Below are 57,671 nucleotides of genomic sequence, written 5' to 3'. Positions count from 1 at the left end.
AGGAGCTTGTTGAGCTTGGATTTGAAATCGTCTCGACTGGCGGCACGAAGAATGCTCTGAAAGAAGGCGGAGTTCAGGTCATCGGCATCAGCGATGTCACTGGTTTTCCGGAAATTCTCGAAGGCCGCGTCAAGACGCTCCATCCAAAAATTCATGGCGGCTTGCTTGCGAAATATGACGACCCTTCACACCAGGCTCAGCTGTCTGAGAATGAAATCGAAAAAATTGAACTTGTCTGCGTCAACTTATATCCTTTCAAAGAAACCATTTCAAAGCCAGACATGACACCGGAAGATGCTATTGAAAACATCGATATCGGCGGTCCGGCGATGCTGCGCGCCTCAGCAAAAAACCATCAATACATAACCGTGCTCGTCGATCCTGCCGACTACAAGCAGGTCATCGAAGAATACAAAAATAACAATGAAACCACTCTGGAAACTCGCCGCACCCTGGCTGCAAAGGTGTTCCGCCACACTGCAGCATACGATGCGCTGATTGCTGAATACATGACAAATCTCGCAGGCGAGGAACAGCCGGAGAAAATGACGGTTACTTACGAGTTGAAGCAAAGCCTTCGATATGGCGAGAACCCGCATCAGAAGGCTGCTTTTTACAAAAAGCCGCTTGGCTCAGCATTTTCAGTTGCCGCAGCTGAACAGCTTCACGGAAAAGAGCTCTCTTATAACAATATCAATGACGCTAACGCTGCCTTGCAGATTGTAAAAGAATTCACTGAGCCTGCTGCGGTTGCCGTCAAGCATATGAATCCATGTGGTGTCGGCACTGGGAAAGATCTATTTGATGCTTTTGGAAAAGCATTTGAAGCGGATCCGGTTTCAATTTTCGGCGGCATCATCGCGCTGAATCGCGAGGTTGATGGCGAGACGGCACGCAAGCTGTATGAAATCTTCCTGGAAATCATCATCGCTCCTTCTTTTAGCGACGAGGCTCTTGAAATTTTAACAGGTAAGAAGAATCTTCGTTTGTTGAAGGTTGCCTTTGATGGCAATGGAGCAGGGGAAAATACCCTTTCCTCGATCGAGGGCGGCTTGCTTGTTCAGGAGCAGGATGCATTCGGATTTGATGACGCTGAAATTTCTGTGCCGACGAAACGCGAACCAACGGAAGCTGAGTGGGAAGCGTTGAAGCTCGGCTGGAAGGTTGTTAAGCATGTTAAGTCAAACGCAATCGTAGTAGCCGATAAGGATATGACGCTCGGAATCGGTGCCGGGCAGATGAACCGTGTGGGAGCTGCGAAAATCGCCCTTGAACAGGCTGGTTCGAAAGCGGAGGGAGCGGCGCTTGCATCTGATGCCTTCTTCCCGATGGATGACACCGTCGAAGCAGCGGCGAAAGCAGGAATCACGGCCATCATTCAGCCTGGGGGGTCGGTCCGTGACGAAGATTCCATTAAGAAGGCTGATGAATACGGTATTGCAATGGTGTTTACCGGAGTAAGGCATTTCAGACATTAATTTTAGGTGAATTTGACAGGATGCAGGTCAGTTCTGAACTAAACGGAGGTGCATGTTATGAAGGTTCTTGTGGTGGGCAAAGGCGGCCGTGAGCATGCAATTTGCAAGAAGGTCAGTGAGAGTTCGCTTGTGACGGAGGTTTTAGTGGCTCCGGGCAATCCGGGCATGGAGGATTGCGCGAAGCTGGTCTCGATAAACGAAAGTGATACAGAGAAACTTGTTTCATTTGCGAAGGAGCAGCAAATCGGGCTGACGATCATCGGTCCGGAGGTTCCCTTGCTGGAAGGGCTGGCTGACAGATTCATCGAGGAGGGCCTAAAGGTTTTCGGGCCGCGAAAATCAGCAGCGATCATCGAGGGCAGCAAGTCGTTCGCAAAGGACCTGATGAAAAAGTATGGCATTCCTACTGCCCAATACGAAACATTCACGGATTATGCCGAGGCAAGGGACTATTTGGCCAGGGTGGGCGCGCCGATTGTCATCAAAGCGGACGGACTGGCAGCGGGAAAAGGTGTCGTTGTAGCTATGACGATTCAGCAAGCGGAACAGGCCCTGCAGGAAATGATGCTCGACGGCAAATTTGGCGAAGCGTCCGCAAGCGTGGTCATCGAGCAATTTTTAACAGGAGAAGAGTTTTCGCTGATGGCGTTCGTGAACGGAGAAACTGTGATCCCGCTTGAAATTGCTCAGGACCATAAGCGTGCGTTTGACGGTGACGAGGGTCCGAACACTGGCGGAATGGGTGCCTACTCCCCGGTTCCGCATATCAAAAAGGTTTCGATCGAAGAGGCAGTCCAGAAAATCCTTACTCCTGCTGCGATTGCGATGGAACTGGAAGGCAGGAGCTTTACAGGTATCCTTTATGCCGGACTGATTGAGACGGCAGAAGGTCCAAAAGTGATTGAATTCAATGCAAGATTCGGCGACCCGGAAACACAGGTAATCCTGCCGAGGATGAAAACGGATTTGGTCGAGGTGATCCTCGGATTGCTTGAGGGGCGCAAACCTGAAATTGAATGGCATGAGGAAGCGATGGTCGGCGTAGTGGTTGCGGCCAATGGCTATCCTGAGGAGTATGATAAAGGGGCAGAACTCAAAGGCATTGAGAGCATGTCAGATGTTTTCCATGCCGGCACGGCGAAAAACAGTCACGGTAAATTCGTAACAAACGGCGGAAGGGTACTGCTTGTCGGTGCAAAAGCGGACTCGTTAAAAGAAGCGCAGCAAAAAGTATATGCTGAACTACAAAAGCTGGACTGCCCGGAAATCTTTTACCGAAAGGATATCGGCAGCAAAGCTATCGGGCACGTCTCTTGCTAGACCCCTTCATATAGACAAGAAGCAGGGCGATGATGCTTCCAACCAGTGCGATCCAGACGAAGCTGACGTCCATGATATATTCCCAAAACATTGAATCATCTCCTTTTTGGAAGCCCCCCGGGTCTGGGGGCTTTATTTTATTGCTTTGAACCACACAACAATCAACTAGGGTTATACTGGATCCATCCCTCAGAGTCCTCATCCTCAGAATTCTTCTGTTCCATCATGTCCTGGCCTTTTTCATAGGCGGCAGTGAGCGGACAGTAGCGGACAATTCCCTCCCCGACTTTCATCGCGCCAAGCATCGCAACAAAAAGGTAGGAATCCTTCCATGGCCGTTTCACCATTTTGGAGGTCGACCATGCCAGGATCGTCAACCCCGCCGTAATTCTCACAAGTGCATTGATGATGCCGATATTCGGACGCACCTTCATGTTCCATCGCTCCTTTTTATATCGATTTACAGTTAATTTGAAATTCTTTAGTGCGTTAAACAGCGAAATATGTTACGATAGTACAATAATGTAAGGGCTTTCTTTTGAAAAAAATTGAGAAATGCCCAGCTCCAGCGCCTAGCCCCTCGAGTCGCTTGTCCAGTTTCGCCTCCTAGAAACTCCGAAACTTCAACTCCGCCGGCAGAAGCAAAAAGCGCTTCTTTGTCGGAGTCTCCAGTTTCTGCGTTTCTGGACAGTCGGCTATACTTTTCGATTTCGGTCCGACCAATGAAGTCAAAGACCGACTTCACTGGTCGGCCCTCCAGCGCTTGTCGGGGCTGATCAAGGCGCTTGCGCTTTTCGTTTTAACATAGAGAAAAGGGGAACATGGTATGGAACAACGTTATCGATGGAAAAACAAGCAATTGCGCGACCATGCTGCTGTTTTGGACGGCACCCTTTCACCGACGATCTTATTGAAAAATGCAACGTATTTGAACCAGACATTCCGCAAATGGATGACTGCGAACATATGGATTTACAATGACAGGATTGTGTATGTTGGTGAAAACCTGCCTGAAAATACGAAGCGGTGCGAAATAGTGGATTGCACCGGATTGAAGCTGGTGCCGGGTTATATCGAACCCCACGCCCACCCATTTCAACTTTATAATCCCCATTCTTTCGCTGCCTATGCATCGCAGACGGGGACGACCACACTGATCAATGACAATATGGTGCTTGCTTTACAATTGGGTAAAAAGAAAGCGTTTTCTTTTATCAATGAGTTGAATGACAACCCGGTCACCATGTACTGGTGGAGCCGTTTTGACGCGCAGACCGAAATCCAGCATGAGGAGGAGGTATTCTCCAACGGCAATGTCAAGGCGTGGCTTGAGCATGAGAATGTTGTCCAGGGCGGCGAGCTGACCTGCTGGCCGAAGCTGATGAACGGTGATGATATGATCCTTCACTGGATGCAGGAAACGAAGCGGCTGCACAAGAAAATCGAAGGACACTTCCCGGGTGCATCAGAGAAAACACTGGCAAAAATGATGCTGTTCGGCGCGGATTGCGACCATGAGGCGATGACAGGCGAGGAAGTCAGAAGAAGGCTGATGCAGGGCTATATGGTGTCACTAAGGCATTCCTCGATCCGTCCTGATTTACCGAAGCTGCTCGATGAAATCCATGAGCTGGACATCGCGGTATATGACCGGTTTATGATGACAACGGACGGGGCATCAACTGCGTTTTACGAAAATGGTGTCATCGATGAATTGATCCGGATTGCCATCGATCATGGTGTTCCGGTTATTGATGCCTACAATATGGCGACCATCAATGTAGCGCGTTATTATAATTTCGAGCATCTGCACGGGAACATCGCGACCGGCCGGATCGCGAACATCAATATCCTTAACGATGAAATGAATCCCACTCCTGTTTCGGTGCTGGCGAAGGGCCAATGGGTGAAGCGAGATGGTGAGGCAATTGATGCAGCCAAAGAACTGAATTGGCCGGAGATGGGTTTCGCTCCGTTAAAAATGGATTGGGATTTAACGATGGACGATTTGCAGTTTTCCATGCCATTTGGAATCAAGATGGAGAACTCAGTGATCACGAAGCCTTATTCCATCTCGATTGATGTGTCCGAAGAGCAATTATCCTCAAACCATGATGAATGCTTCTTCACACTGATCGATCGCAATGGGAACTGGCGCATCAATACGGTCCTTAAGGGGTTTGCCACCGATTTGCAGGGGCTTGCGAGTTCGTTCTCCAATACCGGAGACATTATTTTAATCGGTAAAAACAAGCAGGATATGATTGCTGCTTTTAACAGGATGAAAGAGCTTGGCGGAGGAATTGTTGCCTGTGAAAATGGGATTCCTGTCAGGGAAATCCCGTTGAGACTCCAGGGAATCATGTCGAGTCATCCTGTAACAGAGCTGATGGCGGAGGAAAAGCATTTGCTGGAATATTTGAAAGACAAAGGTTACAAATTTGCCGATCCGATCTATTCCCTGCTATTCTTCTCATCAACGCATTTGCCGTACATCCGCATCACCCAGCAGGGCATCTATGACGTAATGAAAAAAACGGTACTCTTTCCAACGATAATGCGTTAAAATATAAAAGTGCATCTAGAGATAGACAGCCATGAATGAACTCGGTTCAAGGGGTGGCGAAAATGAGAAAAACATGGATCGCTGCGCTGGTTGCGGCAATGGTGCTTGCAGGCGGATGCAGCAGTAAAGAGACAGAGAAAAAAGAAACAGTTAAAGAACATAAAGAAAAAGAAGTGGAAACAGTTGAAAAGGAAACAGAAGAGTTTCAGTTCCAATTTCCGTTAACTGGAGTAGGCAGCAAAGAGGAATCCCCGGACAGGGCAGTTGCAGTGGTTGTTAATAACCACCCGAAAGCAAGGCCACAATCTGGCCTTAATAAAGCAGACGTCGTGCACGAGGTTCTGGCTGAAGGCGGAGTAACAAGATTCGTGGCGATTTTCCAGAGCGAGAAGCCTGAAAAGGTCGGTCCGGTCCGCAGTGCAAGGGAATACTTCATCGGATTGGCATCCGGTTTTGACAGCTTTTTTATCGCCCATGGATACAGTCCTGAAGCGAAGGAAATGCTTGAACACGGCGAAATTGATAACATCAATGGAATGCAATATGACGGAACATTGTTCAAACGTGCCGACTTCCGTAAAGCACCACATAATTCGTATATCACTTTTAAGAATATCGTGAAGGGTGCGGAGATGAGAGGCTATGGGATGGACAAAGCTCCTGAACCTGCTGTATTCTTGAGCGGTGAGGAAGCCGATCAGCTGGAGGGAACTTCGGCCGAAGACTTCATGGTATCCTACGGTTCGCCGTCATTCGATGTGATTTACGAATATGATGCTGACCAGCAGAAGTACCACCGTTTCAATGGAAGTGAAGAAACAGTCGACCTTGAATCGAAGGAACCCGTTCTGCTCGACAACATCATGGTCGTGCAAATGAACCACAAGATCGTCGACAATGCCGGGCGCAGGATAATCGACATGAAATCCGGCGGCAAGGGCTATCTGTTCCAAAAAGGCAAAGTGAATGAGATACAATGGAAAAATGAAGCTGGCAGGATCGTCCCTTATAAAGATGGGTCAAAAGCTGGTTTCGTTCCCGGGAAAACATGGATCAACATTGTCCCATCAATCAGCGATGTCTCATTCGACTCTCAACAATAAAATTCTGAGTGAATTAAGGGGTAGAATATATGCAAATTGATAAATTAAGAGGCAAGGAACTAGACCAATTATTCAAGGCGATTTTATCGCTGAAGGATCTTGATGAAGCATACCGTTTCTTCGATGACCTGGCAACAGTGAACGAAATCCAGTCACTCGCACAGCGTCTTGAGGTTGCCAGAATGCTTCGTGAAGGCAAGACATACCATAAAATCGAAACAGAAACAGGCGCAAGCACGGCAACGATTTCCCGTGTCAAACGCTGCCTGAACTATGGAAACGACGCCTACGAAATGGCGCTTGAAAGACTGAAAGAACAGGAAAATGCCGAAAAAGCGAATTAATTATGACTGAGCACGGAACCAAATACGGTTCTGTGCTTTTTTGTGCGCTGAGAAAAATGGAAAAAACCACGGATAATTTCCAATTCGCTATAAAAATGAAAAAATCGCTATAAAAACGGATTTTCCGCTATAAAAATGAAAAATTCGCTATAAAAATGACTTTTTCGCTATATAAAAAAATTTTTCGCTAAAAAAAGGATTTTTCATTATAATACGAAACCCGTCAACCCGGCTTTAGCTTAACTTTCTCGTATAAGATGACCAAATCAGTAAAAAACTAAATAAAAATACGGGTAAGGGGTTCGTTATGAAATCGATTAAGCCGATTCAGTTTGATACAAGCAAAGTCAATCCCAATGAAAAGTTCACCAGCGTCGAAATGGCGAAGCTGTGGGCGACTTATATGGGGAATAGTCTTTCCAATCATATTCTCAGGCATTTTCTTCAGCATGTTGAGGATGAAGACATCAAAACACTGGTTGAGAATGCTTATGGCCTTACCGAAGAATTCATGAGCAAAATTAAAGGATTCATGGAGAAGGAAAACTTCCCTGTACCACAGGGATATACGGATGACGATTTCAACTCGGCTGCTCCGCGTTTATTTGAGGATGAGTTTTATGTTCATTATTTAAAATATGCGGCAAAAGCTGGTTTGAGCATCTATGCCATCGCCCTTCCGCTGGTGATGCGGCTTGATATCAGGGAGTTTTTTGTTCAGTGCGGGATGGTCACGATAGAGCTTTTGGAGCAGATTAACGGCCTATTGATGGACAAAGGCTTAATTATCAAACCGCCTGTCCTGCCGATTCCGGATAGGATTGATTTCATTAATCGAAAAAGTTACCTCGACGGATTTGGCCGTAATCTACGGTCTCTGCATGCGCTTGAGGTGACACATTTATATGACAACATCGAGAATAATGTCACCAGCAAAGCGTTGCTGATCGGATTCAGTCAGGTGGCCAGGAGCAAGCAGCTGCGTGATTTTTTCATCAGGGGGATTGAAGTAACCGATAAAATGGTAGAGCAGATGAAAGCCAAGCTTCATAAGGAAAATTTGCCTTCACCGGCATTATTGGATCACTTGGTGACCAATTCAACGATTTCTCCCTATTCAGATAAACTCATGCTTAGCCATAAAGCGGATATGTTCTCGATGAAGATCAGGTCGATGGGGAATTCGATGGCCGTCAACGGTCGTAAGGATATCGGCCTTTTATACGGGAAAACTCTTATGAATGTGGCCCTATACGCGGAGGATGCTGCAGAGATCTTGATTGAGCACGGCTGGATGGAGCAGCCGCCCCATGCTGCTGACCGGGATAAACTAGCATCTGAATAATAATAAAAGCTTGCTGCGGCAGGCTTTTTTATTTTCAAGAAATGTTGATTATTATGCTATTTTCAGTAAATTTCGAAGTGAATATGCGTGAAAAATAGATGACCGTTTACTATTTTTGCTGAGTAGAAGGCAAAAATCACGAAGAGAGTGTGTGAGAGCTTGGTATCCATAAATCGCATCCCCGCTTTCCTTCTTGATCACTACGAAATTGAACTTACTCACTACGCTTTCCCTCTTAATCACTACGTTAAGGGGCCTAATCACTACGGTTTTTCCCCCAATCACTACGATAATCGGCATAATCACTACTTTTTCCAAATAATTGTTAATTTTCGCCGCGAACTCATGATAGATCATCTTTTTTTAAAGAAGAAAGAATTTTCATCAAAATGTTTCCCCTCAATATTGGTTAATGGCTTGCTTTTAAGGGTAGGGGGTAGATAACAGAAAAAGGCGTAAGTGCCTTGGAAAAGACTTGGAGTGAGTTGATGGGGGCAAGCTTGACGGTCATTGCGATTGTGATTATTTATTTAGGCATCATGATCATGATTGGGTACATATCTTCGAAAAAAATCAATGATAATGAGGACTTCCTGGTTGCGGGCCGTAAGATGGGGCCGTGGCTGCTGGCGGGAAGCCTTGCAGCGACTGAAGTGGGCGGCGGATCGTCGCTCGGGGTGGTTGAAAAAGCGTATGGTGACTGGGGGCTGTCTGCCGTCTGGTATGTCATCACGATGGCGATTGCCTTCGTCGTGCTTGCGTTCCTGGCGCCGATGCTGCGGGAAGCGGCTGTAAAAACAGTACCTGAGTACTTCCGCAGGCGATATGGAGAAGCAAACTCACTGGTAACGTCGATCATCATGCTGCTGCCGATGGTCGGTCTGACCGCGGTGCAGTTCATCGCATCGGCGACAATCCTGTCGGTCATGACGGGCTGGAGCTACACGGTTTCGGTCATCATTGTCACCGTTGTTGTCACGTTATACAGTGTGATGGGCGGCATGTACAGTGTTGTTTACACCGATGTGGTCCAGTGGATTTTCATCATCGTTGGGATGGGGCTGATCATTCCATTCACACTTCAGGCAGGCGGTGGTTTCGAGCAAGTAACGGCGAATATACCGGAGGCAAAGTGGAATCTGGTGGACGGTGCCGGCTGGGGAACGATCATTGCGCTTGTCGTCATGTATATCGCGTCCTTCACAGTTGGACAGGAGGCAGTCCAGCGCTATTATTCCGCCAAGGATGGCCAGGCGGCGAAGCATGCTTCCTATATCACTTCTTTCGTCTATGTTCTGTTCGCGTTCATCCCTGCGATGATCGGTCTGTTCATGTATGGAATGGTCGAGAACGGCCAGATCGACGGTGGCATGCTGATGGAAAGAGGCGCGCAGTACGCTTTGCCGGTGCTGGCGATGGAGGTGCTGCCGGATGTGGTCACAGGCATCCTTTTCGCTGCGCTGATTTCGGCAACGATGTCGAGCGCATCTAGTAATCTATTGGCGGCCGGCTCCATTTTCACGAATGATATTTATCATCAATATATTAACAAGGATGCAGCGGATAAGAAGCTGTTAAAAATGGTCCGCTACACGATGTATGTCGTTTCCGGCTTTGCCTTGCTGACGGCAATCTGGAATGTCTCGGATATTATCACGCTACTAATGTTCTCTTTTACCTTGAGAGCGGGAGGCGCCTTCATTCCATATGTGCTCGGGCATGTCTGGGAAAGAGCGACCCCGGCGGGCAGCCTGGCGTCCTTGTTCCTTGGGAGTCTTGCAGTCTATCTTGGCGAAAAGGAGTTCATCAGTTTCTTCGGGCTTGATCCTATTTATCTCGCATTGATTGTGAGCGGCATCAGTTTCTATGTTTTTTCAAAACTGTTCAAAGAGCAATACGAACACCGAGATTTGTAAAAATCGCTGAAAAGCGTTCCGGAGGCGGGACGCTTTTTTCTGCATATATAGGAGTATTCATCAATTTTTCACTTTGAAAAAGCCTGGCGCCAGCACTTGCGGATTTCTCGCAAACAACCTTATGTTTCCTTTTTTATATACCAGCAACAAATGCTATAATGGTGGAATGGATAGATAGAATGGGGGCAATTCTGGGATGTACGATGTTCGCGAGTGGAGACATGTGTTCAAACTCGATCCAAATAAAGAGATCACTGATGAAGAATTAGAAAGAATTTGCGAGTCTGGAACCGACGCAATCCTGGTTGGAGGAACGGATGGAGTCACGCTTGAAGGCGTCCTCGATTTGATGGCCCGCGTCCGCAGGTATACGGTTCCGTGCATTCTCGAGGTTTCGACGATCGACTCGATCACGCCGGGTTTTGATTTTTATTTTATCCCGACGGTGCTGAACAGCGGCAATCCAGAGTGGATTACCGGGCTGCACCATAAAGCGGTCAAGGAATATGGCGACCTGATGGACTGGGACGAACTGAAAATGGAAGGCTATTGCATCCTCAATCCGGATTGCAAGGCAGCCAAACTGACCGAGGCGAAGACCGAGCTTTCAGTCGAAGATGTACAAGCCTACGCGATGATGGCGGAAAAAATGTTCAACCTGCCGATTTTCTATTTGGAATACAGCGGCACGTACGGCAATCCTGAATATGTAAAAGCTGCAAAAGATGTGCTCGACCAAACGGTCCTATTTTACGGGGGCGGGATTGAAACGGCGCAGCAGGCAGCGGAAATGGCTGCACATGCTGATGTCATCGTTGTTGGGAATGTAATTTACAGCAACCTGAATGAGGCATTGAAGACAGTTGCTTCAGTAAAGCAATAACCCAGTTGTATAGAAATATATTATGAGATAAAATAAGAACAAATGTTTGTATGGTGGTGAAGAGTGTGCAATTTTTAACGGATAAATTATTGAACGGCCTGAATCCGGAGCAGCAGAAGGCTGTCAAGACAGTCGATGGACCGCTTCTTCTGATGGCAGGAGCAGGCTCTGGTAAAACAAGAGTTTTGACACACAGGATTGCGTATTTAATGGTGGAAAAGGGGATAAATCCTTATAACATCCTGGCGATCACGTTTACGAATAAAGCGGCGCGCGAAATGCGCGAGAGGATCCAAAAGATGATGGGCGGAGCGGCAGATGATATCTGGATTTCGACGTTCCACTCGATGTGTGTGCGGATTTTACGCAGGGACATTGACCGTCTCGGTTATAACCGGAACTTCACGATCCTTGACTCGACGGACCAGCAATCGGTCATTAAGTCGATCTTGAAGGACAAGAATATGGATCCGAAAAAGTTCGACCCGCGTGCGATTTTAGGAACGATCAGCTCGGCGAAGAACGAATTGATCACGCCGGAAGAGTATGCAAAAACAGCGGGGGATTATTTTTCACAGAAAGTCAGCGATGTGTATGAAGAATATCAGCGCAGGCTTCGCAAGAATAACGCGCTTGATTTCGATGACCTGATCATGTCGACAATCACGCTGTTCATCCGCGTGCCTGAAGTGCTTGAGTACTATCAGCGCAAGTTCCAGTACATTCACGTTGATGAGTATCAGGATACGAACAGGGCGCAGTACATGCTGGTAAAATTGCTCGCGCAGCGATTCCAGAACCTTTGTGTCGTCGGGGACTCCGACCAGTCGATTTATCGCTGGCGCGGTGCCGATATCACGAATATCCTTTCTTTTGAAAAGGACTACCCGAGAGCGAGTGTTATTTTGCTGGAGCAGAATTACCGCTCGACGAAGAAGATTTTGCTGGCGGCAAATATGGTCATCCAGAACAATATGAACCGTAAGCCGAAGAATCTTTGGACGGAAAATGCTGAGGGCAATAAAATCATGTACTATCGTGCGGATAGCGAACAGGGAGAGGCGCAGTTTGTCATCGGGAAAATCCAGGAGCAGCTTCGCAATGGCCGCAAGCTGTCTGATATCGCGATTCTCTATCGTACGAACGCCCAGTCCCGTGTGATCGAGGAATCTTTCTTGAAGTCGAACATCGATTACTCAATCGTCGGCGGAATCAAGTTCTATGACAGGAAGGAAATCAAGGACATCCTTGCGTATCTTCGTCTGATTTCGAACCCTGATGATGACATCAGTTTGCAGAGGATCATCAATGTTCCGAAGCGCGCAATTGGTTCAACTTCGATTGATAAAATCGCCAACTTTGCGACCATGCATGATCTGTCGATGTTCCAGGCGCTAGAGACAATTGAAATGATCGGACTGAGCCCGAAGGCAGAAAAAGCTGCGGCAGAATTCCGCAACCTGGTCAGCAATTACACGCACCAGCAGGAATACCTATCGGTCACTGAGCTGGTGGAGGAAGTCCTTGATAAGACAGGCTACCGCGATATGCTGAAGGCGGAAAAATCGCTGGAATCACAGAGCAGACTTGAAAATATAGATGAATTTTTAACCGTAACAAAAAGCTTTGAAGAAAGCAGTGAAGATAAGAGTCTTGTCGCGTTCCTGACGGATTTGGCGCTTGTTGCCGATATCGACCGTCTTGACGATGACGGCGAGAAAAAAACAGATTTCGTCACATTGATGACATTGCATTCAGCCAAGGGACTCGAGTTCCCGGTTGTGTTCCTGATCGGCATGGAAGAGGGAGTATTCCCGCACAGCCGCTCCTTGATGGAGGAGGATGAGATGGAAGAAGAACGCCGTCTTGCCTACGTGGGAATCACCCGTGCTGAAGAAGAATTATTCATTACAAATGCACAGATGCGTACCCTTTTCGGGCGCACGAATATGAATCCGGAATCACGGTTCATCAAGGAAATCCCGGCTGATTTGGTTGAAGACGCCGTGCCAAAAGTCAGAAGACCTGCTCCAACCAGCGGTGGAAGACCAACACCAGCCAGCGGCGGCAGACCAGGTACTTCAGCAAGACCGTCAATGCCGACCCGCGGAGCTGTGACCCGTCCGGCTGCAGCTGCAAGCGGCGGCGAAGGCATCGACTGGAAGGTTGGCGACAAAGCCCAGCACGGCAAGTGGGGAACAGGAACGGTAGTCAGCGTGAAAGGCTCCGGTGAAGGAACCGAGCTGGATATCGCCTTCCCAAGCCCAACAGGAATCAAGCGTTTGCTGGCCAAGTTTGCGCCGATTACGAAGGCTTAGGCTCTATGAAAGCCCAATGTTGTTTTTACACCTGTTGATTTTAGTGGAAGGCGCGTAGACTCCTCCGAAAATGCTAACGCATTTCCATCGTGCGTGGGCTGATTCAGGAAGCTAATCAATGTCCTGCGGGCGCGCAGCTGGTCAGGTGAGACCCCGCAGGAGCAAAGCGACGAGGAGGCTCAGCGCCAGCCAGGAAGAATTGCCTTTTGAAAAAGCCGGCAGTTGGGCTTTTTCATTATTCTTCCAGCGGAAAGCGAAGCGCCTGGAACGAAAATCAACAGTCTTGTTTAACAGAGCTAAGGCTTAAAGTAACTCATTAAAAATAACAGCGTGGTATGACACAGGCTGATATCCTTCATCTTAATTTTGAAAGGGTTGGATTTATGGATTTTCAAAGTGCTGAGAAAAAAGCCAAGGATTTGCAAAACCTGCTGAATCAATATTCTTATGAATATCATGTTCTGGACCAGCCATCGGTTCCGGATGCGGAATACGACAGGCTGCTTCGGGAACTGATTGAAATCGAGGAGCAATTCCCTGAATTGCAGACTCCTGATTCTCCTACACAGCGTGTTGGCGGAGAAATACTAACGATGTTCAACAAGGTGCAGCATGCGATTCCAATGTTAAGCCTTGGAAATGCATTTGACGACCAGGACCTTCGCGATTTTGACCGCCGGGTGCGTCAGGGTGTTGGCGACAATGTTTCCTATGTTTGCGAGCTGAAGATTGATGGACTTGCCGTTTCGCTGATTTATGAGGATGGTATGCTCGTACGAGGTGCGACTCGCGGCGATGGAACGACAGGCGAGGATATTACGTCTAATCTGAGGACAATTCGTTCTCTGCCAATCCGCCTGAAGGAGCCGGTTTCGATTGAAGTCCGCGGTGAAGCGTTCATGCCGAAAAAATCTTTTGAAGCGTTAAATACGAAGCGAAAAGAAAAAGAAGAAGAGCCATTTGCCAATCCGCGTAATGCGGCGGCAGGCTCTTTGCGCCAGCTTGATCCGAAGATTGCTGCTTCAAGGAATCTTGATGTTTTCCTTTATGGAATTGCCAATGTCGGTGATACAGGAATCCGGGCTCATAGTGAGGGACTGGATTATCTGGAGCAGCTTGGCTTCAAAACAAATCAAGAACGCCGCAAGGTTGACAGTATCGAAGGTGTGATTGAGTATGTGAACGGTTGGGTCGAAAAACGCCCGGACCTTCCGTATGATATTGATGGCATCGTCATCAAGGTCGATTCACTCGACCAGCAGGCAGAGCTGGGAACGACAGCAAAAAGCCCTCGCTGGGCAATCGCTTATAAGTTCCCTGCCGAAGAAGTCGTGACGACTTTGAAGGACATTGAATTGAGCGTCGGCCGCACAGGGGTTGTCACACCGACAGCCATCCTCGAGCCTGTTCAGGTAGCAGGTACAACCGTTGGCCGTGCTTCCTTGCACAACGAAGACTTGATTCGTGAAAAAGATATCAAAATTGGCGATAAGGTTGTCGTAAAAAAAGCGGGCGACATCATTCCTGAAGTCGTGAATGTTCTTGTTGAGCAGCGGACAGGCGAGGAAGTCGAGTTCCATATGCCAACCTATTGCCCTGAATGCGAAAGCGAGCTCGTCAGGATTGAGGGTGAAGTCGCGCTTCGCTGCATCAATCCAAAATGTCCTGCGCAAATCAGGGAAGGCTTGATTCATTTCGTTTCCCGTGATGCGATGAACATCGACGGCCTTGGTGAAAGAGTGGTCAGCCAGCTGTTTGCCCAGGAACTGATCAAGGATGTAGCCGACATTTACAAGCTGACCCGTGAGCAGCTGCTGGCTCTTGAACGGATGGGCGAGAAATCCGTCAATAATCTGCTGTCTGCGATTGAAACCACGAAGGATAATTCATTGGAGAAGCTATTGTTCGGACTTGGGATCCGCCTCGTTGGCGCTAAAGCAGCGAAGACGTTGGCCCAGGAATTTGGAACGATGAATCACCTAATGGAAGCATCGAAGGAAGAACTGACTGCCATCAACGAAATCGGCGATAAAATGGCCGACTCCATCGTCACGTATTTTGACAACGATGAAGTGAAGGAACTGATCTCCGAACTGAAGGCTGTTGGCGTCAATATGGAATACAAAGGACCTAAGAAAGTGACCGCAGAAGAATCGGATTCATTTTTTGCCGGTAAAACAATCGTGTTGACCGGAAAGCTTGAACAAATGGGCCGAAACGAAGCGAAAGAAAAGATCGAAGCGCTTGGCGGCAATGTATCCGGCAGCGTCAGCAAGAAAACCGACCTGGTCATTGCCGGCGAAGATGCCGGTTCAAAACTGACAAAAGCAGAAAGCCTTGGGATTGAAGTGTGGAATGAGGAGAAAATGCTTGAAGAATTAAATAAATAAGAGGTGTACACGCCATGAGAAAACTCTCAATGGTCGCACTGTCTCTTGTCCTTTTGCTGACGGCCTGCGCCCCTAATTTTCAAAAACAGGAAGAGGTCGTCCAGAAGAAGGATGATGATACAAAAGAAAAAGCGATTATCCCGAAATACAAAATTTCAGACAAATATTACCGTACCATCATGCCGTTCGAGCCAGGGGAAGCCCGCGGTATGGTCGTCAATAATTTGAATACCCGCTATGACATCACGGAATTCGAAACCGGACTGATGCGAATTGCTCAAAACTCTTTTCCAACCGACAAATACGTGTTCAAGGAAGGACAGTACCTTGATGGAGGCACCGTGTCAGCCTGGCTCGAACGCGAAATGACCCCGGCTCAGGTCAAGGCGAAGGAAGAAGAGCTCCGGGCCAAAGAGGAAGATAAAAATAAGAGAGCGAAGATCAAAGTGAAGAACCTTGGGCTGAACCCGATTGACACAGGCAAGGGAGATGTCCACAAACGGAACGAAAAGAATCCGATTTATCTGGCACATATCCTCGAGCATAATTATCTCGTCCAATCCGGGAAAAAGGATACGTACCAGCTTGGCGGCATTGCTATCGGGCTGGCGTTGAATTCAGTCCACTATTATCGTGAAGAAGCATTTGGAGCTGTGTTCGAGAAAAACATCTCCCGTTCCGTCCTTGAGGCAGAAGGAAAGAAAATCGCCCAGCAAGTCCTAAAGAGACTCCGGACCATCGACGAGTTAAAGAATGTGCCAATCACGATCGGACTGTTTGAGCAGGAAAGCCGATCATCGGTCGTACCAGGGAATTTCTTTGCCTATACCGAAGTTTCCCAGGGAAGCAACGATATCGGCAGCTGGAAAGATGTTAAAGAAGAGTATATTCTCTTCCCATCCGACAAAGCCGAGAAGGAACACAGGGATGATCTGACATTCTTCCAGAACTTCAAACAGGATGTCGAAGAATACTTCCCTAACTTCAACGGAGTCATCGGCAAAGGCTTTTATGTCGATGGCCAGCTGCAGGAACTGAACATCGAGATTCCTATCCAATTTTATGGAAAAGCTGAATCAATAGGCTTCACCCAGTACGTGACCGGCCTCGTCATGGAGCATTTCCCTAACTATATCTCCGTACAGGTAAGCGTCTCCTCCGTCCTCGGCCAGGAAGCGCTGATCGTCAAGAAGCCGGACCAGGATGAACCATTTGTCCATATTTATGAGTAAAAGCGAAGCAAAGAGCAGATTGGCTCTTTGCTTTTTATATGCATTTTTTTAGATTAAGTATTGTTTGAAGATGCATGCCTTCATGGAAAATCGTCCGGATGAGCACCTGCTCGATGGTGTGCATGCCCATCTCAGTTGGCGGGAATTCCTCTTCAAGGCGCTCGCCATATGATTCTTTGATTCTCGCAGGCTGGATTTGGAGCAATTCCTTTAGCTCAGTGACGGAAGGGGTCTCTTCGGTAAAATTGGCTGGCGAGGTGCCATAGCCGAACCACTTATTGAAATTCTCAGGAACATCAGCGGTCTCCTTTGTCACCGCCTGGATCCATAAATATTGGTCAAGATAGAGATGTCCGAGGTTCCAGCGGATATTATTATTGAATCCCGCCGGAATTTTCTCCGCGTCTTCTTCTAAAATGGTATTCACCGCACTTAAAATCTCGCTGCGATAGGATTCCAGTTGAGTAAACAGCACTTGGTGGCGTTTTTTCATGTAAAATAGACTCCTTTTATAAATGATAGATAATTATTCGCTAGATATAGGGGATTCCCTGCCGATATTTAGTGTAGTTTTCTTCCTCTGATCATTTTATTGGCGAAAATCAAATTATATCAACCACATTTTTGAATATATCAGCGGAAAATGAACTATATCGACCACATTTACAATTATATCGACCACTTTCCAAAATATATCGACCAAGTCCTTAAATCTACCCCAATTACAATATTGCCATAATAAATATCAAGAAAATTCGCAATCCAAGACTTGCTAGTACGTTGGCATTGAACACTATGAGACTCTCATGATAGAATGGGAAAGGAATGAAAACGTTTTAATACATAGGAGGGGATAGAATGGTTCAGGCATACAAACACGAGCCTTTCACGAATTTTAAAGTTGATGAAAACCGTGAAGGATACTTAACAGGACTGAAAACTGTAGAGGGCTATCTTGGCCAGGATTACGATTTGGTAATTGGCGGAGAGAGGATCTCAACTGAAGACAAGATTGTATCTTATAACCCATCCAATAAAGAAGAAGTTATTGGCCGCGTTTCAAAGGCAAACCGCGAGCTTGCTGAAAAAGCGATGCAGGCTGCTGTCGAAGCGTTCAAGACTTGGAGAAAAGTAAAACCTGAGACACGTGCAGATGTATTGTTCAAGGCTGCTGCGATCATTCGCCGCCGCAAGCACGAATTCTCAGCGCTTTTAACAAAAGAAGCAGGTAAACCATGGAACGAGGCAGATGCTGATACAGCAGAAGCAATCGACTTCCTTGAGTTCTATGCTCGCCAAATGCTGCGAATCAAAGACGGTGTGCCAGTAGAAAGCCGTCCAAATGAATATAACCGTTATGACTATATTCCTCTTGGAGTTGGAATCATCATCTCTCCATGGAACTTCCCGTTAGCGATCATGGCTGGTACAACTGTCGCAGCCATCGTAACAGGAAACACAGTTCTATTGAAACCGGCTTCAACTACTCCAGTTGTTGCGGCTAAGTTCGTTGAAGTCATGGAAGAAGCAGGCCTTCCTGCAGGCGTCCTTAACTTCGTGCCAGGAAGCGGTGCAGAAGTGGGCGACTACCTAGTTGACCACAAAGACACTCGTTTCGTAAGCTTCACAGGTTCACGTGACGTGGGTCTGCGCATTTACGAGCGCGCTTCAAAATTGAGCGAAGGCCAAATCTGGCTGAAGCGTGTCATCGCTGAAATGGGCGGAAAAGATACTATGGTGGTTGACAAAGATGCTGATCTTGAATTAGCTGCCCAAGCCATCACTGCGTCAGCTTTCGGCTTCTCAGGACAAAAGTGCTCTGCATGTTCACGTGCTGTCGTCGTTGAGGATGTTTACGATCAGGTTCTTAACCGTGTCGTTGAACTGACAAATGAGCTAAAGCTAGATGATCCTACAGACCAGAGTACATTCATGGGTCCTGTAAACGACCAGGGTGCGTTCGACAAGATCATGAGCTACATCGAAATCGGCAAAGAAGAAGGCCGTTTGATGACTGGCGGCGAAGGAGACAGCTCTAAAGGCTACTTCATTAAGCCAACAGTATTTGCAGATCTTGATCCAAAGGCTCGCATCATGCAGGAAGAAATTTTCGGACCAGTTGTCGCATTCGCAAAAGCGAAGGACTTCGACCATGCGCTTGAAATCGCGAACAACACTGAATACGGCCTGACTGGAGCAGTAATCACGCGCAACCGTGAAAACATCCAGAAGGCACGCGAAGATTTCCATGTCGGAAACCTTTACTTCAACCGCGGCTGCACAGGCGCAATCGTTGGATACCAGCCATTCGGCGGCTTCAACATGTCAGGAACAGATTCAAAAGCTGGCGGACCTGACTACCTGATGCTTCACATGCAAGCAAAAACTACTTCTGAGATGTACTAATACAGATTAGAGATCCCCTTCTCGTCGAGAGAAGGGGATTTTTTTGCGTTGGAAACATTCATTGCACGATCAAGGTCAAGAACAGGAATTGCACCGTCCCCGCTATTAAATGCACCGAAAAGAGGAAGAATTGCACGTACTGACTCCCTAATTGCATGCTTCATAAGTAAAATTGCACTCTTTACCTATTTATGGATAAAGGGCTATAGACCTATTTTAAAAATTTTTCAGAAAAATCTCGCAAAATAGTTGCAATCTAAAAACTCTGTTATATAATACATATTAGAGTTATTGATACTGTACTATAACAAAGGGGTGAAGACAGTAAATGTCGACACAAACTACAGGAATTGAAATTGTGGGCAGCATGAAAAGCGGATACGAAGAAATTTTGACACCAGAGGCTCTTGATTTTGTAGAGCGGCTTGAACGGCACTTTGGTGAGCGTAGAGTAGAACTTCTGGCAGCACGTGAAAAGTGCCAGGAAGAAATCAATGCTGGCAGGCTTCCGGATTTCCTGCCAGAAACAAAGCACATTCGGGAAAGCGAGTGGACAATCGCGGCGCTGCCGAAAGATTTGCAGGATCGACGGGTGGAAATCACAGGTCCGACAGACAGGAAGATGATCATCAACGCACTAAATTCCGGAGCGAAAATTTTCATGGCAGATTGCGAAGATTCAACTTCGCCGACATGGGAAGCGATTGTGGAAGGCCAGATCAATCTGAGGGATGCGGTCAACCGGACAATCTCTTTTGAAAATCCTAACGGAAAAAAGTATCAATTGAATGAAGAAACAGCTGTTTTAATGGTTCGCCCAAGAGGCTGGCACCTGGAAGAAAAACATGTATTGCTCGATGGCAACCCGATTTCCGGCGGATTATTCGATTTTGCGATGTACTTTTTCCATAATGCAAAAAAGCTGGTGGAGCAGGGCACAGGCCCATACTTCTACCTTCCTAAGATGGAGAGCCACCTTGAAGCGCGCCTATGGAATGATGTGTTCGTTTATGCACAGAACCATCTTGGCATTCCACAGGGAACGATTAAAGCAACTGTTTTGATCGAAACGATTTTGGCTTCATTCGAAATGAATGAGATTTTATATGAACTGAAGGAGCACTCGGCTGGCTTGAACTGCGGACGATGGGATTATATTTTCAGCTATCTGAAAAAACTGCGTTCACAGGATGATGTGATTTTACCGGACCGATCACAAGTGACGATGACGGTTCCATTCATGAGGTCGTATTCCTTACTGACCATCCAGACTTGCCACCGCCGCAAGGCACCGGCGATGGGGGGCATGGCGGCACAGATCCCGATCAAAAATGATGAGGAAGCAAATGCTGAAGCATTCAATAAGGTCCGCGCTGATAAGGAACGCGAGGCCCGCGATGGCCACGACGGCACATGGGTCGCACATCCAGGGCTGGTACCAGTTGCGATGGAGGCATTCAATAAAGAGATGCCGCAACCGAACCAGATAGAATCTGGTAAGCAAATGGATGTAGAGGTTAAAGCAGCTGATCTGCTTGCTGTACCAGATGGCACTATAACAGAAGCGGGCGTCCGCATGAATATCAATGTCGGCATCCAGTATGTGGCCAGCTGGCTGAACGGCCGCGGCGCAGCGCCAATCCATAACCTGATGGAGGACGCTGCTACAGCGGAAATTTCCAGAGCCCAGCTGTGGCAATGGATTCGTCATCCAAAAGGAGTTCTCGATAATGGCCGAAAAGTGACGGTTGACATGTACCATGAGCTGAAGGATGAGGAGCTTGAGAAAATCAAGCTGGAAGTCGGCGCAGCGGTATTTGAAAACGGAAAGTTTGAGCAGGCAGCAGGGCTGTTTGATCAATTGATTTTAAATGATGATTTTGTTGAGTTTTTAACATTGCCTGGCTATCAGGCTTTAGCTTAATAGATTGATAGATTCATATAATACAAACATTAGGAGGAACAAAAAATGACTCAAGATCGTGTAAAGCAATTGCAGGAAAGTTGGGAATTGGATAGCAGATGGGCTGGAGTGGAGAGAACGTATTCTGCGGAGGATGTCATTAAGCTTCGCGGTTCGATTGATATTGAGTATACACTGGCACGCCGCGGTGCGGAGAAGCTTTGGAAGCTTGTAAATGAAGAAGACTTCGTCAATGCACTTGGCGCTTTGACTGGCAACCAGGCAGTCCAGCAGGTAAAAGCAGGCCTGAAGGCGATTTACTTGAGTGGCTGGCAGGTAGCAGCAGACGCGAACCTTTCCGGGAATATGTATCCTGACCAGAGCTTGTACCCGGCGAACAGCGTACCGGCTGTTGTTAAGCGCATCAACCAGGCTTTGCAGCGTGCTGATCAAATCACTCACGGTGAGGGAGACGATTCAATCGACTGGTTCGCACCGATTGTGGCGGATGCAGAAGCAGGCTTCGGCGGTCAGCTGAATGTGTTCGAATTGATGAAGGGCATGATCGAAGCGGGTGCGGCAGGCGTTCACTTTGAGGACCAGCTTTCTTCGGAAAAGAAATGCGGACATCTTGGCGGAAAAGTACTGCTTCCGACACAGACAGCAGTACGCAACCTGATTGCCGCCCGACTTGCGGCGGATGTCATGGGTACGCCAACCCTGATTGTTGCCCGTACGGATGCGAATGCGGCAGATTTGATCACAAGCGATGTCGATCCATATGATGCACCGTTCATCACAGGTGACAGGACGCCTGAAGGTTTCTTCCGTGTGAAGGCTGGCCTCGACCAGGCGATTGCCCGCGGGCTTGCCTACGCTCCATATGCTGACCTTGTCTGGTGTGAAACTTCCGAGCCTGATCTCGAAGAAGCTCGCCGTTTTGCAGAAGCTATCCATGAAAAGTTCCCTGGCAAGCTGCTTGCGTACAACTGCTCACCATCATTCAACTGGAAAAAGAAGCTGGATGACGAAACAATCGCGAAATTCCAGGTCGAGCTTGGCAAAATGGGCTACAAGTTCCAATTCGTTACACTTGCAGGCTTCCATGCACTGAACCACAGCATGTTCGAACTGGCTCGAGGCTACAAAGAGCGTGGCATGGCTGCATACTCCGAGCTGCAGCAAGCTGAATTCGCAAGCGAGCAGCACGGCTACACAGCAACAAGACACCAGCGCGAAGTCGGAACAGGCTATTTCGATGATGTATCAATGGTCATTTCCGGAGGAACCTCCTCAACGACCGCGCTAAAAGGGTCTACTGAAGAAGCGCAGTTCACTGCTTCTTAAACGAATCTGTCAGCCAGTTCCATCGGCTGAGGTTAACGGGTTTTCTCCCTGCCTGGGCCCTCCAACTCAGGCAGGGATTTACCATACTAGTTATTGATTTTTTCACCTTGCATTCTCCTATTTGTGTCCTTCTCTTCGCTGCGAAGAGAAGGTTTTTTTTGCTCAAAATAGGTTAACCTTAAACTAGCACAGACAAATGGGCGGGAACATACATAGTATTAGTGGAGGATGCTTCTGTTTCGTTTCGGATGGAAAACGAAACAGAAGCATGGTTTTTGGCGCTCATTAAAAACATGATGGACAAAATTGAGATGAAAATGTCAAAACTGTCCATCATCAAGGCTATGATGAACAGAAATCCAGTGGATAGTGAAAAAAGTGTCCGTCATCGGGACTATGACGGACAGAAATCGAAGCAAAAGCGAAAGAACTGTCCGTCATCAAGGCTATGATGGACAGAAATTCAGTGGAAAACGAAAAAAGTTTCCATCATCAAGGCCCTAATGGACAAAAATTGAAGGAAAAGCAAAAGAACTGTCCATCATCGATGGATGGGGAAAGTAGAAGGTTAGCCCCAGTGGGTACGAAGGAGTAATATAAAAGGAAACAACGAAACATAAACGATAGTTACAATAAGTTGGAGGTGGACCGGTTGAGCAACAGCAAGCTGGATGATTATTTGCAGCAGGGGATCCATGGTGCGAAGCAAACGAAACCTGATGAAAGAAGAAGGTTCCTGACGACTTTGCGAGAAAGGGTTGTCATCGCACTTACTCAGGGAGAGGTTATGAGGAAGGGCGTTGAACCGGAAGTTGAGCAGCTGATGGATGAAAACTGCGATGCCCATCTCTTTTTAAACGGCAATATATCATATCGATATTTATCGGAATACATTAAAGCGGCAGAAAAACGGGGTATCGAGTTTACGATCGTGACCAATAAGGATTATGATTCTGAGTTGGGACTTGTTTTAGCACATGACCATGCCATCGATAAGGAGGATATTTATCTCGGTAAAAAGAAACCTGTGATCCAAACAGCGCCGGCCAAGAAAAAGGGTTTCTTATCTGGTTTTGGTAAGTTATTTAGGAAATGAGCAGCCTTACATTAGGTGGCTCTTTTTTTTGAGTATTATTTTTTCGAAAAATTCACAAAAATCCATTCTAAAACGACGTGTGTGTCGTTATAATGATAATAAGTAAAACGACACTGATGTCGTTTTAATCTGGGGGGATGATGATGGACGGTCTTTTAAAGAATAAGGGCTTTATCACATTAATGCTGGCACAGTTAATATCAAGTATTGGTGACTGGTTGAGTGTTGTGGCGATCATCACGATGGTAGGATTGAAATGGGAAGCATCACCAATGGAGGTTTCTTTTATCATTCTGTGTCTTGCAGTTCCTATGGCACTTCTTGGCCCATTTACCGGAACGATTGCTGACAGGTTTAACAGGAAGTCATTAATGATCTTTTCAGATTTGATCAGGGCCGGACTGATTCTTGCCCTCGCCTATGCTGAATCTTTATGGACTGTGTATATTTGTTTGTTCATCGTCGGAATGCTCTCGGCGATATTTGTCCCGGCAAAGAACGGCAAGCTTAAAGAACTGGTACATCAGGAAAGTATGAAAAGCGCAATGTCCATCACCTCCATGATTGATTCCGGTACAAAGGTGCTGGGCCCATTGTTAAGCGGCCTGTTAGTCTCGGCTTTTGGAACACAGCTAGTGTTTTTTATCGATTCCGGTACCTTTATCATTTCGGCGCTGCTGCTGTTTGCTTTGCCAAAGGCAATTGCAAAGCCGATTGAGTCTGAGACTAAGGAGGCTTCTTCTTTTAAAAAAGATTTCATGGAAGGAATCAGGTTTATCAAAGGCAGTCGTTACTTAATCGTCGGTATGATTGTTTTAGGAGTCAGCCTGCTGATTCTGCAGCTGTCCGACTCACAAATTATTGTTTTATTGAGGGAATTATCGAATGCTTCACCTGATTTGTTTGGTTATATTGTTACAGCATCTGGAGTCGGGATGTTCCTGACCGGACTGCTTTTGGCTAAAAAAACGGACTACAATGCGCTAATCCTGTTGTTTATTGGTGTTTGCGGAATTGGTGTCAGTTTTAGTATGATGGCTGTATTGACACGATTGGATTTAGCGCTGCCAGCTTTATGGGGCCCTGCATTAGGGATGTTAGCAGGATTTTCAGCCGGTTTCGTCTTCATTCCGTTTCAGGCTGCGGTCCAGACAGAAACTCCTGTTCACATGACAGGCAGGGTATTCGGCGTTTTGAATAGCGTGACCACAACGGCAACGATCATTGGCCCGCTGGCTGGCGGTTTGCTTGCTACCGTGCTGGGAGTCATCCCGACATTTGTGATTACCGGCTTTTTGTTGATTGCAGTCTCAATCATTGGGTTAATCTTTAAAAGCAGCATTGAACGGGGGAGAACGAATGTCTCCGAAAGTAAGTCAGGAGCACCTGAAACAGCGTCGAGCTGATATTTTGCAGGCGGCCAAGGAGGTTTTCATCGAGCATGGTTACGAGCGGGCCACGATGAAGCACATCATGGATGCTGCGAATGTAAGCAGAGGGGGCCTGTATCAATATTTTTCTAGTAAAGAAGATGTGTTTGAAACATTCCTGGAAGAAGCATTAGACATAGAATTAGAGGATACGCTGGAAATGGTAAAACAAAATGCTACCTCTTATTGGAATATGCTCATGAAAACCATGTTTGGAGACGACGGAAAGCCTGATGATGAAATGGATCCTCTGGCGCCGGCAAAACTTGAGTATTTTATAATCGGAAGAAATGATGTACACAGGAGAGAATACGGAGCAACTCGATATGGTAATGGTTTGAAGATATTTGCGAATATTATTGAACATGGCCAAAAAAGCGGTGAATTTAGCTCGAGGTTTGATCATGAAATCATTGCCCGTTCGATCATTACGTTCATCGACGGCTTAGCAGTAGATAATGCCATGTTATCGAAGGCAGATCTGAAAATCAAAGAGCAGTCGATAGTATTTGTGGAATATTTAAGAATGGCACTAGAAGTCAGTGGTAACTCCACACAAGAGTTATAAAAAACGAGTTGGGCGAGTTCAGACCTTAATGTGACAGTGAGAGATGGGAATGGTGAGATCGCCATTCTCTTCTTTATTCAAGTGATTCAATTCAGAGAGTGGAAGAAATTTTTCAGTGTTAAAACTTAACTCTTTCAAGGTAAAACCATCATTTTCACCTTATCATTCATGCTTTTCATTTAAATATCCCACAAAATCGTTTTCTTTCCTGCGATCACCCACCTCTCATGTTAAAATAGTACAAACAGCAAGGCTTGTATTGCTTTAACGCGGAAAACTTTGCTATGATCATTATTATTGTCTGACGATTTAAAATGGAGGTGCTATTATGTCAAGGATTTCAGAGGAACAAGTAAAGCATGTCGCACACCTGGCAAGACTGGCGATTACCGAGGATGAGGCGCAAATGCTGACAGACCAGCTGGACAAAATCATTACCTACGCAGAACAGTTGAATGAGCTGGATACGGATCATGTGGAGCCGACTGCTCACGTGCTTGAAATAAAGAATGTTATGCGCGAGGACCGCGCCGAAAAGGGCCTTCCGCGCGAAGAGGTTTTAAAGAATGCGCCTGAGCACCAGGATGGGCAGATCAAAGTACCTGGAATTATGGAGTAGGAGGACCAGCGATGAGTTTATTTGAACATAAGATTTCGGAGCTTCATGAGCTTTTACATAAAAGAGACCTTAGTGTTTCCGACCTGGTCGACGAATCGTTCAAGCGAATTGGCGAGGTTGAAGGCAAGGTACAGGCGTTTTTGACATTGGATGAAGACAATGCCAGGGCAGCAGCGAAGGCTTTGGATGATAAGGCCGTGCAAAACGCTCCAACCAACGCATTATACGGCCTGCCAATCGGAATCAAGGACAATATCGTCACAAATAGCCTGCGCACGACAGCAGCGAGCAAGATTCTCGAAAACTTCAATCCTATTTACGATGCGACGGTCATCCAGAAGCTGAAACAGGCAGATACGGTGACGATCGGCAAGCTGAACATGGACGAGTTTGCGATGGGGTCATCGAATGAAAACTCTGGATTCCAAAAGACGCTCAATCCATGGAACCTTGAGCGTGTTCCAGGTGGTTCTTCCGGTGGTTCCGCTGCTTCAGTAGCAGCAGGTGAAGTGCTGTTCTCTTTGGGTTCTGATACAGGTGGATCAATCCGACAGCCGGCATCATTCTGTGGAGTGGTTGGCATGAAGCCAACATACGGACTTGTTTCCCGCTTCGGATTGATCGCGTTCGCGTCTTCTTTGGACCAGATCGGGCCAATCACACGAAATGTTGAAGACAATGCCTATCTGTTAAAAGCAATTGCGGGCCACGATGAGATGGATTCAACTTCTGCAAAAGTGGATATCCCTGATTATATCGGTTCCCTGTCTGGCGATATAAAAGGAATGAAGATTGCCGTTCCAAAGGAATATATCGGAGAAGGTGTCGACGAAGAGGTGCGTAAATCGGTAATGGACGCACTTGAAGTCCTTGAGCGACTTGGAGCGAAATGGGAAGAGGTGTCCCTGCCGCACTCCAAGTATGCTTTGGCTACTTATTATCTTTTATCTTCATCCGAAGCGTCCGCGAACCTGGCGCGCTTTGATGGCGTGCGCTACGGCTACCGTACACCAAACGCGGAGAATCTGATTGAAATGTATAAAAAGACTCGCGCAGAAGGCTTCGGCGAGGAAGTCAAGCGCCGGATCATGCTTGGCACGTTTGCGCTCAGCTCTGGTTATTATGATGCTTATTACAAAAAAGCCCAGAAGGTCCGTACTCTGATCAAGCAGGACTTTGAAAAAGTATTCGAACAATATGATGTCATTGTTGGACCGACAACACCGACGCCAGCATTCAAACTTGGCGAGAATACACGGGACCCGATGACGATGTACGCAAACGATATTTTAACGATCCCAGTCAACCTGGCAGGGGTTCCGGCCATTTCGGTTCCGTGCGGATTTGATAAAGGGCTGCCGCTTGGATTGCAAATCATCGGACGCCATTTCGATGAAAGTACAGTATATAAAGTTGCCCATGCCTTCGAGCAGGCAACAGAATTCCATAAACAGCAACCTGAACTGTAAAGGGGTGAATATGATGAAGTTTGAAACGGTAATTGGCCTAGAGGTCCATGTTGAATTGAAAACAGATTCGAAAATCTTTTCGGCGAGTCCGAACCATTTTGGTGCTGAGCCGAATACAAATACAACCGTGATCGACCTTGGCTATCCGGGTGTACTGCCGGTCGTGAATAAGAAAGCAGTCGATTACGCTATGAAAGCCGCTATGGCTTTGAACTGCGAAATTGCAGATCACACGAAATTTGACCGCAAGAACTATTTTTACCCGGACAACCCGAAAGCCTACCAGATTTCCCAGTTCGATAAGCCAATCGGTGAAAACGGATGGATCGAAATCGAGGTTAATGGCTATAAAAAGAAAATCGGCATTACCCGCATCCATATGGAAGAGGATGCCGGAAAACTGACGCACGGCAATGGGTATTCACTAGTGGACTACAACCGCCAGGGAACGCCGCTCGTGGAGATCGTATCGGAGCCCGATATACGCACTCCGGATGAAGCATATGCATATCTGGAGAAGTTAAAGTCTATCATCCAGTATACGGGTGTATCGGATTGCAAGATGGAAGAAGGTTCGCTCCGCTGTGATGCGAACATTTCAATCAGGCCGGTTGGCCAGGAGGAATTCGGAACGAAAACCGAGCTTAAGAACCTGAACTCCTTCAACTTCGTTCGCAGAGGCCTTGAGTACGAGGAGAAGCGCCAGGAAGAGGAAATCCTGGCTGGCCGCGAAATCCAGCAGGAAACACGCCGTTACGATGATGCGTCGAACACGACCATCTTAATGCGTGTAAAAGAAGGATCGGATGACTATCGTTATTTCCCTGAGCCTGACCTGCCTGATCTTTACATCGATGAAGAATGGAAAGCGAGAGTACGTGCAGAAATTCCTGAGCTTCCGGACGAGCGCAAGAAGCGATATGTCGAGGATATGGGATTGCCGGCTTATGATGCTGAAGTCTTGACTGTTTCTAAGGAAATGGCTGATTTCTTTGAGTCGGCTGTGAAAGCAGGAGCAGACCCTAAGCAGGCATCCAACTGGCTGATGGGCGAATTCTCAGCTTACCTCAAGGCTGAATCGAAAGAGCTGCATGAAACGGCATTGACTCCTGAAGGTCTTGCCGGCTTGATTAAGTTGATTGAGAATGGCACCATTTCTTCCAAGATTGCCAAGCAGGTATTCAAGGAATTGATCGAAAAAGGCGGCGACCCCGAGCAAATCGTCAAAGAGAAGGGTCTTGTGCAAATCTCCGATGAAGGTGCGCTGCTAAAAATCATCACCGAAATCATCGACGCCAACCCGCAATCTGTTGAGGATTTCAAAGGCGGCAAGGACAAGGCGAAAGGCTTCCTTGTCGGCCAGATCATGAAAGCGACAAAAGGCCAGGCAAACCCTCCGCTAGTAAACAAATTGCTTGTTGAAGAATTGAATAAGAGATAATAGCGAAAGCTGGCGAACCAATCGCCAGCTTTTTTGTCGATATTTCCCGGGAAAGAGGGAATCTGTTCGAGGACGGCTGGCAAGACTGTAGACAATCCGGGTTTTAATCGAGTTTGTCTACAGTCTGAGGCTCTTCTATCAGAGCTTAATTTGGATTATTGCCGGTCACCATACTTTAGTATTCTGATCAATGATTCTTTATCCTCGACCGTCTGCTGAAGAAATTCTGTATTAAAGATCAAGTATATTGGTGCTGTATATAAGTGAAGCTCTGAATAATGTGTCTTTTTCAATTCCTCCAAATCATCTGATATCTGAAAGGAATCAAGCTTTTCCTTTACCTCATCAGGAATGTCAAACTTTTCTGACTCTCCACGTGGAACAATCGCAAGGACAGCAAGCTTTTCAGGATCCTTTGATAAAAAATCATATAGGGGCGGAAGTTCTTCGATATCCAGCTTCACATAGTAAGTACTAAATTCCTTTCCCCATATCGCTTTTATCTTAAAATAGGTTCTTTCCATGTAAGGATTTTTTGGAATGGGAATGCTGGTCCCTTTAACAGTCTTCTTTTCCATGCCTGGTAATGTATTTACCTGGGTGATTAAAATGGAATCAGGGACTATTTCTGGAGGAAATGAGACTTCTAGTGTTTCTCTTTCCTTCACCCTGGATGGATTCATGCCAGCCATGGCTTTGAGCGGATTCATTTTCTCCGTTTTGGTACCATGCCAATTATATTGGCCGAGAATTTGTGGAATCTCCTGTCCATTCACCGTTACGATTGGTACAGGCGGCTTTTCCTCTTTATATAATTTATAGCGGTCCATGGCGATCAATACAGTCAAAAGCAATACTGCAGCTGTTCCGTAGATTAATAGCTTTCTCTTCATCATTTGCCCCTCAAGTTTAATTGTTTCTATATGAATTCGAGTATGCAGATGTAATTTCCTGTCAGATTTTATCGGTTCCAAAATAAAATACCACAGAGAAAGGATCTCTGTGGCACCTGTTTTAAGACTTTAAGTTTTCTACACTCATATCAAACTCTTTTTCAATCTCAGGGTTTGGTCTATAAGTAACAAGGCTGACAACTACGGAAACAACCAGGTTGATAATGAAGCCTGGTACGATTTCGTACATGACATCGCTCAAGCCGACATTGCTCCAGATGACTACTGTTGCAGCACCGGCAACCATACCGAGGATTGCGCCCCAGTTGGTCATCTTTCTCCAGTATAGGCTGAGCAGGATGATCGGTCCGAAGGCTGCGCCGAAGCCTGCCCATGCGTAGGCAACGAGGCCAAGGATTGTATCGTTCTGGACCCAGGCAAGGGCAGCAGCGATAATCGCTACAACGAGTACCGCCATACGTCCGAAAAATACGTATTGCTTATCAGATTTTTCTTTTTTGAATAAGATTTTGTATAAATCCTCAGTGAGTGCGCTGGACGTTACGATCAACTGAGACGAGATTGTGCTCATGATTGCAGCAAGGACAGCTGCCAGCATAAGGCCAGCGAATAATGGATGGAAGAAGATTTGACCGAGCACGATGAAGACTGCCTCAGGGTTATCGAGTTTAACATCTGGATTCTGTGTAAAATAAGCAAGACCGATCAACGCTGTTAGTATGGCTCCCAATAAGGAGAAAATCATCCATCCCATACCGATTCTTCTCGCACTCTTTGTTTCTTTTATCGATGTGATTGCCATGAAACGGGTGATAATATGTGGCTGTCCGAAGTAGCCAAGGCCCCATGCTGCAGTTGATATGATTCCGAGCACAGTTGTACCTTTGAATAAATCAAGCAATGCAGGGTCAATCGAACGGATGGTATCAAATGTCTCCGCCGGGCCGCCGGTTTTGCCGAAGCCGATAATTGGCACGAGAAGCAGGGCGAGAAGCATCATCATTCCCTGAATGAAATCTGTGTAGCTGACAGCAAGGAATCCGCCGAATAGTGTGTACGCAACAACTACTGCAGAAACAAGCAATAAGCCGGTATGGTAGTCAAGGCCGAATGAACTCTCGAAGAAAACAGCTCCGGCGACCATTCCGGAGGAAACGTAGAAAGTAAAGAATAGAAGAATAACAATACCGGATACAATTCTTAAAAGCTTTGTATCATCTTTAAAACGGTTTTCAAGGAAGCTAGGAATCGTGATGGAGTCATTCGCCACATGTGTGTATGAGCGAAGTCGAGGTGCTACATAAAGCCAGTTGAGATACGCACCGACGGTCAATCCGATGGCAATCCATGCATTCGCTAAACCGCTTACATAAATTCCCCCTGGAAGACCCATCAAAAGCCAGCCGCTCATGTCAGCTGCTCCGGCGCTTAGTGCTGTTACTGCCGGACCGAGCGATCTGCCGCCGAGCATGTAGTCAGTCAGATTGCTCGTCTTTTTGTAGGAATACCAGCCGATATAAAGCATCGCGGCCATATAGATCCCGATGGCAATGATTTGGTACATTTCATTGGACATAGTCTTTCCCCCTTTATTATTGTGAAAGAATATTAAAAAAATATTGCTAATACAATTAATATTCTATCATTTTGCATAAATGATTAACAATCTATTTTTTCGCTAAAAAAGTTATTCGATAAATAGTAATTTACTTTATTAATATATTTATAGAAAATAAGAAAACCATGGATTGATAACCATGGTATTCGTCAAAGTCTTTTAGGGGGAAGGCGGTCTCCCTTCACTTTTTTATCATTGATCTTCGGTTCTATGCCATTGAAAAAGTTCTGCAAATTTGACCGGTGCAGAAAAATTAAAAATATAATAAAAGCGGTGAAAATAAGTACTTCATTGATGTCGGGTGAGAAGAACGAATAGACCAGCATCGCGATTCCAACCGAGATGGAGCCCATAAATACATATTTGGTCAGGAAAATGACGGCGAAAAATGTTACATAGACGGCCAGGAACATCCCGATATCAACAATCAGCAGAGCGCCGGCTGTCGTGGCGATTGCCTTTCCGCCGCGGAATCCTGCGAAAATCGGGAAGCAATGGCCTATAACCGCAATCAATCCGGCATACAAGGGTTCAACCGGGACATTGAACATCAGCGGGAGTGAGGCAGCCAGCATTCCTTTTGCCACATCAATCAGCAGGACAACGATGGCAGCTCTTTTGCCCATCACCCGCAGTGTATTGGTAGCGCCCGGATTTTTGCTGCCATGATCCCTAATATCTACATGGAAAAAGTATTTGCCGACCACTAATGCTGTCGGAATCGAGCCAATTAAATAAGCAGCCAGGAGAATCAGCCAGATCATAAAAAGTCACCCTTTTAATCTAGATTAGAGGTTCTGATGGTTTTGTCTTCGGGGGTATTGCCAAATTATGTAACCACCCTCCCTGTATTGTAAAAAATAAATGGTATGATTGAAAGAGTTTTTCTGAAAAATACGATAGTTAACACTTTGATTAAATACTGAGTTTCTTTTTGGCAAATAGGTGTAAAGTAGTTTATGATATATCCGGGTCATTGCTTGGATTGAAAATATGAGCTATGATGTAAAATGATGGAATCAAAAACCATATTAAGTAGGATGATGGGTATGAAAAGAGCAAGAATCATTTATAATCCGACTTCAGGCCGTGAAGTTTTTAAAAAGCATCTTGCGGAAGTGCTGGTGAGGCTGGAGAATGCCGGCTATGAGACATCATGCCATGCAACGACATGCGAGGGTGATGCGACGCAGGCTGCGAGGATTGCAGTCGAGCGCAAGTATGACCTGGTGATTGCGGCAGGTGGAGATGGAACGATCAATGAAGTGGTCAATGGAATCGCCGAGCAGGAATACCGCCCAAAAATTGGCGTCATTCCAGTTGGCACAACGAATGACTTTGCCCGCGCACTGCATATTCCACGGGATATAGAGGCAGCGGTCGACATCATTGTAAAAGGGCAAACGATCCCGGTTGACGTAGGCCGGATCAACGATAAATATTTCATAAATATCGCAGGCGGCGGCAGGCTGACTGAGCTGACATACGAAGTTCCAAGCAAGCTCAAGACGATGCTCGGCCAGCTTGCATACTATTTAAAAGGAATCGAGATGCTGCCATCGATCCGAGCATCACATGTGACAATTGAGTATGATGGCAAGCTGTATGAAGGTGAGGTCATGATGTTCCTCGTCGGGCTGACGAACTCGGTCGGCGGCTTTGAGCGACTGGCACCAAACTCTTCAATCAATGACGGTATGTTCTCGCTGTTGATTTTGAAAAAGACGAACCTGGCTGATTTTATCCGGATTGCTTCACTTGCAGTTCGTGGTGAACACATAAATGACCCAGGCGTAATTTACACGCAAGCAAACCGGATTAAGGTACATTCGAAGGAAACAGTCCAGCTGAACCTCGACGGAGAATACGGCGGAAACCTTCCAGCCGAATTCGAAAACCTGTTCAGGCACATCGAAGTCTACGTGCCGCTCGACGAAATCCGTCCAGAAGACCGTCCGGAGAACCTGGAATTGAACTTCAAAGCAGAATGATCGGAAACCACTCCTGTGCTGGAGTGGTTTTTTTGCGTTTTGAAATAGGGTATAGAAGGATATTCCTTAAAAAGGGATTATATTCTTTAAAAATTAATTATATTCCTTAAACCTACAGATATATTCCTAAGAATTTGAATATATTCCTAAACCAAATTTTTTTTGAAATCAGCAGTGACAAAGGTAAAAATAAATGCACCAAATCATCGGCATTTGATATGAAAAATTTGCCTGAAAATCATATTTGGAAGAAAATAATAGATAATAAGATAAAAGGATGTGGATACATAATGGGGAAGAAGGCGTTGATCAATATCGACTATACATATGACTTTGTGGCGGATGATGGGCGGCTGACTTGCGGGGATCCTGGCCAGGCAATTGAAGAGAATCTGGTTGGCGTGACGAAGGAATTCATCAAAAATGGTGATTATGTTGTTTTCGCGATCGATGTCCATGATGAAGGGGATGAATTCCATCCGGAGACAAAATTGTACCCGCCTCATAATATCCGCGGGACAAGGGGAAGAGATTTGTACGGCAGCCTTCAAGAGGTTTATGAAGAAAACAAGCATCTGGACCATGTGTATTATATCGACAAGACAAGGTATTCAGCGTTCGCCGGTACGGACCTGGAAATAAAGCTGCGCGAGCGGGGCATCACGGAGGTGCATCTTGTCGGGGTATGCACGGATATTTGCGTGCTGCATACAGCGGTTGATGCTTACAATAAGGGCTTTAAGGTTATAGTGTATAAGAATGCGGTAGCTTCTTTTGACCAGGTCGGCCATGAATGGTCGCTCCGTCATTTCGAAAGCTCGATCGGGGCAGAAGTCAGATAGGATCATGATTACGTGGCTATGACTTGGAAAGCAGTAAAAGGGAAGTCGACTTTCCATGTTTAAGATTGATAACGAAATCCATGCAGCAGCCACGATGAATTAGATGCAGTTAATTTGGAGGTTTTTTGATGAGTACGAAATTCACAGATGATAGCTTGATGCTCCATACGGACTTATATCAGTTAAATATGATGGAAACATACTGGCGTGATGGCGTCCATAATCGCCGCGCGGTGTTTGATTTGTTTTTCCGCAAGCTTCCTTTCGGCAATGGATATGCCGTGTTTGCAGGCCTTGAAAAGATCATCCAGTACATCGAGAACTTTGGCTTCACAGAGGATGATATTCAATATTTAAGAGAGGAAGGAAAGTTCGGTGAAGATTTCCTTGCCTTTTTAAAAGACTTGAAATTCACTGGCTCGATCCGTTCTATGCAGGAGGGAGAGATTGTTTTTGCTAATGAGCCGCTGATTCGGGTGGATGCTCCGCTTGCTGAAGCCCAGCTGATTGAGACAGCGCTGCTGAACATCGTCAACTACCAGACATTGATTGCGACAAAGGCTTCCCGTATCAAGCAGGTGGTGAAGTCTGAAGTGGCGATGGAGTTTGGTACGCGCCGGGCGCATGAACTGGATGCGGCGCTCTGGGGCACTCGCGCTGCCTATATCGGAGGCTTCGATTCGACCAGTAATGTACGTGCGGGCAAGCTTTTCGGAATTCCAACCGCCGGGACTCATGCGCATTCCATGGTACAGGCCTACAAGGATGATTATACCGCTTTTAAAAAATACGCTGAAACGCATAAGGACTGCGTATTCCTCGTTGATACGTATGATACGCTAAGGTCCGGTGTGCCGAACGCAATAAAGGTCGCCAGGGAATTTGGCGACAAAATCAATTTCATCGGGATCCGCCTCGACAGCGGTGACCTTGCATATCTTTCCAAGGAAGCGCGCAAAATGCTGGATGAAGCAGGTTTTAAGGATGCAAAAGTTGTGGCTTCCAGTGACCTGGATGAATACACGATCATGAACCTGAAAGCCCAGGGCGCAAAAATTGATATTTGGGGAGTCGGCACGAAGCTGATCACCGCCTATGAACAGGCTGCGCTCGGTGCTGTTTATAAAATTGTATCAGTCGAGCAGTCTGATGGAAGGATGGAGGACACGATCAAGATTTCCTCGAATCCTGAAAAAGTGACCACGCCTGGAATCAAAAATGTGTATAGGATCATCAACAAAGCCAATAATCGTTCCGAGGGGGACTATATCACACTTGAAGGTGAAAATCCGCAGCAGGAAAGGCGCCTGAAGATGTTCCACCCGGTTCACACCTTTGTCAGCAAATTTGTCACCAATTTTGACGCCAGGGATTTGCATCATGACATTTTTAAGGATGGCAAGCTTGTGTATGAACAGCCAAGCCTGGATGAAGTCCGCAAGCATTCAACTTATTGCCTCGGCGTTCTTTGGGAAGAATACACACGCATGCTGAATCCTGAAGAATACCCTGTGGACCTCAGCCAGAAATGCTGGGACAACAAAATGCGTAATATAGAAGAAGTGAGAGAAAAGGTCATGGAGATGACTGGAGAGAATATGTAATGAAAAGGTCATGGAGATGACTGGAGAGAATATGTAATGAAAAGGTCATGGAGATGACTGGAGAGAATATGTAATGAAAAGGGCTGCTTCCTGAGAAGAGGCAGCTTTTTCATGTGTCTGCAAAAATACATATTTTTTCCAAAGGAATTCCCCTTGAAAATAAAGAATTATTAGGGAACGAATTTATACTATAAGGGTGTTGCCGTGTGAATGATCAGAAGTGCAAGGTGGATTATGAGCAGTTCATTCCAAGAGAAACAGGCTTTATTTTCAAGTTCGAAAAGAAAGACAACACCTTCATCCATACATTTATTGAAGGCAAACTGATTGAAAAAGTCGGTCTTTGCCCTGAATTAATTGTGGGGAAAACCTTGTTTGAGTTCCTTCCGCCTGAACAGGCTCTCCGTAAGGCAGCTTTTTATGAAGAGGCTTGGAACGGGGAGCATGTCAACTATGAAGGCAACATGGGTGATGTCCACTATCTGGCTGTCTTGAATCCCGTCCGGCAAAACGGAGTGACAGTGGAGGTAATTGGGACGACCATAGACATTACAAAGGAAAAAGCGCGGGAAAAGCAGGTCCAGCAGATGGAGAAGCTTTCCGTAGTTGGTGAATTAGCGGCAGGCATCGCACACGAAATCCGGAATCCGCTCACATCACTGAAAGGTTTTGCGAAAATCGTCAAAGAAAGTGTGGCGGACCCGACTTTAGTGCCGTACCTGGACATCATGCTGGATGAGATGGACCGGATCAATGAAATCGTCAATGAGTTCATGTTCATTGCGAAACCAAGTGAACATGTCAATTTTCAGCAAACAAATTTCCATAAGCTATTACAGGAATGCATTCACTTCATGGCACCTCAGGCCAACCTTAAAAGTATAGAAATAGGATTGGAGTCCGATTCGGAAGTTTTCTTGAATTGCGACCGCAAGCAAATGAAACAGGTACTGATTAATTTGCTGCAAAACTCGATCGAGGCAACCGAGGATAACGGGCATTTTATCGAAGTAAGGCTTGAAGAAAATGGCTCAGATTCTGTGATGGTGACAATCATCGATAAGGGCTGTGGAATCGCGGAATCTAGGTTCAACCGGTTGTTCGAACCATTTTATTCAACAAAGGAAAAAGGGACCGGGCTGGGGCTGATTACCTGCAAGAGAATCATCGACCTTCACCATGGCCGGATTGATATTAAGAGTAAGCCTGGCGAAGGTACAACGATTAAAATTTGTCTGCCAAGATTACTGGAAGAAGAATCGTAAAATAAAGTGCTTTGCTCCTAATCGGGGCAGGGCATTTTTGCTGTATATCTGTTACAATGGAAGAGTATTTCCTCAACATTCCCCCACTTTTTCTCACTGAAAGGAGCCACCATAATGCTGCAAAAAGCCCAAGAATTATTGCAAAACCATTTTGGCTATTCCTCATTCCGCCGAGGACAGGACCAGGCGATCACGTCTGTGCTTGAAGGAAAGAATACGGTCTGTGTCATGCCGACAGGCGGAGGTAAGTCAATCGTCTATCAAATCCCGGCACTCGTGCTGCCAGGGACGACCATCGTCATTTCTCCGTTGATTTCTTTGATGAAGGACCAGGTGGACACGCTCATCCAGCATGGAATTCCGGCAACGTATATCAACAGTTCGCTGACGGCCGGCGAAGCTGCCAGCCGGATGGATGACGCCAGGAATGGAAAGTACAAGCTGTTGTACATCGCGCCCGAGCGGCTTGGATCCTGGGAGTTCATCGATGACCTGCAGGACATGGAAATTCCGCTGATCGCCGTCGACGAAGCGCACTGTATTTCCCAGTGGGGGCACGATTTCCGCCCAAGCTATCTGCAAATATCCGGACTTGCCGATCGTCTGCCGAGAAAGCCGATCGTGCTCGCGTTGACGGCCACTGCGACACCAAAGGTAAGGGAAGACATTTGTGCCTCGCTAAAAATAAACCCTGAAAATACTGTAATTACAGGGTTCGAGCGCAGCAACCTGAGCTTTTCCGTCGTAAAAGGCCAGGACCGCCAGGCTTATTTAAAAGACTTTATCAAAAAGAATGAAAAGGAAGCAGGCATCATCTATGCGGCGACACGGAAGAATGTCGACCAGCTTTATGAGTGGCTGCAGAAGGAAGGCTTCAATGCCGCCCGCTATCACGCAGGCATGAATGATGAAGACCGGAACCGCGAACAGGAACGTTTTTTACAGGATGAAGCCACTGTGATGGTCGCGACTTCGGCGTTCGGGATGGGCATAGACAAAAGCAATATCCGTTATGTCCTCCATTTTCAGCTCCCGAAGAATATGGAGAGCTATTATCAGGAGGCAGGCCGTGCCGGTCGTGATGGCCTGGATAGTGAATGTGTCGTGCTGTATTCGTCCCAGGATGTCCAGGTGCAGCGCTTTTTGATTGACCAGTCCGCGGATCGCGAGCGGATGGCGCCTGAATTGGAAAAACTGCAGCAAATGGTCGGCTACTGCCATACCGAGGAATGCCTGCAATCCTATATCCTCCATTATTTTGGCGAGAGTGAAGCGGAGCCGTGTGGACGCTGCGGCAACTGTACCGACTCCCGTGAAACGGAGGAAGTCACGAAGGATGCGCAAATGGTGCTGTCGTGCATCATTCGGATGGGCCAGAAATACGGCAAGGCAATGACAGCGAACGTTTTGACCGGCTCGCGAAATAAGAAGGTGCTTGAGTTCCGGCTTGATAAACTGCCGACATACGGATTGATGAAGAACCGGAGCACAAAGCAGGTGAATGACCTGATCGAGTTCCTGATTTCACAGGAACTGATTGGTGTCGAGCACGGCACCTACCCGACGATTTTTGTCCCGGAAAAAGGGAAGGATGTTTTGCTCGGCAAGACGAAGGTGTTCAGGAAGGAAGCTGTCCGGGTCAAGCAGGTTTCGAACGATGATCCGTTATTTGAAGAACTGCGAGAGTTGCGGCGAGAAATTGCAGCTGCGGAAAAAGTGCCGCCATTTGTGATTTTCTCCGATTCCTCTCTGAAGGATATGTGTCTGAAGCTGCCGCTGACAGATGGTGAGTTCCTGGGTGTGGCTGGAGTGGGAGAGCATAAATTGCAGAAGTATGGAGCCCCATTTATTCAGAAGATCATCGAGTTCTGCGAGGAGCACCCCGAGCGTCAGCCCGTGGTGAATGCTGTAGCTGAACCGGTGAAGAAACCGGCGAAAAAAACTGTTGGTGATTCTCATCTCGAAACCTACAAGCTGCATCAGGAGAAACTGACCGTGGCTGAGATTGCCGCCAGGCGCGAGCTGGTGGAAAGCACAGTCGAAAATCACCTGATCCAATGCATTCAGCAAGGAATGGAAGTAGACTATGAAGTGCTGATTCCTGCCAAGTTCATCGATGACCTGGAGCGGGCCGTAGCAGAAGCCGGCCGCGACAGGCTCAAGCCAATCAAGGAACTGCTGCCAGATGAGGTCAGTTACTTTATGATCAAAGCATTTTTGTATATGTCCAAAAAGAAGGTACATTAAGAAGAAGAGACGAAGCCGGGGGCTTCGTCTTTTTTGATGTTATCCACTTTGGCCAGGGGGTAGTTGCCAGTTCGGTCACATGAAGAAGGGATATGTTTCCCGTTGGGTGAAGAGAAGAGGAAACGGTCACATATAAAGAAGGATATGTTCCCGGTTAGGTGGGGAGAGGAAAAAACGGGTCAAATATAGCAATTTATGCACTAACTCTTGGCCTCGCAAGTAGACGGGGACACATAAAACCGGGTTATCTTCAGAAAGTCTTACTCTCCATCTGCATAAAATCCTATAACTCTATCAAGGTCAAATTAAAATAACACTTTTCAGAAAAATTAAAAATGGTAAAATATAACTAGTGCTAGAAAGAGGGCTGGTGTAAGAATGCATCCGATAACGGTTATTGAGATATTGATGGCTTTGGGTTTGCTCTTGTTAATTTTGATTGTTGGTTATTTTTTGCCGCACAGAAGGAGAAAAAATGCGATCAAGGTGGTCTTGATTGTATTAGTGCTGGAGCTGGCTTTCTTTGGGATCCGTCCTTTATGGATTGACTATCAGCGTGAGGTCAAGATGGAACAACTGACTGAATACCTAAACAAAATGTATCCGGGAGAAAAGTTCGAGATCAGTTACCCGACGAGCAGGAGCTATAGTCCATATCAGCTGCAAGTCAGGTTCGCCAATGAGCCGGACTGGATTTACTCTTATTCTGTTAATGAGAGTGAAATCAAGCAGGTGGATATTGGGGTGCCGGATGCGAAAATGCCCGAAGAAGGCGACCATTATGAGGATTTGGGAGATTGAGAGAAAGATAGTTGTGCATAAAAAAATTATATTAAAGTCCATCAGGAGGCTTCATGGTTCATTTTAAAAGGGCAATCGAGCAATTTGTGTTATGGATTGTCTGTGTATTTTTGTTTATCGGGATTTTGTTTTTGCCGGTTACGACGGAATACCAGACTGGTCAGGGCGGACAGTTTGAATCCGCAAGCTATCATTATGAATTGGACAAGCATATTGACAATATCAAAGGTTTCTTTGCTTTTATTAAAGAAAATCCTGATCTCGGGGAGTTTGTCCCTGGCGAATCGTATGCCCACCGGATTGCGGGCAAGGCCTGGAAGAGTCTGCTTTTGATCGTTCCGACTTTAATTTTCGCTTATATTTTTGGCGTCCTAAAAGGAATCTTTGATTTCCGGGTGCAAAAAAGAAAGCTGAACTTTCTTGGGAATGGGACGACGTGGCTGTTCATCTCCATGCCGGATCTCTTTTTTATCATCATCATCCAGATTGGATTGATGTTTCTATATGAAAAAGGCCTGTTTTTTCATGTGACGTTATATGGCAGTGAAAAGCTGGAAACCTATGTGGTTGGCATTCTGTTTTTGCTTATTTATCCTGTATTCTACCTGGCGAATATTACGAACGTGAGCCTTCAGGAGCAGTCCGGGAATGATTATATCCGGACGGCAAAATCCAAAGGGACATCCGGTGCGAAAATACTGTTCATACATATTTTGAAAAACTCATTTCCAAGGATTCTGGCGCATGCGAATACGATCACACTCTATGTATTATCGAATCTATTTATTGTTGAAAAATTGATGAATTTTCAAGGGGCGGCAGATGGACTGTTTAATGCTGTCCTGAGGGGCACAGGCTTCAAGGTTGGGATGGAAATCATGGTGGACGGGATTTCAGCAGCGGGTTACACGGTCTTTTTTGCTTCCATCATTTTGGTCTCGAATCTGGTCACCCAGATTTTTAAAAGTCTGGTCACTCCGGTTTCGCAGGAGGTAGACCATGAATAAATCACTACTATTTGGCTTACTCATTTTGTCTTTTCTAGTAGTCATTTCATTGATCGCGTCATACCTTCCATTCGTGGACACCTCGTTAAAAGAAATGGTGATGAAGCAAAAGGAAGGCGGCGGGTTTGAGCTCCCTCCATTCGCGCCATCAGCAGATTCCCCAATCGGCTCGGACGCGAATGGCGTGGATTTATTGAGCCGGGTGCTGCTGGGTACGAAAGAAACGCTGTTAACCATCCTCGCGATTGTGCTGATCCGATATATCATCGCGATTCCGCTGGCGATGGCGAGTTTTTATTCGCGATTTTTCCGGAGAATCCTGATTCTTTGGAATCGGTTATTCTCCTTCATGCCGCCGATATTCTTTGTAATCCTGATTCTCGGCACTCCGTTTATTGTGTTTTCGGGAAATCGATACCTTTGGATCATGCTCGTTCTCGCGATAATTGAAGTCGGGCGGGTTGCGGATATTTTTTATCAGGGGATGGTCGACATCTCGAAGAAGCCTTATGTAGAAGCGGGAATCGTCTCGGGCTCTTCACCGCTGACGATGCTGAAAAATTACTACTGGCCGCCGTTAAGACCATTTTTTATCGTCCAGTTTTTCTCTGACCTTGGAAGAACATTGTTTCTCATCGGCCAGCTGGGCATCGTCGGAATCTTTCTTAGTGTCGAATTCGTTTCCCAGCTCGATGGTGGCTATCAGGCGATGAACACGTCCAATGTCTGGCCAACTTACTTTGTGAACATTACCAACCATATCTGGTCACACCCATGGCTGCCGATTACCGGAACCGTTGCCATCGGGATTACCATTTTTGCGTTCTCCATGACGAGCAGCGGTCTGCAGAAGTATTTTGATAAAAAGTATAAAAGAGGTTAAAAGAGGGAGGGGTGCCCATGCACTTCTCTTTTTGTTTAAAATGGGTTCATTAAGTTAATCAAAGAGTGTAACCTTTTTAACCGTTCTCCTGACAAATAGATAAAGAGTTTCTTCAACAGGAGGATCGGACAATGAAAAAAATATGGATGATAGTGCTGATGGGTTTGCTGGTGACCGGCTGCGGTACGGAGAACCAGGTTTCAAATAACAATAATCAGGAAAAAGGGGGTGCCGGAATCGTGGCGGGAGAAATGGCTGCAAGTATGAAAGAGGAGAGTCCGCTCGTTTTTCAATATGAAGTGAAAAATCAAACGGAACAGGAAGTGAACTTGGAATTCACGAGTTCTCAACGGTATGATTATTCGGTCGAGACAAAGGATGGAAAGGAAATCTTCCTTTTCTCAAGTGTCGCTAGCTTTTTACAGGCTTTAGGAGAGGAAAAAGTAAAGCAGGGAGAGGCGTTGAGCTATGAAATCGATCTTCATGAGCTTTCCCTCGATAAAGGTGACTATGTCCTTTCTGTCTGGATGACGCCGAAAGAAGGAAAAAAGTTCAAGGTGACAAAGGAATTCTCCGTTGAGTGAGGAATCTCCAAGTTACATTAAAAATTGAATCATGGCGAAAGTGATGGAGATGATGCTAATTCCAGTTCCAACAATCCATTTGATCAATTGGATCTGGTTTTGGCTCAGTCTTTTTTCAGGTTACTGCAGGGACGACTTCCTTTTCAGCGAGGATCTGGTTTATCAGGGCCCGAACATTATCATGGTCCATTTGTGGTTGAGAGGAGTCTTGAATATGATCGAGCAAGGCTTCCAGTTCCTCTATTTTCAGCTCTAGTTCTTTTATTTTAAGTTTCATATTATCCATTGCCATCATCCTTTATGCTTTTTCCATATTCTATTCGTAAAAAGAAAGAAAGACGGGGCTTGTACCGAAATTGACCGTTTTATAGGTGCCCAAACTGGCGGCCTTCAGAAAAAAAGGGAGTATCGAAATGAGAATAATAAAAAGAGGCATGCTAAGCGTATTAATGCTGATTTTAGGCCTTGCAGCCTGTTCGAATGATCAAGTTTCGGGAGAGGGCTTTATTTTAGAGGTCAATGATGATTCAATTCTGGTCGTCCAAAACATAAATCAGGAAAGATATAAGGAAATCAAAGATGTTCCCGGTGATGCATTAATTGATCAAGGAGGACTGGAGTTGATCTGGCTGGTGTATGATGATACGGATAAGCTAAAAAAAGGCGACCATATTGAGTTCTGGACTGACGGCAGTGTCAGGGAAAGCTATCCCGAGCAAGCCACAGCAAAAAAAATAGAACATAAGTAAAATTTAGGTTTCGAAAGCTGATCAAAGTATTGGCTTTCTTTTTTATGGGAGGAACGATTCAGTTGCTTCCTTCAGAACTTTGATTCCACCCGCTCCTTCTATTGCTGCACCGAGTGATTGAATAAAGTCAGAAGAGATGATAATTTTCTGCAGCTCCCTTAGCTCCTCCTGGTTTAAGGTGGAAAGTTCTTTGCTGACAGCTAAAGCTTCGATTGTCTGGCCGATTGATTGGAGCCATACACCTGCAACAATATCACCTTCGCCTTCAGTTGCATCTCTCAGGGCATATAGTCTGGACAATAAAATTGCTTCTGAAATCTGGGCGGCCGCCTGGATGAAGAGAGAGACTGATATTTGTTTTTCGATTTGAGCTATCTTTTCCTCCTTGCTCAAACTGTCCTCTTTTTTAAAATTCGGGTCCATTTCTATGCCCTCCATTCGATCATTCCCTCTCCATGGGATTGGTCCAGATACTGAATTATATTCATGAAAAGGAAATCCGCTCTAGGGAAGTGCCCAGGTACCATGGGGATTTACTTTTACTGAGAACAGATCATGTGTAATTATGCCATCCTAATATTAGGCTCATTTCTTAGTGCCTAAATTGTGCAAAAATAGGCAGGTGTCCTGAGCGTTTTGCCTAAACTTACATAGGGTGTAAAGGAACGATTATAGACATGTTGAGGGGAGAATTACATGTATACCAATACAATGAATGCCTATTATGAACCACAAGCGAGAACATTTGGAACAGGCGGACCGTTAGCTGGTTTAATATACTCAGGGCTGAACTATCTAAACGGTGGAACTTATGGAGGACCAGGTGTCGGGGGGTATGGTTATCCAGGTTCAGGATTTGGATACGGCCACCAAGGATTCCCGGGATTCGGAGGTTATCAGGGGTATGGGTTCCATCACGGAGGACCGTGGCAAGGAGGATATGGACACAATTGGCACGGGGGACACGGCCATCAGGGAGGACCATGGCACGGGGGATCAGGACATCATGGGCACGGACACCATGGAGGACATGGCCATCATGGCGGAGGATGGCAAGGCCGGCCAGGTTTTTAAGTATGAGTATGACACATAAAAGAAGGCACAGCGGATGGCTTCAATCGTTGTGCTTTTTTGCTTTGTCCATTAATAGAGAATGACCTCAAGTTACAATTTCAAACACATAAATTAAAAATACTCGCGGGCCGGCGTTTCGCAATCACACCGTCAATATGATAAAATCTGACTTAGCTAATTCACAGCAAAGGACGGAAATGATGAGCAAAACGATCCCTGTTAAAAAGAATGATTATATAGATGTAGAATTTGAGGATTTGACGCATGACGGAGCAGGTGTGGCCAAGGTCGATGGCTACCCGATCTTTGTCCAGGGCGGACTTCCTGGCGAAAAAGCAACAATCAAAGTGACCAAGGTGAACAAGGGCTACGGCTTTGGCCGCCTGATGGAGATTCTCGCAAGAAGTACGTTCCGGGTTGATTGCCCGGCTGAGGAAGCCCATAAGTATGGAGGCTGCCAGCTGCAGCATATCAGCTATGAAGGCCAGTTGAAGTATAAGGAAAACCAGGTGAAACAGGTGCTGACTCGGATCGGCAAGCTTGAGGATTTGGTCGTGCACCCGATTTTGGGAATGGACAACCCCTGGCATTACCGGAATAAAGCACAGGTGCCGGTTGGTGAGAAGGACGGCCAGCTGATCGCAGGCTTTTTCAAGCCGCGCAGCCATGAAATTGTTGATACAAATGAAAGCCTGCTTCATCTCCATGAAATTAACGAAGCTGTCCAGGCGGTAAAAGAGATTGCCAGCGATTTAGGAATCCAGCCATATAATGAGGAAAAGCATAAAGGTGTGCTCCGCCACATCATGGCGCGTTATGGACGCCAAACCGGGGAGTTGATGGTCGTCGTTGTGACGAGGACCAATGAACTCCCGAACAAAAACCAGCTAGTTGAAAAGATTATCGCAAAGCTGCCTAAGGTAAAATCAATCGTCCATAACATCAATTCGAAGAAGACGAATGTAATTATGGGTGATCAAACGAACGTATTGTGGGGCAGTGAAGTTATCTACGACTATATCGGTGACATAAAATTCGCCATCTCAGCGCGATCATTCTATCAGGTGAACCCTGAGCAGACAAGGGTGCTTTACGACAAAGCACTCGAATACGCAGAACTAACAGGAGAAGAATCCGTCATCGACGCCTACTGCGGCATCGGCACCATCTCGTTATTTTTAGCGCAAAAAGCAAAGAAGGTATTCGGCGTCGAAATCGTCCCCGAAGCCATCGAAGACGCAAAACGAAATGCCGAGCTGAACAGCATCAACAACGCAGAATTCGCAGTAGGCGAAGCTGAAAAAGTCATTCCGGCATGGTATGAAGAAGGAAACAGTGCTGATGTGCTTGTAGTTGACCCGCCACGCAAAGGCTGCGACGAAGCACTGCTGCAGACCATCATCGATATGAAACCGAAGAAAGTAGTTTACGTATCATGTAACCCGGCCACCCTTGCGAGAGACTTGCGAATCCTCGAAGATGGCGGGTACAAGACAGTTGAGGTGCAGCCGGTTGACATGTTCCCTCAGACGACACACTGTGAGGCTGTTGCAAAAATAGTTCTTAAATAGGAAAACAATAGATGCCTGTACTTCCTGGCTGTTGTCCGAATATCAGACAAGACTGGGCAGCGACAGGCATCTTATTTTTTTTGCAACGTTTTTGCCGGCCCAATCGACTTTATATTATGAAAAAGGAGATGAGTGGATGGATACGGTCTTTTTGGTCAGAAAGGCGCAAAAAGGAAGCGATGAAGCCTTTGAAGAATTGCTTTCTGGTGTTCGAGACAAATTGTATCGGACAGCGTATTCCTACGTCAGGAATGAACACGACGCTTTAGATATATACCAGGATGCTATTTATAAGGCTTATACATCTTTAAAGTCTTTAAAGAATCCGCAGAGCTTTGAAAGCTGGATAGTTAAGCTACTTGTTTTTAGGGCAATTGACTTTATCCGCAGGGAATCAAGGCATTTTCCTGCCGATAATATCGAATCGTTTGAACATGCCTTTTTAAACGACACTAGTCATTATACTGATCAATCTATTGATTTATTCAAGGCTTTTGATTATTTGGACCCAAACTATAAGACCATAATTTTATTGAGATATTATCATGATCTTTCAGTAAAGGAAATTGCACGTATGCTGGATTGTCCGGAAGGTACTGTTAAGTCCTGTCTCCATAGAGCAAAGAAAGAATTAAGACCAATATTAAAGGAGGGATATTCTTATGAGTGAAGATAAATTCATACAGGGCATAAATGATATTCCTATACCTCACGAGGCTTTGCTGAAAAGGGAGAAAACAGCGATTTTACAGGCCAAAAGGCAAAAAAAGTATAGGGTTCAAAAGAAAATCTCTGTTGCTTTGGTGTGTGGACTATTTGTCTCTGCATTTGGATTCAGTCTGGTATCCCCTAGTTTCGCTGAGACATTATCCAAAATCCCTGTAATTGGTCCTATTTATGCTCAATTTAATGACATAGCGTCAGAAAAATTAAAGAATGAAAAGCTTGCTTCATCAATTGATAAGTCCATTTCTCATGCTGGCCTTTCCATGACTGTAAAAGAAGCTGTATATGATGGCAGCAGAATAATTGTAACTGTAGAGTATGAAGCGGTTGAATCTATTAATAAGGATGAAAGAAATTCAGGCTTTAGCTATATTACTATCAATGGAAAGGAACCTGAAGTTTTGGTTGGATCAACTAAACAAAATGCTATTGATTCACAAAAGGTAATACAGTATTTCGAACTTACTCTGGCAAAACCAGATGAGTTTGGTGATAAAATTGATATCGCTGTACACGGTGAAGATTTGTTTGGGAAAAAGGGTTTATGGGACGTATCTTTCCCTCTTGAGAAATTGCGGGCAGAAACATACAAATTCAAAGGTGATATAACAAAGCAGACTTTCGATAAGGTCTATACCTTCAAAGTCGACAATGTTTCATTTTCCCAGCTAGGAACCAGAATTGATCTTAGTATCGATTATCCAAAGGAATTGGAATTAAATATTCATGGAAAGCATTTGATTATTCTGTAATAGATGACCAAGGCAAGATTTTCGAGGGACCAGATGTGCAGGTGGGAAGTGCGGGGACGAATGGTCACCATGTAGTTTTAAACCTTCCACCAATGGACACTATTCCTAAGTCACTCACAATCCGGTCTATTAGTAATAGCAGCAAAAAGACGACAGATGAAGTCGGAGATAACCTGGAGTTGAAAGTAGTTTTTGACAAATTGAGATAGTGAAAAATTGGAATTTAAACAAACCAGCATCCCATGTGTTGCCACAAACACTCAACACACGTGGAGTGTGTTGCGCTAATTGAGTTAAAATAGTTTGTTGCAAAGTTAAAAAGGTTTTTAATTATAAATTAAAGTGTGTTCCCTCAGACTGTTGGTTTGGGGGATTTTATTTTATAGAATTTTACTTATTACCCAAGAATTCAGGATATTTGCCGTTAGTATTTCAATAAAATGCGTATTTAGAAGTGCAAGGTTGCTCGAGTGAGAATATGTTGGTGAAATACAGGAAGAAATTTTAGAATAAGTAGATATATAATAACAATAAAAGCGAGATAGAGAGGTGAAGGCCTATTACAAGTGAAGAAAAATGGAAAGCAGTTAGTACCTGTAATCATTCTTATGATGGGTTGTTTTATTATGCAGTCATAACAACTGGGATCTTTTGCAGACCATCCTGTAAAGCCAAGACACCTTTGAAAAAGAACATTATTTTCTTTGATTATATAGAGGATGCACTAAGAGATGGATTTAGGCCATGCAAAATGTGTAGGCCTGATCTTAATGAAATAACTTATGAACCTAATAAAGAATTAATAGAAAGGGCAAAAGTAATAATTATTAACAGCTATAATGAGCCTCTTAATCGTAAAAAACTAGCCCAGAAGCTTGGTGTGAGCAATAATCATCTAGCAAGGTTATTTAAACATTATTATGGTATGACCATAACTGAATATATTATTGAGTTAAGAATGGTGGAAGCAACCAGGCTCTTGATACATACAGACATAGAAATTACTGAAGTCGCGCTTAAAGTAGGAGTTAAAAGCATGTCTAACTTTTATAAAATTTTTAAAGAAAGAACTGGTTTAACACCAAAAGAATACAGAATGAAGAGTCTGTAAGATGGTTTTTTCAAGAAAGGCTTCGTTACAACAATAATCATTAAAATTAGGGGGATAGAATATGAGAAATAATTTTCAAATCGTTGCGTTACAAGAGAAGGAATTTAATAACCTATTTTTAATGGATGAAGAAGTATTAAAAAGTATCGGGGCAGTCAAAATGATCGCAAATAAAAAGCCTGGATATCCTTGCAGGGTAAGTTTGAAGGATGCAGAGGAAGGAGAAGAGGTAATCTTACTGAATTACCAATATCATTCTGTTAATTCGCCTTATAAAGCAAGTGGACCTATATTTATACGAAAGGGTGCAACTACGGCTAAGCTAGATGTAAATGAAATTCCGGATATGTTACATCATAGGTATCTTTCAGTACGCGGCTACAATACTGACTCAATGATTGTAGAAGCAAAGGTTACAGAAGGTGTAAATTTGAGAGAAAATATAGACGAAATTTTTGATAATAAAGAAGTAGAATATATTCACATTCTTAACGCTAAACCAGGCTGCTATAACTGCCTTGTTAATAGAGTGTGAAAAAGTAGGGAATGCAAACATCTATAATCTATAAGAATATTATACCTTGAGAGCGGAGATGACTTGGAGTTGATAGTAGAACTTGACAAAGCGAGATAGTAACTTACCAGCATCCTATGTTGCCACTTACACTTAACACACTGTGAAGCGGTTGAGAGAATTGTATTACTAGTATAAATAGGAGAGCCTTATTCTTTGGTGGATAAGGCTCTTGTAGTTTGTAAGGAAATCATACTAATTAATGAAGGCATTTAGAATCTCGAATTAGACGCAAGAACCCTCGCTTGTCAGTTCAAATTCACCAAAAAGAAAAGAGCAACTCTTTTACTTTACAAAAAGTTCATGTAAATATAAATCGAACTTCTTTGATTCTTTCGATGAATCTTCTAAAGCTACCTGGCCCCTAAAAAGTGTTTTACCTGTATTTACATCCGCAACAACCACATCCGCATCCATTTTTAAGTTTGGACTCATTTGTGACGAAGCAAAATAGAGTTTACCATCTTTTATGGTTGTCATTTGACCACCCATACTATTTTCACCTGGGAGTTCAATGCTATATGCCTTACCGACATGGTTGTCTGCTAAACTATAAGGAGTTACGACAAGATTTTGCCCATTTAATTTTGTGAAATAAATGACAGAGCCATCAAAGAAGCTGATTTGATTTTCTTCTAATCGCAATTCTGGTATATCAATTATTTCTTGTTCTTTTGTTGTTAGATTGTAGGAAATGATTTCTTGATTTATAACTTCTTCTCTTGTAGATTCTGCATCTTCAATCTCTTTTAGTTCCGTTTTTATGAAAATCAGTTGCTCGTTCGATTTTGTCGGGATGGTATCAATCAGTTGTACGTTGGTATGAGTATCACTCTGACCATTAGTGTTGTGAACGATGGCTTCATGCTCACTTACTTTTTGATTAGCTAAATTAATTGTATAGATATGTTCTTCTTCATAGTAATTATTGTCTCTTATCATATTTCTGGTAATAAGGTATAACTTATCCCCAACCTTCTGTACATCATCCACAGAAGTATATTCGAGTTCTCCACTATCTGGAACTTCCACCTTGAAGGATTCGATTTTACCATCCTCTTTGTTTAACACTGAGATATCAAACTTAAAGTCTCTCGATCTTAACGAATCCATTTTATAGTCGACATTTGCATAAGCCAGAAATTCCTCATCCTCAAAAAAACAGGTGACAAATGGTTCTTTACCACGCATGAAGGTACGATACTTTTCTTGGAAATCCTTGATAACAGTCGGAGGCTGTCCGATAATCTGGTCTAGAAAGGAACGACTTTGGTATGTAGATCCCTTTGCTGTGATGGATAAGTCTGTACTAACATAACTATTAAGAGAAGTATCGGTATACGAGCCCTGTAAAATCAATGGCTGTATTTCTTCTGCATTGCCGCTTATTGTCTTGATAACGAACTCAGGGTTTGATTCCGCTGACATAGTTGAACTAACATAGAAAGTTCCAAGGCTTAGCACTATAACAGCAGTGATTATTATAATCTTCCAGTATCTCTTCATGTAAAAACACTCCTTATACGGTGATCTTTTTCGTTAATAGGAATCTGCTCATCCAGATAGATGCTGCAAGTACAATCAAACCCGTAATGATTTCAATCACCAATAATTCAACCGGATAGAAAAAACCATTAAGAACAAATTCTTGTAAGAGTAATGGCGAAATGAATAGTATTACAGCAATGGTTATATACATAAGACCAGCGAAAATCCCTTTCCATTTGAAGCTTCTTTCCATTAAGATTGCGGTAAATATAACAGAAACAACCAACAAACCTGCACCATAATATAAGAGCAGTTCTACGATGCTGCCTGGAATAATAATCGATAACTCAGGCATATTGGTTAGAATTTCGCTTACACCCATATCCCTTCTGAATTCTTCTGGAACCATGATTTTCATTACAAATGTCTGGACAGGCAGTAAAATGAGTTGAGAGGCTACTAAGCCTAATGTCATGATTAGAATTGTAGTGGCTTTTGCATAGAAGACATTCAATCTTGTAGTTGGAAGCATTAATAATCGGTAAATAAATGTATTTTTCCCTAACCAATCACGATACCAAATGAGAAAGATGTAAAACCCTACACCAGCGATACATATTGCGATGGGGCCTAAAAACCATGCACTTCTAACGATTTGCAAGAAACTCATTAGGCCGTAAGATTCCAGAAACTGAGCTTTTGGCATTAACTCTTGAAAAATCTTATCATTAACCATGTTCAAGTAACTCTTTGATTCCACAATCACACCTATGATCTGAACAATAAATGTTAAGCTTAATAAAACAGCAAATAGCTTAGAAACGCGGTTAAATTCCAAATTAACTAGTTTGAGATAATTATTCATCTCTGATACACCTCTCTCATTACATCAATGACAGACTTTCCTTCAATTTCTCGTGCTTCTTCTGCACTAAACTCCTTGGTCACCATCCCATTATCCAGCAGGACAACCTTATCTATTAAGTGTTCAATGTCTCCTACTTCATGTGTGGTAATTATGACACCGCGATTTTCAATCAAATGACTTGTAAACACATTGGCAATTTCCTCTCGACTGAACATGTCAATTCCCGAGAACGGCTCATCCATTAATACATAATCCACATCAAGCGCTAAACCAAGAAGGAGATTAACTTTTGCTGTATTTCCCTTTGAGAGGGAAGAGATTCGATCGCTCTTATTTAATCTGAAAAAACCAAGTAGTTCGGTTGCGCGTTCATCATTCCAACAAGAATAAAAATCGTTCATGAACTCCATCGACTCTGCAATCGTCATGTGTGGAAGCATCGTAATGGCATCAGGGATAAAGGTGATTTTTTCGAAAGTATGTTTATCTAACTGTTTTCCGTCTATTAGAATTTGTCCTTTATTAATGGGAGTGAGGGCCATAATCGCATTCAGGATTGTCGTTTTACCAACTCCGTTTATCCCAATTAAACAGGTGATTTCCCCTTTATTAGCTGTAAAAGAAACGCCTTTTAATATTTTCTTGCGTCCATAATTCTTTTCAACCGCAATTACTTCAATCATATTTAATCCTCCTTATCCCCGTTAGCCTTGTATTTTTCCCTAACCAAGTTAAGGAGCTCCTCAACTGGAACATTGATCGAACGAACAGAAGTGACAAACATATCAACTGCCTCAACGAGCAGCTCGTTCCTTACATTTCCTAAAACCTGTTTATCCGTGGTGATCTTGCTTGGATGATTTTTTTCCGTATAAATCAAACCCTGTTCCTCCATTTCCTTATACGCACGTTGCGCCGTGTTCGGATTCACTTTCATCCTGTTTGCCAATTCACGTCTTGATGGGATTTCTTCTCCAGGCTTTAATTGGCCATTTACGATTTGTTCCTTAAAATAACGAACAATCTGTAAATAGACCGGATCCCGGTTATTAAAATTTACAGTCATTGAAACAACTCCTATACAACCTGTTAAGGTGTGTGTATTAATTAGTTCATACACTTTAGGTGTATTATATGGTTAGTACACTAGAAGTGTCAATCCATTTTTGGGAATTTTTTCTTAAGAAACTTACAGGATAGATCTATGCCACAATGCATCACAAAGAGAAATTGATTCGTGGATTGAGTTATAAACCCTTATTTTTGCCGTCGGATTCCTGAATGCCAGCCATTCATAATAACCAACCAGTAGGAAATACTTTAAAAATAAATAGTAAAATGGGGGGCAGAATCATGCCTGAATTGCCTGAGATGGAAACATATAAAACATTACTGGGGTCATTGATTGGCGGGCAAAAAGTTACGAATGTTGAGATTGGGCGGGAAAAGTCTATTAATGTACCGGTTGACAGGTTTACTATGCAAGTTTCAAATCAAGCTGTAAAAACGATTACTAGAAGAGCTAAATATTTAATTTTTCAATTGCAGGATGGAAAATGCCTACTATTGCACCTGATGCTTGGGGGATGGATGTTTTTTGGCAAAGAGGAAGATAAACCAAACAGGACCATTCAAGTTAAGTTATCATTCGGGGAGCAACATTTATATTTCATTGGACTGCGATTGGGCTATCTGCATCTTTTATCACCTGAAGAGGTCGAGGAAGAGTTTAAAAAACTGGGGCCTGAAGTGCTTGATCCTGGTTTTACATTGGATGCCTTTCACCAATTAATGCAAAGTAGAAGAGGAACAATTAAAACAACATTAATTAATCAAGAAGTCCTAGCGGGAATAGGGAATGGGTATTCTGATGAGATTCTTTGGCATGCAGAGATCCGCCCAGATAAAAAAATCAATGATCTTGATGGTCAACAATTATCACGGCTATATCATTCGATTCAATTTATCCTTAAAAGAGGAGTCGAACAAGGTGGTTATATGGAAAATCCGCTTTATAAAGGGGATGGTAAAACAGGAGGCTATCAATTTTATGTTTATGACAGAGAAGGTGAAGCGTGTTCCCGTTGCCATGCTTCCATTATAAAAGGCGAAATCTCTTCTCGGAAAACTTTCTTTTGTCCAAATTGCCAGCAGTAAATGAAAGTTTATAAACACACATTGTGAAGCTGTTGCGAAATTAAAGAGTCTCATCCCTTGGCGGATAAGGCTCTTTTAGTAGTTCATTTTATTTCCATCTTTTGGTGTGTTATATTGGTATGAGTCTTTAGATTCCCTGAAGTAAAGGGCTATCTTAAATGGGAGTGAACTGAAATGGATAGCATAATTTTTGATCTGGATGGAACCATTTGGGATCCAATCGACACAGTACTTAGTGCTTGGAACAGCGTAATTAGAAAAAATAATATCATAAATAGTGAATTAACCCGGAAAGACTTTGAAGGTACGATGGGTTTGCAGATGGATGAAATAAGCAGGAGGTTCTTCCCTGCCCTTAATGATCAGGAGCGGCAAAAAATAATAAGTGATTGTTGCGAAGTAGAACATTCTGTCATTGAAAAAAACGGAGGGGTTCTTTTTGACAATGTAGAGAATGTCCTAAAGGAGCTTTCTCAAAAATACACACTATACATCGTCAGTAACTGCCAGGATGGTTATATAGAAGCTTTTTATAAGTCTCATAGGCTTGATCAGTATTTTTTGGACTTTGAAAACCCAGGCAGAACGGGTCTGTCAAAAGGTGAAAATATTAACTTAATTATTGAGAGAAATAACCTATCAAGTCCAGTCTATGTGGGGGACACACAAGGTGATTTAGATGCAGCCAGGTTTGCTGGTATTCCCTTTATTTATGCTGAATATGGATTTGGCCAGGTAAGTGAATATGATATGAAAATTAAGAGTTTTGAAGAACTTTTAAAAGTATTTTAGTAGTCATAAAGACGAAAGTGAGGGTTTTGTATGAGAGTAATCGGAATTGACCTATCAGGACCAAAAAATCATAAGGATACAGTTCTCACTATTTTTAAACAAGAGGGACACCACCTGGAATTGGTTAATTGGGCAAATAACTTAAGTGATCAGGATATATTGAACGAGGTTTTTGAGCAAAGTCAATTAGATGAGGTCGTGATCGGAATTGATGCACCATTATCCTATCAAGACGGTGGCGGAGATAGAAAAAGTGACCGGGAACTAAGGAAATTCATTGTGAATTTAGGGATGAAATCCGGGTCAATCATGCCGCCAACCTTAAATAGAATGGTGTATTTAACATTAAGAGGAATAAAGCTTAGCAGAGAAATAGAGAATTTAAACACCGCGTATCCCATTTCTTTAGTAGAAGTACATCCAGGAGCCATAATTGGATCAAGACTGTCCAAGCAAAATATTGAATATGTTTTGGCGTACAAACAAGAACAATCAGCTAGAAGTTATATTCGGAATTGGCTTACAGAGCAGGGGCTTACACAATTACCTGTTGAATTGGAAGAAGAAAGCCATTCCATCGATGCATGTGCAGCTGCGTTAGGTGCATGGCACTGGACGGATCCCTTGTATAGTGCAAAGTGGATATTCCCGGCTAGTCCTCCGCTGCATCCTTATGACTATTGCTGTTAAATTGAGCAGTAGCTGGCTAAGAATTGTTGGTTGTTATTTCTAATTCATTGCAGCTGCCTCAACTTATCCATCTTAGATTACTACCAAGGTAATAATGAGAAATGAAGACAAAATTTGATGGAATTGGGGAGGCAAGTATATGGATGCTACCTATATTGTTGAAAAAATTAATGATCTGTTCAATAGAACAAATGAGGAAATCTATTCAAAGGAATCAGGTCTTACATACCATGCAGATAAAAAAGTTAAAAAGGTAGGCTACTGTGTGAACCTAACGCTTGAAACGATAGAGGAAGCAAGAATGCATGAAGTTGAAATGATGGTGACACATCACGATGCATGGGATGAAATATATGGATTAAAAGAGGCATGCATCGAAAAACTAGCAGAGTATGGTATAAGTCACTACTATAATCACCTGCCGCTTGATGACTGTAACTTTGGAACAAATGATAGTTTATTAGAAAAATTGAATTTAGAAATCGTTAAAAGAACCCATGAGTGGGAAGGGTTCTTTTTTGGCAGAGTCGCAGAGTATGCAGAAGAAATTGAATTAAATGATTTAGTAAAAAATATGGAGAACCTGCTTGAAGAGCCAGTGAAATACTGGAGGTTTAATGACGATAAGGTAAAGCGAGTGGGCTTGGTCTGTGGTAACGGAGCGCCCACAGCCTGCCTTAAAGAAGCAGTTGAAAATAAGTGCGATGTCTACATCACAGGTGAATGTAATTTGTATACCATTCAATATGCTCAGTTTAAAGGGATTAATCTTATCATCGGGAGTCATACTTTCACAGAACTTTTTGGAATTGAAAATCTGGCCATGAAATTGATTGAGAACGTAAAAGGACTTGAAGTAGTGAGACTTAATGAAGAGCATTATGAGGCGAATATAAAATAAGACAAAATAACAGGGAACTACGTATAACGTAAAGTGAATGTCACCCCCTATATCAAAAGGGGATCTTTGTATTTCCGTGCACCAGTAGTTGCCAAAATTGTATTAGGAAAATTAAGAGAGCCTTATCCTTTTGTGGATAAGGTTCTTTTAGTATTGAGGATTTCAATAATTGAAGTGATAATTCGATTCCCGAATGATACGCAAGAACCTGTCTCAAGCTTCCAACTCCATTATGTTCTAAGGCAAATGTGGAATTTCCTCCGTGATTCCTGCTTTTAAATAAATAGTCCAATCCTCTGTAAAGTTATTTCCATAATATATTGTGTTCTCAATAAAATATAAAGGAGTGAGAATATTGAGAGATAAAGAGAATCACAAAAAGGATTTATCGGCGAATATTGGCAGTTGTTCAAACAGAAATGTTGAACCAGACGTAAATTTTGATGCCAGGATAAGCAAGGTACCTGTAGTCTTAGCTGAGATTGAAGTTAGTACCCCGGTTACAGCTAACATTAACTTTCCGGAGGATGTACTGGAGATCAAGGATATCAAAAAACGAGTAGTCCTTGTTCAATGTCGTCTTCTTGTGCCAACGAATCAGCTATTCATAAAAGGGTATGTGGAAAAAAACATCAGATACGCTGCTGCACCAACGGGATGGAAGAGAAAGTCTATTGATTCAGATATCCGATCCCTTACCGTGAAAGTTCCTTTTGAATGCTCTACACCAATTAGGGAGTTCATTACTCGTCCAGTAAACGTCCAATTCAATCAGCGCAGTGAATTTGATTTTTTAGTTAAGAAACCTTTACCGGAAGGGTTTCCGGAAAAAGATGAACTGCTAACGAGTGACCTTTCACAATTTCATCAAGATAGTACTCAGCACTATAATGAAATACCATACTGTGACTTGGTGTCCAGCCGTATTATAGAGTGGGATGAAGCCACAGACAGGGTACCGTTAGAAGAGGGAGCAATATTCGAAGGAACCTTTAGGAACATCGTTGAAAAGATGATCGTCAAGTTTACAATCAAACTGCTTCAGAAACAACAAGTCCCAATAGGTGGAGGAGCGCCGGGACCAACAGGACCAACCGGACCAACAGGGCCAACGGGACCGACAGGCGGAATTGGGCCAATAGGGCAAACCGGTGCAACAGGAGCGACCGGACCAACAGGACCGACCGGGCCGGCAGGAGCAACAGGAGCAACAGGACCCACAGGGCCGACGGGACCAACGGGCCCGACCGGACCAACAGGGCCGACCGGACCGACCGGACCAACGGGA

At 44.6% G+C, this 57,671-nt stretch carries 56 protein-coding genes (1 of these 56 only partly in view); 44 read left to right on the top strand and 12 right to left on the bottom strand.

All coding sequences use genetic code 11. The annotated features are described in order from the left end of the window. Positions 1 to 1,478, top strand: partial view of a bifunctional phosphoribosylaminoimidazolecarboxamide formyltransferase/IMP cyclohydrolase gene (gene purH / locus J7E38_RS06105; RefSeq protein ID WP_214709742.1) — the 3' portion only. The gene continues 61 nt to the left of window position 1, outside the view; only the last 1,478 of its 1,539 coding nucleotides appear in the window; its start codon lies beyond the left edge, outside the window; its stop codon occupies positions 1,476 to 1,478. 57 nt (positions 1,479 to 1,535) lie between these two features. After that, positions 1,536 to 2,798: a phosphoribosylamine--glycine ligase gene (gene purD, locus J7E38_RS06100; protein ID WP_214709740.1), complete on the top strand. Its 1,263-nt coding sequence runs from the start codon at positions 1,536 to 1,538 to the stop codon at positions 2,796 to 2,798. Here purD and J7E38_RS24295 read toward each other — a convergent pair. Together J7E38_RS24295 and J7E38_RS06095 are read right to left on the bottom strand one after the other, a co-directional pair. Then, positions 2,776 to 2,889 carry an EYxxD motif small membrane protein gene (locus J7E38_RS24295; protein WP_353049937.1) on the bottom strand — a complete coding sequence of 38 codons (114 nt, stop codon included), beginning with the start codon at positions 2,887 to 2,889 and terminating at the stop codon, positions 2,776 to 2,778. The two genes, purD and J7E38_RS24295, sit on opposite strands and share 23 nt — an antisense overlap. A gap of 70 nt (positions 2,890 to 2,959) precedes the next feature. Further along, positions 2,960 to 3,232 (bottom strand): YgaP family membrane protein, encoded by a 273-nt coding sequence (locus tag J7E38_RS06095; protein WP_214709738.1) that lies wholly within the window; start codon positions 3,230 to 3,232, stop codon positions 2,960 to 2,962. A 392-nt stretch (positions 3,233 to 3,624) separates the two neighbouring features. On the opposite strand from J7E38_RS06095, the gene J7E38_RS06090 reads away from it, so the two are divergent. The 10 genes from J7E38_RS06090 to J7E38_RS06045 all read left to right on the top strand — a co-directional run bounded on the left by J7E38_RS06090 (position 3,625) and on the right by J7E38_RS06045 (position 16,895). Continuing rightward, complete coding sequence (locus J7E38_RS06090; protein WP_214709736.1) at positions 3,625 to 5,364, top strand: adenine deaminase C-terminal domain-containing protein; 1,740 nt, start codon at positions 3,625 to 3,627, stop codon at positions 5,362 to 5,364. Between the two features lie 62 nt (positions 5,365 to 5,426). Beyond that, entirely contained in the window at positions 5,427 to 6,467 is a 1,041-nt protein-coding gene (locus J7E38_RS06085; protein WP_214709734.1) for a DUF3048 domain-containing protein, read from the top strand. A 29-nt stretch (positions 6,468 to 6,496) separates the two neighbouring features. Continuing rightward, on the top strand, positions 6,497 to 6,811 hold the full coding sequence (locus tag J7E38_RS06080; protein WP_144480433.1) for a YerC/YecD family TrpR-related protein: 315 nt from the start codon (positions 6,497 to 6,499) through the stop codon (positions 6,809 to 6,811). Positions 6,812 to 7,118: 307 nt separating this feature from the next. Beyond that, positions 7,119 to 8,156: a DUF3231 family protein gene (locus J7E38_RS06075; protein WP_214709732.1), complete on the top strand. Its 1,038-nt coding sequence runs from the start codon at positions 7,119 to 7,121 to the stop codon at positions 8,154 to 8,156. Between the two features lie 464 nt (positions 8,157 to 8,620). Further along, complete coding sequence (locus J7E38_RS06070) at positions 8,621 to 10,072, top strand: sodium:solute symporter family protein (protein WP_214709730.1); 1,452 nt, start codon at positions 8,621 to 8,623, stop codon at positions 10,070 to 10,072. Between the two features lie 196 nt (positions 10,073 to 10,268). Continuing rightward, positions 10,269 to 10,955, top strand: coding sequence for a heptaprenylglyceryl phosphate synthase (pcrB, locus tag J7E38_RS06065; protein ID WP_214709728.1), 687 nt, complete (start codon positions 10,269 to 10,271; stop codon positions 10,953 to 10,955). Positions 10,956 to 11,020: 65 nt separating this feature from the next. Then, on the top strand, positions 11,021 to 13,273 hold the full coding sequence (pcrA, locus tag J7E38_RS06060; RefSeq protein WP_214709726.1) for a DNA helicase PcrA: 2,253 nt from the start codon (positions 11,021 to 11,023) through the stop codon (positions 13,271 to 13,273). Between the two features lie 118 nt (positions 13,274 to 13,391). Continuing rightward, positions 13,392 to 13,580: a hypothetical protein gene (locus J7E38_RS06055; RefSeq protein ID WP_214709724.1), complete on the top strand. Its 189-nt coding sequence runs from the start codon at positions 13,392 to 13,394 to the stop codon at positions 13,578 to 13,580. Between the two features lie 76 nt (positions 13,581 to 13,656). After that, positions 13,657 to 15,663, top strand: coding sequence for an NAD-dependent DNA ligase LigA (gene ligA, locus J7E38_RS06050; RefSeq protein ID WP_214709722.1), 2,007 nt, complete (start codon positions 13,657 to 13,659; stop codon positions 15,661 to 15,663). A 14-nt stretch (positions 15,664 to 15,677) separates the two neighbouring features. Further along, complete coding sequence (locus tag J7E38_RS06045; protein ID WP_214709720.1) at positions 15,678 to 16,895, top strand: CamS family sex pheromone protein; 1,218 nt, start codon at positions 15,678 to 15,680, stop codon at positions 16,893 to 16,895. A gap of 34 nt (positions 16,896 to 16,929) precedes the next feature. On the opposite strand, the gene J7E38_RS06040 is transcribed toward J7E38_RS06045, so the two are convergent. After that, positions 16,930 to 17,388, bottom strand: a complete 459-nt coding sequence (locus J7E38_RS06040; RefSeq protein ID WP_214709718.1) for a DinB family protein — start codon at positions 17,386 to 17,388, stop codon at positions 16,930 to 16,932. A gap of 365 nt (positions 17,389 to 17,753) precedes the next feature. Between J7E38_RS06040 and pruA the strand changes: the two genes are divergently transcribed. The 10 genes from pruA to gatB all read left to right on the top strand — a co-directional run bounded on the left by pruA (position 17,754) and on the right by gatB (position 29,174). After that, on the top strand, positions 17,754 to 19,301 hold the full coding sequence (gene pruA / locus J7E38_RS06035; protein WP_214709716.1) for an L-glutamate gamma-semialdehyde dehydrogenase: 1,548 nt from the start codon (positions 17,754 to 17,756) through the stop codon (positions 19,299 to 19,301). A gap of 328 nt (positions 19,302 to 19,629) precedes the next feature. Then, the gene (aceB, locus tag J7E38_RS06030; protein WP_214709714.1) at positions 19,630 to 21,225 is read left to right on the top strand and encodes a malate synthase A; all 1,596 of its coding nucleotides are present in this window, start codon (positions 19,630 to 19,632) and stop codon (positions 21,223 to 21,225) included. Between the two features lie 45 nt (positions 21,226 to 21,270). After that, complete coding sequence (aceA, locus tag J7E38_RS06025; RefSeq protein ID WP_214709712.1) at positions 21,271 to 22,551, top strand: isocitrate lyase; 1,281 nt, start codon at positions 21,271 to 21,273, stop codon at positions 22,549 to 22,551. Positions 22,552 to 22,826: 275 nt separating this feature from the next. Beyond that, complete coding sequence (locus tag J7E38_RS06020; protein ID WP_214709710.1) at positions 22,827 to 23,003, top strand: hypothetical protein; 177 nt, start codon at positions 22,827 to 22,829, stop codon at positions 23,001 to 23,003. A gap of 191 nt (positions 23,004 to 23,194) precedes the next feature. Next, a complete protein-coding gene (locus J7E38_RS06015; RefSeq protein WP_353049939.1) occupies positions 23,195 to 23,647 on the top strand; it encodes a YueI family protein in 453 nt (150 codons plus the stop codon). Between the two features lie 143 nt (positions 23,648 to 23,790). Next, positions 23,791 to 25,053, top strand: coding sequence for an MFS transporter (locus tag J7E38_RS06010; RefSeq protein ID WP_214709706.1), 1,263 nt, complete (start codon positions 23,791 to 23,793; stop codon positions 25,051 to 25,053). Continuing rightward, the gene (locus tag J7E38_RS06005; RefSeq protein WP_214709704.1) at positions 25,007 to 25,645 is read left to right on the top strand and encodes a TetR/AcrR family transcriptional regulator; all 639 of its coding nucleotides are present in this window, start codon (positions 25,007 to 25,009) and stop codon (positions 25,643 to 25,645) included. The genes J7E38_RS06010 and J7E38_RS06005 overlap by 47 nt, the downstream gene beginning before the upstream one ends. Positions 25,646 to 25,973: 328 nt before the next feature. After that, entirely contained in the window at positions 25,974 to 26,264 is a 291-nt protein-coding gene (gene gatC, locus J7E38_RS06000; protein WP_214709702.1) for an Asp-tRNA(Asn)/Glu-tRNA(Gln) amidotransferase subunit GatC, read from the top strand. 11 nt (positions 26,265 to 26,275) lie between these two features. Continuing rightward, positions 26,276 to 27,733: an Asp-tRNA(Asn)/Glu-tRNA(Gln) amidotransferase subunit GatA gene (gene gatA / locus J7E38_RS05995; RefSeq protein ID WP_214709701.1), complete on the top strand. Its 1,458-nt coding sequence runs from the start codon at positions 26,276 to 26,278 to the stop codon at positions 27,731 to 27,733. 13 nt (positions 27,734 to 27,746) lie between these two features. Continuing rightward, complete coding sequence (gatB, locus tag J7E38_RS05990) at positions 27,747 to 29,174, top strand: Asp-tRNA(Asn)/Glu-tRNA(Gln) amidotransferase subunit GatB (RefSeq protein WP_214709774.1); 1,428 nt, start codon at positions 27,747 to 27,749, stop codon at positions 29,172 to 29,174. A 155-nt stretch (positions 29,175 to 29,329) separates the two neighbouring features. On the opposite strand, the gene J7E38_RS05985 is transcribed toward gatB, so the two are convergent. From J7E38_RS05985 to plsY, 3 genes are all read right to left on the bottom strand, one after another. After that, positions 29,330 to 30,067 carry a hypothetical protein gene (locus tag J7E38_RS05985; RefSeq protein WP_215038262.1) on the bottom strand — a complete coding sequence of 246 codons (738 nt, stop codon included), beginning with the start codon at positions 30,065 to 30,067 and terminating at the stop codon, positions 29,330 to 29,332. Between the two features lie 121 nt (positions 30,068 to 30,188). Further along, a complete protein-coding gene (putP, locus tag J7E38_RS05980; protein WP_214709697.1) occupies positions 30,189 to 31,664 on the bottom strand; it encodes a sodium/proline symporter PutP in 1,476 nt (491 codons plus the stop codon). A 191-nt stretch (positions 31,665 to 31,855) separates the two neighbouring features. Further along, positions 31,856 to 32,470, bottom strand: coding sequence for a glycerol-3-phosphate 1-O-acyltransferase PlsY (gene plsY / locus J7E38_RS05975; RefSeq protein WP_214709695.1), 615 nt, complete (start codon positions 32,468 to 32,470; stop codon positions 31,856 to 31,858). A gap of 285 nt (positions 32,471 to 32,755) precedes the next feature. On the opposite strand from plsY, the gene J7E38_RS05970 reads away from it, so the two are divergent. From J7E38_RS05970 to J7E38_RS05930, 9 genes are all read left to right on the top strand, one after another. Beyond that, complete coding sequence (locus tag J7E38_RS05970; protein ID WP_214709693.1) at positions 32,756 to 33,697, top strand: diacylglycerol kinase; 942 nt, start codon at positions 32,756 to 32,758, stop codon at positions 33,695 to 33,697. 290 nt (positions 33,698 to 33,987) lie between these two features. Next, a complete protein-coding gene (locus J7E38_RS05965; protein WP_214709691.1) occupies positions 33,988 to 34,539 on the top strand; it encodes a cysteine hydrolase family protein in 552 nt (183 codons plus the stop codon). Positions 34,540 to 34,667: 128 nt separating this feature from the next. After that, positions 34,668 to 36,143: a nicotinate phosphoribosyltransferase gene (locus J7E38_RS05960; protein ID WP_214709689.1), complete on the top strand. Its 1,476-nt coding sequence runs from the start codon at positions 34,668 to 34,670 to the stop codon at positions 36,141 to 36,143. A gap of 206 nt (positions 36,144 to 36,349) precedes the next feature. Beyond that, the gene (locus J7E38_RS05955) at positions 36,350 to 37,408 is read left to right on the top strand and encodes an ATP-binding protein (protein ID WP_214709687.1); all 1,059 of its coding nucleotides are present in this window, start codon (positions 36,350 to 36,352) and stop codon (positions 37,406 to 37,408) included. A 114-nt stretch (positions 37,409 to 37,522) separates the two neighbouring features. After that, a complete protein-coding gene (gene recQ / locus J7E38_RS05950; protein WP_214709685.1) occupies positions 37,523 to 39,655 on the top strand; it encodes a DNA helicase RecQ in 2,133 nt (710 codons plus the stop codon). Between the two features lie 378 nt (positions 39,656 to 40,033). Next, a complete protein-coding gene (locus J7E38_RS05945) occupies positions 40,034 to 40,456 on the top strand; it encodes a hypothetical protein (RefSeq protein ID WP_214709683.1) in 423 nt (140 codons plus the stop codon). A gap of 53 nt (positions 40,457 to 40,509) precedes the next feature. Further along, on the top strand, positions 40,510 to 41,463 hold the full coding sequence (locus J7E38_RS05940; RefSeq protein ID WP_214709681.1) for an ABC transporter permease subunit: 954 nt from the start codon (positions 40,510 to 40,512) through the stop codon (positions 41,461 to 41,463). Next, positions 41,456 to 42,346, top strand: a complete 891-nt coding sequence (locus J7E38_RS05935) for an ABC transporter permease subunit (RefSeq protein WP_214709679.1) — start codon at positions 41,456 to 41,458, stop codon at positions 42,344 to 42,346. Before J7E38_RS05940 ends, J7E38_RS05935 begins: the two co-directional genes overlap by 8 nt. Positions 42,347 to 42,477: 131 nt before the next feature. After that, a complete protein-coding gene (locus J7E38_RS05930; RefSeq protein WP_214709677.1) occupies positions 42,478 to 42,930 on the top strand; it encodes a BsuPI-related putative proteinase inhibitor in 453 nt (150 codons plus the stop codon). Positions 42,931 to 43,045: 115 nt separating this feature from the next. On the opposite strand, the gene J7E38_RS05925 is transcribed toward J7E38_RS05930, so the two are convergent. Continuing rightward, entirely contained in the window at positions 43,046 to 43,216 is a 171-nt protein-coding gene (locus J7E38_RS05925; RefSeq protein WP_214709675.1) for a hypothetical protein, read from the bottom strand. Positions 43,217 to 43,343: 127 nt separating this feature from the next. Here J7E38_RS05925 and J7E38_RS05920 point away from each other — a divergent pair, with 127 nt between their 5' ends. After that, the gene (locus J7E38_RS05920) at positions 43,344 to 43,679 is read left to right on the top strand and encodes a DUF3221 domain-containing protein (RefSeq protein WP_214709673.1); all 336 of its coding nucleotides are present in this window, start codon (positions 43,344 to 43,346) and stop codon (positions 43,677 to 43,679) included. Between the two features lie 42 nt (positions 43,680 to 43,721). Here J7E38_RS05920 and J7E38_RS05915 read toward each other — a convergent pair whose 3' ends face one another. Next, entirely contained in the window at positions 43,722 to 44,102 is a 381-nt protein-coding gene (locus J7E38_RS05915) for a hypothetical protein (RefSeq protein WP_214709671.1), read from the bottom strand. A gap of 412 nt (positions 44,103 to 44,514) precedes the next feature. Between J7E38_RS05915 and J7E38_RS05910 the strand changes: the two genes are divergently transcribed. From J7E38_RS05910 to J7E38_RS05880, 7 genes are all read left to right on the top strand, one after another. Next, a complete protein-coding gene (locus J7E38_RS05910) occupies positions 44,515 to 44,772 on the top strand; it encodes a hypothetical protein (RefSeq protein WP_214709668.1) in 258 nt (85 codons plus the stop codon). 181 nt (positions 44,773 to 44,953) lie between these two features. Continuing rightward, complete coding sequence (gene rlmD / locus J7E38_RS05905) at positions 44,954 to 46,324, top strand: 23S rRNA (uracil(1939)-C(5))-methyltransferase RlmD (protein ID WP_214709666.1); 1,371 nt, start codon at positions 44,954 to 44,956, stop codon at positions 46,322 to 46,324. Between the two features lie 136 nt (positions 46,325 to 46,460). Further along, positions 46,461 to 46,994 (top strand): sigma-70 family RNA polymerase sigma factor, encoded by a 534-nt coding sequence (locus tag J7E38_RS05900; protein WP_214709664.1) that lies wholly within the window; start codon positions 46,461 to 46,463, stop codon positions 46,992 to 46,994. Next, on the top strand, positions 46,987 to 47,802 hold the full coding sequence (locus tag J7E38_RS05895) for a DUF4179 domain-containing protein (protein WP_214709662.1): 816 nt from the start codon (positions 46,987 to 46,989) through the stop codon (positions 47,800 to 47,802). The genes J7E38_RS05900 and J7E38_RS05895 overlap by 8 nt, the downstream gene beginning before the upstream one ends. Before the next feature lie 35 nt (positions 47,803 to 47,837). Then, positions 47,838 to 48,011: a hypothetical protein gene (locus J7E38_RS24435; RefSeq protein ID WP_483297159.1), complete on the top strand. Its 174-nt coding sequence runs from the start codon at positions 47,838 to 47,840 to the stop codon at positions 48,009 to 48,011. 350 nt (positions 48,012 to 48,361) lie between these two features. After that, positions 48,362 to 48,913, top strand: a complete 552-nt coding sequence (locus tag J7E38_RS05885; RefSeq protein ID WP_353049938.1) for a bifunctional transcriptional activator/DNA repair enzyme AdaA — start codon at positions 48,362 to 48,364, stop codon at positions 48,911 to 48,913. A 61-nt stretch (positions 48,914 to 48,974) separates the two neighbouring features. Further along, a complete protein-coding gene (locus J7E38_RS05880; protein ID WP_214709658.1) occupies positions 48,975 to 49,448 on the top strand; it encodes a DUF1203 domain-containing protein in 474 nt (157 codons plus the stop codon). A 324-nt stretch (positions 49,449 to 49,772) separates the two neighbouring features. Here the strand turns inward: J7E38_RS05880 and J7E38_RS05875 are convergent, their stop codons facing one another. From J7E38_RS05875 to J7E38_RS05860, 4 genes are read right to left on the bottom strand one after another with little or no spacing between them, the layout of a single operon-like run. Continuing rightward, positions 49,773 to 50,993: a hypothetical protein gene (locus tag J7E38_RS05875; RefSeq protein WP_214709657.1), complete on the bottom strand. Its 1,221-nt coding sequence runs from the start codon at positions 50,991 to 50,993 to the stop codon at positions 49,773 to 49,775. 13 nt (positions 50,994 to 51,006) lie between these two features. Then, positions 51,007 to 51,840: a hypothetical protein gene (locus J7E38_RS05870; RefSeq protein ID WP_214709655.1), complete on the bottom strand. Its 834-nt coding sequence runs from the start codon at positions 51,838 to 51,840 to the stop codon at positions 51,007 to 51,009. Then, positions 51,837 to 52,526, bottom strand: a complete 690-nt coding sequence (locus J7E38_RS05865) for an ATP-binding cassette domain-containing protein (RefSeq protein ID WP_214709653.1) — start codon at positions 52,524 to 52,526, stop codon at positions 51,837 to 51,839. Before J7E38_RS05865 ends, J7E38_RS05870 begins: the two co-directional genes overlap by 4 nt. A gap of 2 nt (positions 52,527 to 52,528) precedes the next feature. Beyond that, on the bottom strand, positions 52,529 to 52,909 hold the full coding sequence (locus J7E38_RS05860; protein ID WP_214709651.1) for a GntR family transcriptional regulator: 381 nt from the start codon (positions 52,907 to 52,909) through the stop codon (positions 52,529 to 52,531). 287 nt (positions 52,910 to 53,196) lie between these two features. Between J7E38_RS05860 and J7E38_RS05855 the strand changes: the two genes are divergently transcribed. From J7E38_RS05855 to J7E38_RS05835, 5 genes are all read left to right on the top strand, one after another. Next, positions 53,197 to 54,000, top strand: a complete 804-nt coding sequence (locus J7E38_RS05855; RefSeq protein ID WP_214709649.1) for an Fpg/Nei family DNA glycosylase — start codon at positions 53,197 to 53,199, stop codon at positions 53,998 to 54,000. A 174-nt stretch (positions 54,001 to 54,174) separates the two neighbouring features. Beyond that, positions 54,175 to 54,792 (top strand): HAD family hydrolase, encoded by a 618-nt coding sequence (locus tag J7E38_RS05850; protein WP_214709647.1) that lies wholly within the window; start codon positions 54,175 to 54,177, stop codon positions 54,790 to 54,792. A gap of 30 nt (positions 54,793 to 54,822) precedes the next feature. Next, positions 54,823 to 55,482 carry a DUF429 domain-containing protein gene (locus J7E38_RS05845; protein WP_214709645.1) on the top strand — a complete coding sequence of 220 codons (660 nt, stop codon included), beginning with the start codon at positions 54,823 to 54,825 and terminating at the stop codon, positions 55,480 to 55,482. A 139-nt stretch (positions 55,483 to 55,621) separates the two neighbouring features. Next, on the top strand, positions 55,622 to 56,383 hold the full coding sequence (locus tag J7E38_RS05840) for a Nif3-like dinuclear metal center hexameric protein (RefSeq protein WP_214709643.1): 762 nt from the start codon (positions 55,622 to 55,624) through the stop codon (positions 56,381 to 56,383). A gap of 355 nt (positions 56,384 to 56,738) precedes the next feature. After that, positions 56,739 to 57,671: CsxC family protein (locus J7E38_RS05835; protein ID WP_214709641.1), on the top strand; the 933-nt coding region annotated here is incomplete at its 3' end.

This window comes from Bacillus sp. ISL-35, assembly GCF_018613355.1.
In the GTDB taxonomy this organism is placed as follows: domain Bacteria; phylum Bacillota; class Bacilli; order Bacillales; family Cytobacillaceae; genus Mesobacillus.
Note: the sequence above shows the minus strand (reverse complement) of the source record. Positions and strands in the feature narration are given on the sequence as shown.

Bases quoted from the DNA above. Each gene is read 5' to 3' on its own strand.
- J7E38_RS05985 (WP_215038262.1), bottom strand. From the start codon at position 30,067: ATGAAGAGAAAGCTATTAATCTACGGAACAGCTGCAGTATTGCTTTTG.
- J7E38_RS24295 (WP_353049937.1), bottom strand. From the start codon at position 2,889: ATGTTTTGGGAATATATCATGGACGTCAGCTTCGTCTGGATCGCACTG.
- plsY (WP_214709695.1), bottom strand. From the start codon at position 32,470: ATGATCTGGCTGATTCTCCTGGCTGCTTATTTAATTGGCTCGATTCCG.
- J7E38_RS05945 (WP_214709683.1), top strand. From the start codon at position 40,034: ATGCATCCGATAACGGTTATTGAGATATTGATGGCTTTGGGTTTGCTC.
- J7E38_RS05900 (WP_214709664.1), top strand. From the start codon at position 46,461: ATGGATACGGTCTTTTTGGTCAGAAAGGCGCAAAAAGGAAGCGATGAA.
- J7E38_RS06040 (WP_214709718.1), bottom strand. From the start codon at position 17,388: ATGAAAAAACGCCACCAAGTGCTGTTTACTCAACTGGAATCCTATCGC.
- J7E38_RS05850 (WP_214709647.1), top strand. From the start codon at position 54,175: ATGGATAGCATAATTTTTGATCTGGATGGAACCATTTGGGATCCAATC.
- J7E38_RS06010 (WP_214709706.1), top strand. From the start codon at position 23,791: ATGGACGGTCTTTTAAAGAATAAGGGCTTTATCACATTAATGCTGGCA.
- J7E38_RS05855 (WP_214709649.1), top strand. From the start codon at position 53,197: ATGCCTGAATTGCCTGAGATGGAAACATATAAAACATTACTGGGGTCA.
- J7E38_RS05970 (WP_214709693.1), top strand. From the start codon at position 32,756: ATGAAAAGAGCAAGAATCATTTATAATCCGACTTCAGGCCGTGAAGTT.
- aceA (WP_214709712.1), top strand. From the start codon at position 21,271: ATGACTCAAGATCGTGTAAAGCAATTGCAGGAAAGTTGGGAATTGGAT.
- gatC (WP_214709702.1), top strand. From the start codon at position 25,974: ATGTCAAGGATTTCAGAGGAACAAGTAAAGCATGTCGCACACCTGGCA.
- purD (WP_214709740.1), top strand. From the start codon at position 1,536: ATGAAGGTTCTTGTGGTGGGCAAAGGCGGCCGTGAGCATGCAATTTGC.
- pcrB (WP_214709728.1), top strand. From the start codon at position 10,269: ATGTACGATGTTCGCGAGTGGAGACATGTGTTCAAACTCGATCCAAAT.
- J7E38_RS06075 (WP_214709732.1), top strand. From the start codon at position 7,119: ATGAAATCGATTAAGCCGATTCAGTTTGATACAAGCAAAGTCAATCCC.
- gatA (WP_214709701.1), top strand. From the start codon at position 26,276: ATGAGTTTATTTGAACATAAGATTTCGGAGCTTCATGAGCTTTTACAT.
- putP (WP_214709697.1), bottom strand. From the start codon at position 31,664: ATGTCCAATGAAATGTACCAAATCATTGCCATCGGGATCTATATGGCC.
- J7E38_RS06085 (WP_214709734.1), top strand. From the start codon at position 5,427: ATGAGAAAAACATGGATCGCTGCGCTGGTTGCGGCAATGGTGCTTGCA.
- pruA (WP_214709716.1), top strand. From the start codon at position 17,754: ATGGTTCAGGCATACAAACACGAGCCTTTCACGAATTTTAAAGTTGAT.
- J7E38_RS05935 (WP_214709679.1), top strand. From the start codon at position 41,456: ATGAATAAATCACTACTATTTGGCTTACTCATTTTGTCTTTTCTAGTA.
- J7E38_RS05860 (WP_214709651.1), bottom strand. From the start codon at position 52,909: ATGACTGTAAATTTTAATAACCGGGATCCGGTCTATTTACAGATTGTT.
- J7E38_RS06055 (WP_214709724.1), top strand. From the start codon at position 13,392: ATGTCCTGCGGGCGCGCAGCTGGTCAGGTGAGACCCCGCAGGAGCAAA.
- rlmD (WP_214709666.1), top strand. From the start codon at position 44,954: ATGAGCAAAACGATCCCTGTTAAAAAGAATGATTATATAGATGTAGAA.
- J7E38_RS06005 (WP_214709704.1), top strand. From the start codon at position 25,007: ATGTCTCCGAAAGTAAGTCAGGAGCACCTGAAACAGCGTCGAGCTGAT.
- J7E38_RS05875 (WP_214709657.1), bottom strand. From the start codon at position 50,993: ATGAAGAGATACTGGAAGATTATAATAATCACTGCTGTTATAGTGCTA.
- J7E38_RS05965 (WP_214709691.1), top strand. From the start codon at position 33,988: ATGGGGAAGAAGGCGTTGATCAATATCGACTATACATATGACTTTGTG.
- J7E38_RS05870 (WP_214709655.1), bottom strand. From the start codon at position 51,840: ATGAATAATTATCTCAAACTAGTTAATTTGGAATTTAACCGCGTTTCT.
- J7E38_RS05840 (WP_214709643.1), top strand. From the start codon at position 55,622: ATGGATGCTACCTATATTGTTGAAAAAATTAATGATCTGTTCAATAGA.
- J7E38_RS05915 (WP_214709671.1), bottom strand. From the start codon at position 44,102: ATGGACCCGAATTTTAAAAAAGAGGACAGTTTGAGCAAGGAGGAAAAG.
- J7E38_RS05960 (WP_214709689.1), top strand. From the start codon at position 34,668: ATGAGTACGAAATTCACAGATGATAGCTTGATGCTCCATACGGACTTA.
- J7E38_RS06095 (WP_214709738.1), bottom strand. From the start codon at position 3,232: ATGAAGGTGCGTCCGAATATCGGCATCATCAATGCACTTGTGAGAATT.
- aceB (WP_214709714.1), top strand. From the start codon at position 19,630: ATGTCGACACAAACTACAGGAATTGAAATTGTGGGCAGCATGAAAAGC.
- J7E38_RS05940 (WP_214709681.1), top strand. From the start codon at position 40,510: ATGGTTCATTTTAAAAGGGCAATCGAGCAATTTGTGTTATGGATTGTC.
- J7E38_RS06090 (WP_214709736.1), top strand. From the start codon at position 3,625: ATGGAACAACGTTATCGATGGAAAAACAAGCAATTGCGCGACCATGCT.
- J7E38_RS05930 (WP_214709677.1), top strand. From the start codon at position 42,478: ATGAAAAAAATATGGATGATAGTGCTGATGGGTTTGCTGGTGACCGGC.
- J7E38_RS05880 (WP_214709658.1), top strand. From the start codon at position 48,975: ATGAGAAATAATTTTCAAATCGTTGCGTTACAAGAGAAGGAATTTAAT.
- J7E38_RS06045 (WP_214709720.1), top strand. From the start codon at position 15,678: ATGAGAAAACTCTCAATGGTCGCACTGTCTCTTGTCCTTTTGCTGACG.
- J7E38_RS05845 (WP_214709645.1), top strand. From the start codon at position 54,823: ATGAGAGTAATCGGAATTGACCTATCAGGACCAAAAAATCATAAGGAT.
- J7E38_RS06080 (WP_144480433.1), top strand. From the start codon at position 6,497: ATGCAAATTGATAAATTAAGAGGCAAGGAACTAGACCAATTATTCAAG.
- J7E38_RS05895 (WP_214709662.1), top strand. From the start codon at position 46,987: ATGAGTGAAGATAAATTCATACAGGGCATAAATGATATTCCTATACCT.
- J7E38_RS05925 (WP_214709675.1), bottom strand. From the start codon at position 43,216: ATGGATAATATGAAACTTAAAATAAAAGAACTAGAGCTGAAAATAGAG.
- gatB (WP_214709774.1), top strand. From the start codon at position 27,747: ATGAAGTTTGAAACGGTAATTGGCCTAGAGGTCCATGTTGAATTGAAA.
- J7E38_RS05920 (WP_214709673.1), top strand. From the start codon at position 43,344: ATGAGAATAATAAAAAGAGGCATGCTAAGCGTATTAATGCTGATTTTA.
- J7E38_RS05910 (WP_214709668.1), top strand. From the start codon at position 44,515: ATGGTTATCCAGGTTCAGGATTTGGATACGGCCACCAAGGATTCCCGG.
- recQ (WP_214709685.1), top strand. From the start codon at position 37,523: ATGCTGCAAAAAGCCCAAGAATTATTGCAAAACCATTTTGGCTATTCC.
- J7E38_RS05865 (WP_214709653.1), bottom strand. From the start codon at position 52,526: ATGATTGAAGTAATTGCGGTTGAAAAGAATTATGGACGCAAGAAAATA.
- ligA (WP_214709722.1), top strand. From the start codon at position 13,657: ATGGATTTTCAAAGTGCTGAGAAAAAAGCCAAGGATTTGCAAAACCTG.